Genomic DNA, 57,671 nt, shown 5'->3' on the forward strand with positions numbered 1-57,671 from the left:
CATCATAATCGTCGTAATCATCGTCGTCTTCGTAACGACGACGGCTTACCTTTTGTTTGACTGGACGCGTCGGTTTCCCTTTGCGTCCAATTGGCTCGCGGTCATTCCCGGCCATGCTTTTTCTCCGCAATATTCAGGCGCAAAAGCCCGATTTTCTGTTCTTCTGTTGCAATACAGAAGAAGATATCTCTCAAATTTGCTTTGGTCTTCACGAATACTTTTTCGTCCGTCGCGTTGGTGCGGTATTCGCCGGATCGTCCGGCCAGACGTGTTTGGGATAACGCCCTTTCATCTCTTTTTGCACCTCACGATACGCCCCTTTCCAGAAGGCCCCCAAATCACGCGTGATTTGCAGCGGCCTTTGGGCGGGTGAAAGTAACTCCAGCACCAATGGCACACGCCCCTGGGCGATTGTCGGATTGGTGGCTTCGCCAAACATCTCCTGCATTCTTACTGCCAGCGCAGGTGGGTTATCTTCATGATAACGAATGGCGATCCGACTTCCCGTCGGCACAGTGTAATGCGCAGGCAATTCACTATCCAGACGTTGCTGCATTCCCCAATCAAGTAATCCGCGTAGCGCCTGATAAACATCAAGAGATTTCAGGCCACGTAGCGAATGTACACCGCTCATATGCGGCAATAGCCACGTTTCCAGCGATGCCAGCAAGCTCGCTTCATCCATTGCTGGCCAGTCATATTCCGGCAACCACTTTGTGGCACACAGCAAACGCAAGCGTAGTTGTTCCGCTTCCGGCGTCCAGTTAAGTACGCTTAGACCTTTATCGCGAATACCATTAAGCATTGCATGATGTAATTCATCTTCCGACGGTTTCGCCAGCGGCTGTACTTTTACTGTGAGCTGACCAATCTGCAACCGACGCCAGGCCTTCAGCGTGCCTTGCGCATCATCCCATTCTACGGTGTCAGACTGCCGTAATAGCTGCGGGCAGCGTTGTACTAACTCATCAATATCGACCGGTAGCGCCAGTAAAATTCTCGCATCCGGCGAGGCGCTGCCCTGCAATAATAACGGTGCTACCAGCCATTCATGGCGGTTTAACGCGTCGTCAACATCCAGCATCGCCCCCATGCCGTTCGCCAGTTGATAGCGACCATCCTGACCACGGCGACGGGCAATACGATCGGCAAATGCCTGAGCAAGCAACGGCGCGATAAGCGAACTGTCAGCCTCACCGCCGCGGACGTTTAAGCGTTTCAACAGTTGCTGACTACGTTGCTGCCAGGCTGGTTGATTGCGCGAAAACGCCACTCCAAGATCGCAATTACCCATCCGTGGCGGTTCTTCGAGAATGGCGGCAATTTTTGCGGCGGTAGCCGCTTCATCGTCACTCTTCGCGTTCACCAGCATTGCAGCTAAACGCGGATCGTTACCCAGCACAGCCATTTTTTGCCCTTGCGCACTAAGCCGTTCACCGTCCAGCGCCCCCAGCATTTGTAACAGACGTTTCGCCGCCTGTAGATTCACCACTGGCGGGTGATCCAGCCAGTTCATCTGTGCCGGATCGCTACATCCCCATTGCAATAATTCCATCAACAAACCAGAGAGATCGCTTTGTAAGATCTCCGGTTCACTTTGTGCTGCGGCGCGTTCCGCCTGCTCTTTAGCGATTAAATGCAGGCAAATACCTGGCTCCAGACGCCCGGCGCGCCCGGCACGTTGCGTCATCGACGCCTGGCTAACACGCTGAGTGATCAACCGCGTAAGACCGGTACGCGGATCAAAGCGCGCCACCCGTTCCTGGGCGCAATCCACCACCAGACGGATACCTTCGATAGTTAGACTGGTTTCAGCGATGTTGGTCGCCAGCACCACCTTGCGCATTCCTTGCGGCGCAGGGAGGATAGCTTTTCGCTGATCGTTCAGCGACAACGCCCCATACAGTGGGCAGAGCAACACATCACTGCCAATGCGTGACGCCAGTTGTTCCTGCACGCGCTGAATTTCTCCGACGCCTGGTAAAAATAAAAGTAATGATCCGCTTTCCTGGCGCAGCAATTCGGCGGTAGCGGCCGCAACCGCTTCATCAAAGCGTTGATGTGCAGGCAACGACAAATAGCGGCGTTCCACCGGATACGAACGCCCTTCGGAAACAATAACGGGCACTTCTGGCAGCATTTGTTGCAAACGATCGTTATCCAGCGTGGCCGACATAATCAGCAGCTTTAAGTCATCGCGCAGCCCTTGTTGCACATCGAGTAACAACGCCAGCGCCAAATCCGCCTGCAAACTGCGTTCATGAAACTCATCGAGGATCACCAGCCCCACGTCGTTCAGTTCCGGGTCGCGCTGGATCATGCGCGTCAACACGCCTTCGGTGACCACTTCCAGGCGTGTATTCGGCCCGACGCAGTTTTGCGCACGCATCCGGTAGCCAACGGTGTCGCCAGGCTTTTCATTCAGCAGCTCCGCCAGGCGTTGCGCAACGTTACGCGCCGCCAGTCGACGTGGCTCCAGCAGGATGATTTTCCCGTGAATACCTGAATGCGCCAGCAGTTGCAGCGGTAACCAGGTCGATTTTCCGGCTCCGGTCGGCGCACTTAATAACACCTGCGGCGCATAATCGAGGGCGGCAAGTAATTCAGGTAAGACGGCGGCAACGGGTAACGACGACACAAAACGCTCCAGAGGGTTAACATTCTTCGCGCCACATTGTAGCATCGCGGTAATTCATAACCGAGTGCCTGACATGTCTGAACCGCAACGGCTGTTCTTTGCCATTGACCTACCTGCTGAAATCCGTGAACAGATTATTCACTGGCGCGCCGCACAGTTTCCACCTGAAGCGGGTCGCCCGGTCGCCGCTGAGAATTTGCATCTGACGTTAGCGTTTTTAGGCGAAGTCAGCGCAGACAAAGAGAAGGCGCTCTCACTTCTGGCCGGGCGGATTCGTCAACCAGGTTTTACACTCACGCTTGATGACGCCGGTCAGTGGCTGCGTTCACGCGTAGTATGGCTGGGTATGCGCCAGCCGCCGCGCGGCTTAATCCAACTGGCGAATATGCTCCGTTCGCAGGCAGCACGTAGTGGTTGTTTTCAAAGCAATCGACCGTTTCATCCGCATATCACCTTATTGCGCGACGCCAGCGAGGCGGTAACAATCCCACCGCCTGGTTTTCACTGGTCGTATGAGGTGACGGAGTTCACTCTTTATGCTTCCTCGTTTACCCGTGGGCGCACACGCTACACGCCGCTCAAACGCTGGACGCTGACGCAATAACAAGGGTTGTCATAATGGAATTTTCTCCTCCTCTACAGCGCGCTACGCTGATTCAGCGTTATAAACGCTTTTTAGCTGATGTGGTCACACCTGATGGTCGCGAATTAACGCTACACTGCCCTAATACAGGTGCGATGACCGGTTGTGCAACGCCTGGCGATACCGTCTGGTATTCGACTTCCGACAACACAAAACGGAAATATCCGCACACCTGGGAACTGACCCAAAGCCAAAGTGGCGCATTTATTTGCGTCAATACACTTTGGGCTAACAGGTTGACGAAAGAGGCTATCCTCAATGGGGATATTTCGGAACTGTCAGGCTATAGCTCGCTGAAAAGCGAAGTAAAATACGGCGCCGAGCGCAGTCGTATTGACTTCATGTTACAGGCGAGGTTTCGACCTGACTGCTATATTGAAGTGAAATCGGTTACGTTAGCGGAAAATGAACAGGGATACTTTCCCGATGCAGTCACTGAACGAGGTCAGAAACATCTTCGGGAGTTGATGAGCGTAGCAGCTGAAGGCCAACGTGCGGTGATTTTTTTCGCCGTGCTGCATTCAGCCATTACACGTTTTTCACCCGCGCGCCACATCGATGAGAAATACGCGCAACTATTGTCAGAGGCACAACAGAGGGGAGTAGAAATTCTGGCTTATAAAGCGGAACTTTCTGCTGAAGGTATGGCTCTTAAAAAATCACTGCCTGTTACATTGTAGTAGTGTAAGTAACTGGTTAATTTACATTCTGGTCGCGTGCGCAAATACGCTTTTCCTCACACAGTTGTCAAGTGTTACGTTTAGATAATTGCTATCCGGAAAAGCATCTGCTATTTATAGCGGCCTCATTTTTCCCCCGAACATGGGGATCGATAGTGCGTGTTAAGGAGAAGCAACATGCAAGAAGGGCAAAACCGTAAAACATCGTCCCTGAGTATTCTCGCCATCGCTGGGGTGGAGCCATATCAGGAGAAGCCGGGCGAAGAGTATATGAACGAAGCCCAGCTGGCGCACTTCCGTCGTATTCTGGAAGCATGGCGTAATCAACTCAGGGATGAAGTCGATCGCACCGTTACACATATGCAGGATGAAGCAGCCAACTTCCCGGACCCGGTAGACCGTGCAGCCCAGGAAGAAGAGTTCAGCCTCGAACTGCGTAACCGCGATCGCGAGCGTAAGCTGATCAAAAAGATCGAGAAGACGCTGAAAAAAGTGGAAGACGAAGATTTCGGCTACTGCGAATCCTGCGGTGTTGAAATTGGTATTCGTCGCCTGGAAGCGCGCCCGACAGCCGATCTGTGCATCGACTGCAAAACGCTGGCTGAAATTCGCGAAAAACAGATGGCTGGCTAATTACAGCCGTTCCATCACGTTTACCACAGGCGGGAAATACTCCCGCCTTATTTTTTGTTCAAAGAGATGACAGACACACAGTATATTGGTCGCTTCGCCCCCTCTCCTTCCGGCGAACTTCATTTTGGCTCTCTGATCGCCGCGCTTGGCAGCTACTTGCAGGCTCGCGCCCGGCAAGGTCGCTGGCTGGTACGCATTGAAGATATCGACCCGCCTCGTGAAGTTCCCGGTGCCGCAGAAACTATCCTGCGCCAGCTGGAACATTACGGCCTGCACTGGGACGGCGATGTTCTTTGGCAATCCCAACGTCACGACGCCTATCGCGAAGCACTCGCCTGGTTACGTGAGCAAGGGCTAAGTTATTACTGCACCTGCACGCGTGCGCGTATTCAAAGTATTGGCGGTATTTACGACGGTCATTGCCGAACATTGCATCATGTACCAGACAATGCGGCTGTGCGCATTCGGCAGTTGCATCCGGTCACGCAGTTTACTGATCAACTACGCGGAATTATTCACGCCGACGAAAAACTGGCGCGGGAAGATTTTATTATTCATCGTCGTGATGGTTTGTTTGCCTATAACCTGGCGGTGGTGGTCGATGATCACTTCCAGGGCGTCACAGAAATTGTCCGTGGCGCAGATTTGATCGAACCGACAGTGCGGCAAATCTCGCTGTACCAGCTTTTTGGCTGGCAAGTGCCAGATTACATTCATTTGCCACTGGCGCTTAACGCACAAGGCGCTAAACTTTCCAAGCAGAATCATGCGCCTGCGTTGCCGAAAGGCGATCCGCGCCCGGTGTTAATCGCGGCACTTCAATTTCTGGGGCAGCAGGCAGAAGCGCACTGGCAGGATTACAGCGTCGAGCAAATCCTTCAGTCAGCCGTCAAAAACTGGATGCTGACTGCCGTGCCTGAGTCGGCAATTGTAAATTCAACATTCTCAAATGCGTCATGCTGAGCTATGATTAGCCGCTATTTTTTTGTCCTGAATGATGTTTGACACTACCGAGGTGTATTATTTTTACCCGAGTCGCTAATTTTTGCCGCAAGGTGTTGAGCCGCGAGGAGAGCGAAGCTGAACAGGCAGTCGCCCGTCCACAGGTGACGGTGATCCCGCGTGAGCAGCATGCTATTTCCCGCAAAGATATCAGTGAAAATGCCCTGAAGGTAATGTACAGGCTCAATAAAGCGGGATACGAAGCCTGGCTGGTTGGCGGCGGCGTGCGCGATCTGTTACTTGGCAAAAAGCCGAAAGATTTTGACGTGACCACCAACGCCACGCCTGAGCAGGTGCGCAAACTGTTCCGTAACTGCCGCCTGGTAGGTCGCCGTTTCCGTCTGGCTCACGTAATGTTTGGTCCGGAGATTATCGAAGTCGCCACCTTCCGTGGTCACCACGAAGGCAATGTCAGCGACCGCACGACCTCCCAACGCGGGCAAAACGGCATGTTGCTGCGCGACAACATTTTTGGTTCCATCGAAGAAGACGCCCAGCGCCGCGATTTCACTATCAATAGCCTGTATTACAGCGTCGCGGATTTTACCGTCCGTGATTACGTTGGTGGCATGCAGGATCTGAAAGACGGCGTTATCCGCCTGATTGGTAACCCGGAAACGCGCTACCGTGAAGATCCGGTACGTATGCTGCGCGCAGTACGTTTTGCCGCCAAGTTGGGGATGCGCATCAGCCCGGAAACCGCCGAACCGATTCCTCGCCTCGCTACACTGCTAAACGATATTCCACCAGCGCGCCTGTTTGAAGAGTCTCTTAAACTGTTGCAAGCGGGCTACGGTTACGAAACCTATAAACTGCTGTGCGAATATAATCTGTTCCAGCCGCTGTTCCCGACCATTACCCGTTACTTCACGGAAAATGGCGACAGCCCGATGGAGCGCATTATTGAGCAGGTACTGAAAAATACTGATACGCGTATTCACAACGATATGCGCGTTAACCCGGCATTTTTGTTTGCCGCCATGTTCTGGTACCCACTGCTGGAAACAGCACAGAAAATTGCTCAGGAAAGCGGCCTGACCTATCACGACGCTTTCGCGCTGGCGATGAACGATGTGCTGGACGAAGCCTGCCGTTCACTGGCGATCCCGAAACGTCTGACTACGCTAACTCGCGATATCTGGCAGCTGCAGCTGCGTATGTCCCGTCGTCAGGGCAAACGTGCATGGAAACTGCTGGAGCATCCGAAATTCCGCGCCGCCTACGATCTGCTGGCCCTGCGAGCTGAAGTGGAACGTAACGCCGAGCTGCAGCGTCTGGCGAAATGGTGGGGTGAGTTCCAGGTTTCTGCGCCACCAGACCAAAAAGGGATGCTCAACGAGCTGGATGAAGATCCAACACCGCGCCGTCGTACTCGCCGTCCGCGCAAACGCGCCCCGCGTCGCGAGGGTACCGCATGACGGTGGCGTATATTGCCATAGGCAGCAATCTGGCCTCTCCGCTGGAGCAGGTCAATGCTGCCATAAAGGCACTGGCTGATATTCCCGAAAGCAGCATCCTCGCTATCTCCTCGTTTTACCGTACTCCCCCGCTTGGTCCGCAGGATCAACCCGATTATCTCAATGCCGCCGTAGCGCTGGAAACAACGCTCGCGCCTGAAGAATTGCTCAATCACACGCAGCGTATTGAATTGCAGCAAGGTCGCGTCCGTAAAGCTGAACGCTGGGGACCGCGCACGCTGGATCTCGATATCATGCTGTTTGGTAATGAAGTGATAAATACTGAACGCCTGACCGTTCCGCACTACGATATGAAGAATCGTGGATTTATGCTGTGGCCGCTGTTTGAAATTGCGCCGGAGCTGGTGTTTCCTGATGGGGAGACATTGCAAGTTATTCTTACAAAACTAAATACAATACAACCTGAAATCTGGTAATTAACCTTGTAATGCATTTCTTATTGAAGATAAGGGCAATGCATGCTAATTGGTATATTTACAGTCATAAGAAATTATATTTATCTTACACATCCCCTATCCTTTTCAAACTTTATTTATTCTTAATTTACAAATTAGGAATAATTAATTGATACATTTTATATATTGTTTCTTAGAACAAACTAAACCACTTCCTTTTATTTGGCACACAAAAACGACAAAACAATACACAACACAAATACATTCAACTCAGTGATAATTCCACGCTATTACATTTTACTCTTCCGTTCAGTATTATCCGCCCGCAATATTTCTAACTTTTTTGTAAGGATGCATGTAATGAAAAAAACTCTTCTCGCAGCAGCTATGATTTTTGCTTCTGGTTCAGCAATGGCTGCCGATGGTGGTCAAATCGACTTTCACGGTCTTGTACAGTCTGGCACTTGTAAAGTCGGTGTTTCTGATGGTGGCAAACAGAGCATCACAAGTGATGGTGTAGTAACACTGAATACAGCAAATGTTACTGATACATTTCCTGAAGTTAGCGAGACTTCAGTTGGTTTCCTGCCTAAAGAATTTAAGATTTCTATTGACTGTGCTCCTGCTAGTGGCGGCCAATCTTCTTTAACCATGAGTTCCATTAGCTTTGCAAATACCAGCGGCACTCTGAACAACAATATGAACGTCATTGTTAACGGTCTTGCGCCGGCAGAAAACGTGAATATTGCTGTCCATAACATGACAAACAAAGATGGTGGTGCTGAGATTAAGCAGGTCCATATGAATGACGCCTCTAATGTACAGTTATTGGAATTAGATGCACAAGGTGATGGTCAATACCTGTTTAACGCGTCTTACGTTAAAGCGCCTAACAGCTCGGCTGTTACTGCTGGTCACGTTACCACTAACGCAATGTACACTATTATTTATAAATAATAGTGTAATAAGCATAAGGTTTGCCAGCAGGCAAACCTTATTTTCCTGTTTCTATGTAATTACATTATAGCAAGGAGTGCTTATGTTTCCCTTTGTTAAAAAAACGGTTAGTACATTATTTATTAGTGCACTTTTGACGAGCGCTCCGGTGTTCGCTGATATTGTCATTTCCGGTACGCGTATTATTTATGATTCCAATAAAAAAGATGTCAGCGTGCGTCTGGAAAATAAAGGTAATCGTCCACTATTAGTACAGAACTGGCTTGATACCGGTGACGATAATGCCGATCCCAGTCAGATAAAAGTACCTTTTGCTTCTACGCCCCCCGTTTCGCGTATAGAGCCAAAACGCGGGCAAACGATAAAAATTGCTTATACCAGCGCAACGCCATTGCCCAGCGATCGCGAAAGTGTGTTCTGGTTTAACGTGCTGGAAGTCCCGCCAAAAATCAGCAATAACACAAGTGAAAACAACAACATGCTGCAACTGGCATTTCGCACACGCATCAAACTTTTTTATCGCCCGAGCGGCTTGCAAGGTGAATCCTTTGAAGCACCAACCAAAATCAAATGGCAGGTGACCTCGCAACAAGGGAAAGCCTTTGTCCAGGCAAATAACCCAACTGCTTATTACGTCTCATTTAACCAGATTTCGCTGGATGCCAACGGTAAAAAATACAGCGTCGAGGCCTCCATGGTCGCACCATTTGGTCAGGCAGAATTTGCGGTTAAAGGTCTGAACAACAGTGTCAGTACTGGAAAAATAACTTATCAGGCGATCAGCGACTTCGGCGGCATGATCGACGGCTCCGCATCCTTGTAACTTTCATGACTTCAGCGGGAATAAGGCCTTGATTATGGCGAACAATGTCACCAACATCCCTAAAAAAACGCTACTTGCGGTCTGCTGTGCGCTTATATACAGCAACTATGTGCTGGCGGAAGAGGCTGTAGAGTATGACAGCTCTTTTCTGATGGGAAGCGGCGCGGCAACCATTGATGTCTCCCGCTATACTGAAGGCAACCCGACACCGCCGGGAATTTATAACGTCAGCGTTTTTGTTAACGACAAAGCGGTCAGCAACCTCACCCTGCCATTCATTGATGTCGGCACCCAAAGCGCCGCAGCCTGTTTAACTACGAAAAATCTGGCGCAACTACATATCCGTCAGCCAGATAACAGCGTGGTGCTGATTAAGCGCGATAGCGAAGATGGCGACTGCCTGGATATGGCCAAATCGTTCGATCAGGCTCAGGTCAGGTTCGATGGCGGCGAGCAGCGGCTGGATGTCACTGTACCCCAGGCTTTTGTGTTAAAGGGTTACCAGGGTTATGTCGATCCCTCGCTGTGGGAATCCGGAATTAACGCCGGAATGCTTTCTTACTCGATCAACGCCTATCACAACGAATATTCAGGCGACAGTAATGACAGCGTCTACGCTTCGTTTAATTCTGGTATTAACCTCGGGGCATGGCATTTACGCGCCCGTGGCAACTATTCGTGGGATAAAAACGGCGCAAACAATTTTGATTTTCAGAACCGCTATCTGCAGCGCGATCTTCCCACTCTACGCTCCCAGTTGATTGTCGGTGAAGCATATACGACTGGCGAAACATTCGACTCGGTTAACGTTCGTGGCGCACGACTCTATAGCGACAGTCGTATGCTGCCCTCTTCGCTGTCCAGCTACGCCCCCATCATCCGTGGCGTTGCCAATACTAACGCCAAAGTCACCATTACCCAGGGCGGTTACAAGATTTACGAAGCGACGGTCCCGCCAGGCGCCTTCACGATTGATGACATCAACCCATCCGGCTTCGGTTCTGAACTGTTAGTGACTATTGAAGAAGCGGATGGTAGCAAACGCACCTTTACTCAGCCATTCTCCTCTGTCGTTCAGATGCAACGTCCAGGCGTTGGCCGTTGGGATGTTTCGGCAGGCCAGGTAATTGACGATGACCTGCAGCATGAACCTAACCTCGCCCAGGTTTCGTACTACTACGGCTTCAACAACTTTTTTACCGGGTATACCGGTATTCAGGTAACCGATAACAATTATACCGCCGGATTATTAGGGGTTGGCATCAACACGTCGGTCGGCGCGTTCGCCGTTGATATGACGCACTCCCGAACAGAAATTCCGTCTGATAAGACATATCAGGGGCAGAGCTATCGGGTGACCTGGAACAAACTTATCGAATCGACAGATACATCAATCAACCTGGCAGCCTATCGCTATTCAACTCAGAACTATCTCGGGCTGCATGATGCACTGACACTGATCGATGACGCAAACCACGCCCGCGATGGTGAAAAGTACAATACGATGAGCAGCTACGAGCGCATGAAGAATCAATTTACTGTCAGCCTGAATCAGCCGTTGAAAATAGCCGATTCCGACTGGGGCTCGCTGTATATGTCTACCACCTGGACCGATTATTGGGCCGGGAGCAATAGTCGTACTGATTATAACCTTGGCTACAGTAAGGGCGTATCGTGGGGCAGCTTCAGTATGAACTTCCAGAGAACCTGGAATGAAGACGGTGAAAAAGATGACTCCGTTTACTTTAGCGTTAGTGTTCCCCTGGAGAATCTGCTCGGCGGATATCGCCCCAAATCAGGGTTCCGCACCCTAACTTCTCAAGTCAATAGTGACCTGAATGGCAACCATCAGTTCAACACTAACCTCTCCGGAGGCAATGAAGATAACACTCTCTCTTATAGTGTAAACACAGCCTACTCAATGGCGAATGAGTCAAAAGATATCACCTCGCTCGGTGGGTACATGAACTATGACTCCCAGTATGGCGGCTTCTCCGCTTCTGCCTCAGCAGACACCAATAACAGCCGACAATATTCACTCAGCGCTGAAGGCGGTTTTGTATTACACAGCGGTGGCCTGACGTTCACGAATGACAGCTTCAGTGATGCCGACACCATGGTGCTGGTAAATGCACCTGGTGCGAAAGGTGCTCGCCTGAATAATAGCAATAGCACCGTTGACCGCTGGGGTTATGGCATAGCCAGTTCGTTAAGTCCTTACCGTGAAAACCGGGTAGAACTGGATATCGACTCCATGGAAGACAACGTTGAGTTGAAAAGTACCAGCGCTATGACCGTACCGCGCAGTGGTTCGATTGTGATAGCGAAATTTGAAACCGATCAGGGGCGTGCGGCAGTACTCGCGATTGCCAGTGACGCGGGCAAGCCAATACCTTTTGCCGCCGAAGTTTTTGAAAACGATACGATGATCGGCAATATGGGCCAGGGCGGGCAGGCTTACGTCCGCGGTATTCAGGAGCAAGGCGTCCTCAGCATTCGTTGGTTTGAAAACAACCAACCCGTTGAGTGTCTGGTCAGTTACACATTCCCGGATGCTCCTGAAACGTCATCTCCAGGGTCAACGCTGTTTTTAAATAATCTTACCTGCCACATGGCAAAACACTAAAACGGAGCATCCATGAAACGGATATTGATAGCAATCCCTCTGCTCAGCTTCTGCCTGCCCCAGGCCGTACAAGCAGAAAATATTGATGTTGATTTTATTGCGACGGTCACAGAAACCACCTGCACAATAAAAATTGCGAAAGATACTGTCGATATTACGGACGACGGTGGCGATCAATACAGCCTGATTATTCCTGATGTCGGGCTGGATAAACTGGTTAATTTAAACGCCGCCGCAGAAACCACTTTTAAGCTCGTCGCATCAGGATGCAGTGCGGGTATAGGAACAATTACGACGCGAATTAGCGGTACATCTATTTCCGGTAACCTGATTAAAAACGAAGCAACAGCCACGCCTGTAGCCAGTAACATCGGTATGGGAATTAAGCGCAAAAGCACTAACGGTGAAAACTATCTGGCAGTCGATGGCACAACCGGCTTTAACTGGACTTCAGCTGAAATAACCAATGGTTTACCGATGACCGTTGCCCTGCGTGAAACAACCGCAGGCCAGGGGCAGATTGGTAATTTTAGAGCCAAAGCTACGTTTAGTTTCACCTACCAATAAGAAGGATGGCCACCATGAAAATGAATGTGATTACGAAAATGGTTTTAGCCGCAGCGTCGATTGCGGCAAGCGTCGCGCCATCTGCAATGGCAGGCACACCTTCTGTCGGACTGACCGTTAATAGTCTGATTACGACAGGGACCTGTACCACCACAATGAACACTGGCAGTAGCGGCAGCACCAAAACGGTTGATTTCGCGAGTGTTTCAACTGCTGAAGTGTTCGCGAAAACCAAAATAAAAACATTTGATCTGCAGTTTAGCGGTTGCGCAGGCATTCCGGGTAGAAAAGCATTATTAAAGCTGACACCAAGAGCGGTAGATTGCGCGGGTCCCAGTTCAAATCTCGCGGCGTTTGCCAATACCACATCGCAAACACCGAAAGCTGATAAAACGGCTGTTGAGGTCTGGACAACGGCCATACCAGGAGGTACTGGAAGCAATCAGTTTAATTGTAAATCTCCCAATACGATCGAGGTTGATCTCTCTTCTGTAACCGCCCAAAAGCCGCTGACCTATCCACTCAGCGCTCGACTGGTCCCGGTTGACGGCGCAGCAAAAACCGAGCTCACTGCCGGTGATTTTTATTCACCGACGACCCTGACCATTTCATATCAATAAATAAAGAGGCGGTTATTGTGCTCTTTCCAAATCGCAATTTCTCACTGACTGCTGGGCTGGTAACAGCCCTAACGTTAAACCAGTGTTATGCGGGTCAGGACCTGGATCTTATCGCGTCGGTGACCAACACAACCTGCCAGACACAGGTCAGCGATGGTGGGGCAGTCAATCTTGGTACCGTTAATTTGAGTTATTTCCCTGCCGACGTTACCGCTGAAACGGAATATGGTGGCGGAAAAACATTTACGATTGAGGTTACTGGCTGCAGTACTGATGCAGCAAGCACAACGCCTACGCAGTTAAAAATGAACTTTGTTCCCCAAAGCGGCCATCTCGCCAATGGGAATTCACAGGTTTTTGCGAATGACGATGAACAACTATCAACCGGGGCAAAAAACGTCGGCATCGTCATTTTTTCTACCCAGTCAGGAGCTCAGCCTTACAACATTCTGGCTCAGGATGGCACTTCACGGACGATGTTTTCCATCACTTCGGACGATCTTATCTCTTCGACCTGGACGTTCTATTCCAGAATGCAACGCGTGGTTAATTCGCTTGCCCCACAACCGGGTGTAGTTAGAAGTCGTGTACTGGTTGATGTTTATTACGAATAAATTCAAGGATGAAATACACAATGAATAAAATAATACAGTGTCTCCCCCGTTTATTGGCATTCTTGCTGGCAGGTTGTGTATTTTCCGCATCGGCCTATACACTGGTAGTCGGTAATGATGTTGAAGGGAAGGGGCGTGATAAATTCCAGTCTACCGGACCAACAGCAGATTTTACTCTCAACCACTCAAACGTATTTGGTAAAACGGTTGCAGTGCACAAAGAAACAGGCCTGAGAGAAGTTGCTGTCTACGATTGGACCGGGGTCATTAGCCCTGGTATGGTCTATTGCTATAAAAACGATCCCAATTATCATCCTATTCGGCTATTTCATAATTATATCTCCTCAGGTTTAGTCGTCGATAATCATACACTGTGGAAAACCAGCATCAATGGACTCTATTTCGTTATTGAGCTTACGACACTAGGCAGCGCTGGGGTATCAACAGATCAGTTACCTATCTGGATTGATAAACCCTCGAATTCCGGCTTTGATACTAGATTAGTCTATTCAACTACGACAGGTGGAGGATGTAACTACAACGATACCTATTATCGTCTGGGCGGACTGAACATAGGCTTCAAAATTCACCTTTATGCCGATCAAAACTTTGCCCCTACCGCTCAACAAGCCGCTAATTTTCAGCTCAGTAAAAATGGCGGGCATGGTGCGGTGGACTTCTATTTCCATAACAGCGAAACTTCCGATCAATCCCACTCGAAAAAAATAAACATCACGATCCCCGCTACAGGGATGATCCTCGCCTGGCCAACGTGTTCTGTCTCAACAATTGCTGGCGTCAGCGGCACATCGGTGACGAATGGTAATGATGTCCAGTTAGGGAACCATCTACCCAAAAATATTAAGGATGGTCTGTCGCCAGCGAAATTCAATATTAATATGACCGGTTGTTCATATATCCATAATATTGAAGTAAAACTAGCCTCGACCAAAATAGGGACGAATAATAAGCAACTGTTAGGCAATCTGGAAACTTCCGGGGCCGCGTCTGGTGTAGGCGTCTTAATTGAAGGGCTGCAATCAAGCGCCAGCGCGCAGATGGTAATTGTCCCTAATAGCGTGAATTCTGTGTATAAAGATATTATGAACGATCCTTATACTCAAAGTGAGATCGGCGTAGACAATAAAACACTCTCATTTCAGGCTACCCTCAAGCAGGATGGTTCGGCGGATATTAAACCTGGCAAATTCCGTGGGACAGGAACCTTCCAGATAACCTATCCCTGATGCATCCATTACCGGCAGGTCGCCTGCCGGTTTTGGCCATAAAGGGCTAACACTCAACACTCACATACCCTACAATGCCCTCATACTATTGATGAAATTTATGGCTAACAGGGGTAATGATGAAACCGACCACCATCTCCTTATTGCAAAAATACAAACAAGAAAAAAAACGCTTCGCCACCATCACCGCTTACGACTACAGTTTTGCCAAACTGTTTGCTGACGAAGGTCTGAACGTCATGCTGGTCGGCGATTCGCTGGGTATGACCGTTCAGGGGCATGAATCCACACTCCCCGTCACCGTTGAAGATATCGCCTACCACACTGCCGCTGTACGTCGCGGTGCGCCGAACTGCCTGCTGCTGGCTGATCTACCGTTTATGGCCTATGCCACACCGGAACAAGCATTTAAAAATGCCGCAACGGTTATGCGTGCCGGTGCCAATATGGTTAAAATCGAAGGCGGTGCCTGGCTGGTAGAAACGGTGCAAATGTTGACCGAGCGTGCGGTTCCGGTGTGTGGACATTTGGGCTTAACGCCGCAGTCGGTGAATATTTTCGGCGGTTATAAAGTTCAGGGGCGCGGCGATGCAGGTGACCGTTTACTCAATGACGCATTAGCGTTAGAAGCCGCAGGCGCACAGTTGCTGGTGCTGGAATGTGTGCCAGTTGAGCTAGCAAAACGCATTACCGAGGCGCTGGCGATCCCGGTTATCGGTATTGGCGCAGGCAACGTTACCGACGGGCAAATCCTCGTGATGCACGACGCGTTCGGCATTACCGGCGGCCATATCCCTAAATTCGCTAAAAATTTCCTCGCTGAAACGGGCGACATCCGCGCAGCTGTGCGGCAGTATATGGCTGAAGTGGAGTCCGGTGTTTACCCGGGCGAAGAACACAGTTTCCATTAAGGAGTGACGTTGTGTTAATTATCGAAACCCTGCCGCTGCTGCGTCAGCAAATTCGTCGCCTGCGAATGGAAGGCAAGCGCGTGGCGCTGGTGCCTACTATGGGTAACCTGCACGATGGCCATATGAAACTGGTCGACGAAGCCAAAACCCGCGCCGATGTGGTGGTCGTCAGTATTTTCGTTAACCCGATGCAGTTCGACCGCCCGGAAGATTTGGCTCGCTATCCCCGCACCTTGCAGGAAGACTGCGAGAAGCTAAACAAACGTAAAGTGGATCTGGTTTTCGCCCCATCAGTAAAAGAGATCTACCCGAACGGTACTGAAACCCACACCTATGTTGACGTTCCTGGCCTTTCGACCATGCTGGAAGGTGCCAGCCGTCCGGGACATTTCCGTGGCGTTTCGACCATCGTCAGCAAGCTGTTTAACCTTGTCCAGCCAGACATCGCCTGCTTCGGTGAAAAAGATTTTCAGCAACTGGCGCTGATCCGCAAAATGGTTGCCGATATGGGCTTTGATATTGAGATTGTTGGTGTGCCGATTATGCGCGCGAAAGATGGTCTGGCGCTCAGTTCTCGAAACGGTTATCTGACGGCAGAACAACGCAAAATTGCGCCTGGTCTGTACAAGGTTTTAAGTTCGATTGCCGACAAATTGCAGGCTGGAGAGCGGGATCTCGATGAAATTATTGCCATTGCGGGTCAAGAACTGAATGAAAAAGGCTTCCGCGCCGATGATATTCAGATTCGCGATGCCGACACATTGCTGGAAGTCTCTGAAAACAGCAAACGGGCAGTGATTCTGGTAGCCGCCTGGCTTGGCGATGCTCGCCTGATCGACAACAAAATCGTCGAATTGGCGTAATACTTAACTGGCGCTACGGCTGATGGCGCCAGTTATTAATTTGCCCACGTCATGGCGATGACGTCTGTAGCGATGATTCATATCGCAGGCAATTTAGTTAATCAGCTTATCAACCTCTGTAAGAGGTAAATCTGCTATCTCTGCAACGTCTTCCCGAGACATCCCTTTACTCAGAAGACGCTGGGCGAACTCCTGTCTTACTTCCTCTCTTACTTCCTGTCTTCCCTGCTGAATCCCCTTTTCAATCCCCTTCTCTTCAAACCATTGCGCCAGCGTCATCATAGACTCCCCTCCCGATTCCCTGTCTCTCACCACACCGTAAAACAAATCCGCTTGTTCAGTATGACCGCGTTGCAGCATATAGTTTTGCATGGCAACTAACTGACTTCCGCTAGTGTACCCTTCGTCAATCAGCGTGACCAGTTGCTCCAGCAATAACATTAAGTCGCGCTGGCGAATGTGTTTTTGCAGCAGTTCGAGAATTGCAATCCGCCGATGTTGCATAATTTCGTCATCCGGCGTGATGGTGATATCCACCAGCGGAAAAGGGCTGTTATAGACACGTCGCGCCAGTTCCGGTGAGTAAAACATATCAAACCAGCACATAGAGAGCGGATAAGGTGTGGCCTCGCCCTGATAAAACAGAATCGGCACCACCAGCGGCAGTTGGTCGTGATCTGCTTCCAGATGTCGGTGCATGGCGGCAATGGAATATCGCATCATGCGAAAGGCCATTTTCTTATCCGGCTTGCTTTGATGCTCAATCACAACATGCAGATAACCGGGATTGCCCTGCATTTGCACGGAATAGAGCACGTCCGTGCTGTGTCCTTTCAGGCTCTCTTCGATGAAACTCCCCGACTCTAAATGAAGCGTGTCGAAGTCACACAGTTCGCGTAGTTCCGCTGGCAAATGTATCTCCAGAAAGTCGCGGGCCGTTTCCGCGTGCATTAAAAATTGTTTAAATACCGCGTCATGCGGTGTGGTACTCGGTGCGTCCATCTTCCCTGCCTTCCGTGTGGCCCTGTGTGAAGGCAGTATCAAGTCAATGTACGCCGTAGTCAGCCGCCTCTTTGTTGTTTACCGAGCAGCGTTCAGAGAAATTTCAATTGGTTACAGGCGTTGCATGGCGGGCTTCGGCACGGCACGCAAACTGCTGATGCAAATGCCGTCAGATGAGTAGACACTAAACAAAAATCGGGCAATACTGCGTGAGAATTTTCTCAAAGCAGGCACCGCCTGCTTCGCTAATGACAGGGTAGAAAGGTAGAAGTTATGATTCGCACGATGCTGCAGGGCAAACTCCACCGCGTGAAAGTGACTCATGCGGACCTGCACTATGAAGGTTCTTGCGCCATTGACCAGGATTTTCTTGACGCAGCCGGTATTCTCGAAAACGAAGCCATTGATATCTGGAATGTCACCAACGGCAAGCGTTTCTCCACCTACGCCATCGCGGCAGAACGCGGTTCGAGAATTATTTCTGTCAACGGCGCGGCGGCTCACTGCGCCAGCGTCGGCGATATTGTCATCATCGCCAGCTTCGTCACTATGCCAGATGCCGAAGCCCGTACCTGGCGGCCCAACGTCGCCTATTTTGAAGGCGACAACGAAATGAAACGTACCGCGAAAGCGATTCCGGTACAGGTTGCCTGATTGTTATCCCTGCGGCTGGTTACTCACCAGCCGCGACATCGTCTCCAGCGAATCTGTTCTTAAAATATACAGCCGCTTTAATAAATACGGATTATCCCCCGGTTTTACTTTACCTTTCATGGTCGTCACCGCCAGATGAAATCCGGCATCATTTGCCGCCTTTACCGCTTTGTCATTAAATCCGCCAAATGGATATGAAAGATACAAGACATGAGGATTAAATTGGTTTAGCGCCCGGCGAGAGCGTTCAAAATCAAACAGAATATTATGCTCACTGCGGCTGAGTAATATTGGTCGGCGATAGCCATCAACCCGATGTAAAAAGTGGGTATGTGACTGGAAATCAAAAACATCGCTGACATCACGCAGTTCAGAAACACTCATAAACTGTAATGACTGCGGATTCCATTTCTGTGGATGGCGTTTAATACGCGAGGTAATAATAAACGCCGTGGCCTTCATGTCATATTGTTTCAGAATGGGATATGCATAACGACTCACCGACTTCAAACCATCATCAAACGTCAGCACCACCGCGCGAGCCGGAAGATTCATCGAATTACGCAGATACCCTTCCAGTTGATACAAGGTTAACGTGGTATATCCCCTGTCGCGCAACCAGGTCATTTGGTTGTTGAAAGCGCGCACCGAGGTCGTGGTCGAAGTATGACGAAAACGGGTATTCTCTTCATCGCGTAAAATATGATGGTAGGTCAATACAGGAATACCATTATCCTGCTGCGCATCCAGTGCACTGATATAGGCCAGACGTTCGCCAATACGAATTTGATACCAGGTTTGATTCAGGCGATCTTTTAATTTATTAATTATGGGATAACGCAAGTTATCGGCCAGCACGCCAAATGGCGCACTACCTGCATCAGGCGCGTTGTATATCGGAGTATCTTTCCATGTAATAAGATTTTGGTTACTCAGTGGCTTATTGAGATCCCCCAGTCCATCTTCAACTTTTTGCCGCCCTTGTACAGGTTCCAGATGCCCTTTATCGATATATCCCGTAGCAAAACCAAAATTGAATTTATAATAATCGGCTGCGGTTGGGATGACCGAAATAATCTGTCCGGCACGAATGTTGCCTACGGTTACCGTTTTGTCGCCAATTTTTCCCCAGATAGCCGCGTCCTGAGTGGTTTGCATATAACGCGCGGGAAGCGCTGCGCCGACGCCAGATGAAATCAGCAGCAGTAAAAAAATTATCTTTTTAATCATTAGAAAACGACCAGGCGAGAAACAGCGCCGTTAGTGTAGCAAAATCGGGATGCGATTTAATACTCGAACCAATTATGCTTGAGGACAAAGGGTGGATTTTTTTGTTGCTGGTGCCAGAGGCTACTGACATCAGGCCCACCCAGTTCGACAATTCGCTCGCGAAACTCCGCGCTGGATAACGTTTCACGGTATGCCAACATCTGTTCAATTAACGGTAACGTGACGCCAGAAATCACTTCGCAACGGGAATGTTTGTGGCTTAATAACGACGCAACGCGATAAGGCGCTGCACCTGCAATATCGGTTAAAAAGATAACTCCATCACCAGAATCTGTCTCATGCAGAGCATCGCACATCATGCGACTTAGCATATTGGAACTTAATCCTCGCCAGAAATTCACCGCCCGGCACTGAAGAAGCGAACCGTATTTTTTCTCCAGCGCATCAAGCATCTCGAGCGCGCGCTCGTCGTGACAGGTAATTACCCAACCTAACATCGCCTTCCTCCTTAGCCGAAAATTAGTCTACCCTGACCATTGTTGATAAAGGGTGATAGTCATCAAAACTCCTCTCCCCCAAATCCAGAGGAGAGGAAATAGCCTTAGCTGCGCAGACCGCGTCCGCGCTGGATCAGCGACCAACAGATCAGATAAAACGCAATAATAAAAATAACCAGTACGCCAAAAGTAGTGACCAGCGGCACATCATTAATGCCAAGGAAGCCGTAGCGGAAACCACTGATCATATAGACTATTGGGTTGAGGTGCGACAGCCCCTGCCAGAACGGTGGCAGCAAGGTCAGTGAGTAAAATACCCCACCAAGATAGGTCAGCGGCGTCAGTACAAAGGTTGGCACCAGGCTGATGTCATCAAACGTTTTGGCAAACACACCATTAAGCAATCCGGCAAGAGAGAACAACACCGCCGTGAGCACCAGCGTTAAAGCGACAAATACCCACGAATGCACCTGAAACGGCACAAAGAATAGCGAAATTGCTGTCACCAGCATGCCAACAAGCAGTCCGCGCGCCACGCCACCACCAACATATCCAGCAATAATCACATGCGTCGGTACTGGAGCGACCAGCAACTCTTCAATATTACGCTGGAACTTAGCGCCAAAAAATGATGAAGCGACGTTGGCGTAGGCATTGGTGATCACCGACATCATGATCAGCCCCGGAACAATGAATTGCATATAGCTGAAGCCATGCATATCGCCAATGCGCGAACCAATCAGGTTACCGAAGATAATAAAATAAAGGGTCATGGTGATGACCGGAGGCACCAGCGTCTGTATCCAGATACGCATAAAGCGATGGATCTCTTTCGCCCAGATGCTTTTTAACGCCACCCAGTAAAGATGCATCATGCGCGATCTCCTTGTTTTTCATTAACCAGTGACACAAACAGCTCTTCCAGACGGTTAGCTTTGTTGCGCATACTTAACACCTGAATGCCCTGCTCACTTAACTGTGTGAATACGCTGTTGATCCCCTGCTCACGCAGCACTTCAACTTCAAGCGTAGCGGTATCCACTAGCCGATACTGGTAACCATCGAGCTTCGGCAACGGGCTTTTCGGCGCAAGGTCGAGAATAAAGGTTTCTGACTTCAGCTTTGCCAACAGTGCCTTCATCGAGGTATTTTCCACCAGCTCACCGTGTTGAATAATGCCGATATTGCGACACAGCATTTCTGCTTCTTCCAGGTAGTGCGTGGTAAGAATGATGGTGGTGCCTTTGTCGTTTAAATCCTTCAAAAAGCCCCACATTGAGCGGCGAAGTTCGATATCCACGCCTGCTGTTGGTTCATCCAGAATAAGCAGTTTAGGTTCGTGCATCAGCGCGCGGGCAATCATTAAACGGCGCTTCATCCCGCCAGATAACATGCGCGCACGTTCGTTACGCTTTCCCCATAGATCGAGCTGTTTAAGATACGTTTCGCTGCGGATGTACGCTTCTTTGCGCTCTACACCGTAGTACCCCGCCTGATTCACCACAATTTGCTGTACGGTTTCAAACGGGTTGAAGTTAAATTCCTGCGGCACCAGTCCCAACTGACGTTTAGCGTTAACGACATCTTTCTCAAGATCGTAACCAAATACGCTGACCCGCCCGGAGGTTTTATTTACCAGAGAGCTGATAATACCGATAGTGGTTGATTTTCCGGCCCCGTTCGGCCCGAGAAGCGCATAAAAATCACCCGCTTCGACTTGCAAATCTATTCCACGAAGCGCCTGAACGCCGCCTGGATAGGTTTTTTTAAGCTGCTGAAGTTCCAGTGCAATGGTCATAAATTTTTACTTACCTTACGTTCTTACACTTTATCTGTGGTTTAAATCGTCCCGGAGTTGCCCTATATTAGCCAAACGTAATTATTTGGTTACAGGTCGTTAACCTCCATGAAAGACATAGATACACTCATCAGCAATAATGCACTATGGTCAAAAATGCTGGTGGAAGAGGATCCCGGGTTTTTTGAGAAACTGGCACAAGCGCAAAAACCGCGCTTTCTATGGATTGGATGTTCCGACAGTCGCGTTCCTGCTGAACGTTTAACAGGTCTTGAGCCGGGCGAACTTTTTGTTCACCGGAATGTTGCTAACCTGGTCATTCACACCGATCTGAACTGCCTCTCCGTGGTTCAGTATGCAGTGGATGTTCTCGAAGTTGAACACATTATTATCTGTGGCCACTACGGTTGCGGCGGCGTGCAAGCGGCGGTTGAAAACCCGGAACTGGGGCTTATCAACAACTGGCTGCTACACATCCGCGATATCTGGTTCAAACATAGCTCATTGCTCGGCGAAATGCCGCCAGAGCGTCGCCTGGATACCTTGTGCGAACTGAACGTCATGGAACAGGTATATAACCTGGGTCACTCCACCATTATGCAATCAGCGTGGAAACGCGGGCAGAAAGTCACCGTTCACGGCTGGGCCTACGGCATTCACGACGGCTTACTGCGTGACCTGGATGTCACAGCCACCAACCGCGAAACCCTTGAGCAACGTTACCGTCACGGGATTTCCAACCTCAAGCTGAAGCACATCAATCACAAATAAATATGCAATGCCGGATGCAACACATCCGGCAACTCCGCACTTACTCGTCCAGCAGAATCACTTTGCCGATATACGGCAGATGACGGTAACGCTGTGCGTAATCAATACCGTAACCCACCACAAACTCATCCGGGATCGAGAAACCGATAAATTCTACCGGGACGTTCACTTCACGTCGGGACGGTTTATCCAGCAGCGTACAAATCGCCAGCGACTTCGGTTCGCGCAGGCTTAAGATTTCACGCACTTTCGACAGTGTATTACCCGAGTCGATGATATCTTCAACAATCAGCACGTCCTTGCCACGGATATCTTCATCCAGATCTTTGAGGATTTTCACATCACGGGTGGTGGACATGCCGCTACCGTAGCTGGAGGCGGTCATAAAGTCGACTTCATGAGATACCTGAACTTCACGGCACAGGTCCGCCATAAACATAAATGAGCCACGCAGCAGACCTACCAGCACCATATCGCTGCCGCTGTCTTTGTAACGCTCAGTAATCTGACGACCCAGTTCGGCGATACGCGCTTTAATCTCCGCTTCGGGGATCATTACTTCTACAGTATGTTTCATATCTCTAACCATATGATTTAAAAACAAATCACTTCGCACGGGCAGGTTTTGGCACCGCAACAAAGCGCAAGACACGCAGTATACCAGCAAAACGATTCATTGGCGGAATCTGTTAATAAAGCTCAAATTGTGATGACGATCACACATGTTAAAACCTATAATTAATTGCTACTAAAACATTAATGAATTGAAATGGTGTCTCTTTATGGCAATTAACAATACCGGCTCGCGACGATTACTCGTGACGCTAACAGCCCTTTTTGCAGCGCTTTGCGGGCTGTATCTTCTCATTGGCGGAGGCTGGCTGGTCGCGATTGGCGGCTCCTGGTACTACCCTATCGCTGGCCTTGTGATGCTTGGCGTCGCCTGGATGCTGTGGCGCAGTAAACGCGCCGCGCTTTGGCTGTACGCGGCTCTGCTGCTCGGCACTATGATTTGGGGTGTCTGGGAAGTCGGTTTTGATTTCTGGGCGTTGACTCCGCGCAGCGATATTCTGGTCTTCTTCGGCATCTGGCTGATCCTGCCGTTTGTCTGGCGTCGCCTGGTTATCCCTTCCAGTGGTGCTGTTGCTGCGCTGGTGGTCGCGCTACTGATTAGCGGCGGTATCCTCACCTGGGCCGGATTTAACGATCCGCAGGAAATCAACGGCACCTTAAGCGCCGATGCCACGCCAGCAGAAGCCATCTCCCCCGTTGCCGATCAGGACTGGCCTGCCTATGGCCGCAATCAGGAAGGCCAACGCTTTTCGCCGCTGAAGCAAATTAACGCCGATAACGTCCACAACCTGAAAGAAGCATGGGTGTTCCGCACGGGCGATGTCAAACAGCCGAATGATCCGGGCGAAATCACCAATGAAGTGACGCCAATTAAAGTGGGCGACACGCTTTACCTGTGTACCGCTCACCAGCGTCTGTTTGCACTCGATGCTGCCAGCGGCAAAGAAAAATGGCATTACGATCCTGAGCTGAAAACCAACGAGTCATTCCAGCACGTAACCTGTCGCGGCGTCTCTTATCATGAAGCCAAAGCTGAAACTGCCTCGCCGGAAGTGATGGCGGATTGCCCGCGTCGTATCATTCTTCCGGTGAATGATGGTCGCCTGATTGCGATTAACGCTGAAAACGGCAAGCTGTGCGAAACCTTCGCCAATAAAGGCGTGCTCAATCTGCAAAGCAACATGCCGGACACCAAACCGGGCCTGTATGAGCCGACTTCGCCGCCGATTATCACCGATAAAACCATCGTGATGGCTGGTTCAGTCACCGATAACTTCTCAACCCGCGAAACGTCTGGCGTGATTCGTGGTTTTGATGTCAACACCGGAGAGCTGCTGTGGGCCTTTGATCCGGGCGCGAAAGATCCGAACGAGATCCCGTCTGACGAGCACACCTTTACCTTTAACTCGCCAAACTCCTGGGCTCCAGCGGCCTATGACGCGAAGCTGGATCTGGTTTATCTGCCAATGGGCGTGACCACGCCAGATATCTGGGGCGGTAACCGCACAGCGGAACAAGAACGTTATGCCAGCTCGATTCTGGCGCTGAATGCCACCACCGGGAAACTGGCGTGGAGTTACCAGACCGTTCACCACGACCTGTGGGATATGGATCTTCCGGCACAACCGACGCTTGCAGATATCACCGTTAACGGTCAGAAGGTGCCGGTCATTTACGCTCCGGCGAAAACTGGCAACATTTTTGTGCTCGATCGTCGTAATGGCGAACTGGTGGTTCCGGCCCCGGAAAAACCAGTTCCACAAGGCGCAGCGAAAGGCGATTACGTCACCCCTACCCAACCGTTCTCTGAACTGAGTTTCCGTCCGACGAAAGATTTAAGCGGTGCGGATATGTGGGGCGCCACCATGTTTGACCAGCTGGTGTGCCGCGTGATGTTCCACCAAATGCGCTATGAAGGTATTTTTACCCCGCCATCTGAACAGGGTACGCTGGTATTCCCGGGTAATCTGGGGATGTTCGAATGGGGCGGGATTTCCGTTGATCCGAATCGTGAAGTGGCAATTGCCAACCCAATGGCGCTGCCGTTTGTTTCAAAACTGATCCCACGCGGTCCTGGCAACCCGATGGAACAGCCAAAAGATGCTAAAGGCACGGGTACGGAATCCGGTATTCAGCCACAGTACGGCGTGCCGTATGGCGTCACGCTTAACCCGTTCCTTTCGCCGTTTGGTCTGCCGTGTAAACAGCCAGCATGGGGCTACATCTCGGCGCTGGATCTGAAAACCAACGAAGTGGTGTGGAAGAAACGCATTGGTACGCCGCAGGACAGCATGCCGTTCCCGATGCCCGTTCCGGTGCCGTTCAATATGGGTATGCCAATGCTTGGCGGGCCAATCTCCACGGCAGGTAACGTGTTGTTTATTGCCGCTACGGCAGATAACTACCTGCGCGCTTACAACATGAGCAACGGTGAAAAACTGTGGCAGGGACGTTTACCAGCGGGCGGTCAGGCAACGCCAATGACTTATGAAGTCAACGGTAAGCAGTATGTGGTGATCTCCGCAGGCGGTCACGGTTCATTTGGCACGAAGATGGGCGACTATATTGTGGCTTATGCGCTGCCGGATGATGTGAATTGACGTACTCCCCGCCCTAAAGCGCGAGGATTCTTGTTTCGCGGAGCCGAACCTAAGCCGCGTTAAGCGGCTTAGGATTTACAGGCTCTCCACAAGCTAACACGGCGAGTCCCGCCGCTTTTATATTACGGGCCGCATTGATATCACGGTCATGATCTGCGCCGCATTCAGGGCAGTGCCATTTCCGCACATCAAGAGGCATTTTTTGCATGATGAAGCCACAACAGCTACAGCGTTTTGAGGGCGGGAAACACTGGTCGATTGCGACTACTGTCCGCCCGGCCCATTCGCCTTTGTACTGGAGCTGGCGCACCAGTTAGCGCCAGCTCGCGTCTGCTATCGCTTTGGATAGCGACTGGTTGCGGATCATGTTTTTCACCTTAAGAGATTCGACGCAAACAACTTGGTTTTCGTTAATCAGTTTGCGGGTTGCCTTGTGCAAGGCATCCTGTCGGCAATCGGCAATTTTCGAGTGGTGTCGGGCCACCTTTAAGCGGGCTTTGGCGCGGTTTTTCGAGCCTTTGGCCTTTTTGCTTAACTGGCGCTGTAGCAGCGCCAGGCGTGCCGCGTATTTAGCGGTATGGCGGGGATTGCTTTGTTTCATGGGTTTACAAAATACGCTAAAAAATGTAAGCCATTACGTAGTTACCGCGCTTATATCCCCACCCGATTGGGCGAGGCTTTACGCGCAACATCGGTAAGAGCGACTCACATTGCTGTCAAAGCGCGCTTTGTTCATGCCGGATGTGACATGAACACCTTATCCAGCCCACAAAAATGTGCAAATTCAATAGATTGCAGAGCTCGCCCAAGACTGATAAGTGTAGCGCATCAGGCAGTTTTGTGCTTTTCATTTACTCGTTCGAAAATTTCAGCGACAGGAGTGCATTTTTCATTACTGTCTGATACTGCGTAACGGCATTTTCAGGCATAGAAACCTCCCCGGTGAGCAGCTTACCGTCCCGTGATGTAATCAACCTTAAATTATTGACTTTCCCTGGTATCAAACTATATGAAAGCAACCATACTTTATGCCCATCCACCACCACTTTTTCGGCCTGGGGGGCATAATTTTTCAGGGAGTTAAGCGTTATTTCCTTGAATCTATCCAGGTGTCCGGCAGGCAAAGACTGGTGCCATTGCGTAATATTAAGATGTACCCGTTTTACTTCATCATAATAATTTGCCTGTGGTTCCTGAGACAGTTGTAGTGTCGCTGCCATATCCTCTGACATAACATGAAGATCTTTGGGGAGCGCGATACTCAATTTAAGGTTCGGGATAGACTGGCTTTCCAGCTTTATATCGGCGTTAGCACTCGTAACCATAAACGAAAGCAGAAACGTCAGAATCAGATTTCGAAATGTAATCATAAATTTCCTTTTTTAATTATTGGGGTTGTGCCTGCAAGGTATTACGACACAAAACACGTAATCAGGTGCTCCTGCACTCCATTGTGTTCGCCCAATTTATACCTTTCTGACTTATAACCACTGACCAGAGACTATTTTTAAGAATTTCGCCCGTATTAAAAATACGGGCAGTATGAATTACGCGGAGGTAAACCCTAACATCATCCCCGTATCTTCATGCTCCAGCAAATGGCAGTGCGCCATATAAGCATGTTCTTTCGGTGCGTCGTGATTAAACTTCACCAGCACTTCGCTGACATTACCTTCTACCTTAACAGTATCTTTCCAGCCTGCGCGATGCGCCGCTGGCGGTTTGCCATTTTCCGACAGGATACGGAACTGGGTGCCGTGAATATGGAACGGATGCAGCATCATGTCGCCAACGCCAGAGATAACCCAACGTTCGTACTGCCCTTTCGTCGCCGCAAACATCGGCTTATTCATATCAAAGGCCTGACCATTGATTTTATTAGCATGGTGGAAATCGAACTTCACGCCGTGGTTCATATGATTCATATTACCGTGGCCCATATGGCCCATCATCTGGCTGTGATCCATCCCGGCCATCGCCTGATCGCCATATTTCTCCATTAACATCTGCATCCCCATCATGTCGAGCATCGGGTCCATAGAGAGTTGCAGTTTGCGTGTCGTTAATCCGTCCAGCGAAGGTAACGCAGGCAGGCTACTTAATGTGTCTGGCAAAGCACCGGAGGCACTGATGGCAATCGGCTGAATACGCATTACCGGATGCGGCTTATCAAACGGCGCAATTGCCATTCCCATCTGGCTGACAGGCAGCGTGACCAAATCAAACGGTTTGCTGTCGTTAACCTCCACCAGCACTTCAAAACGCTCACCCATCAGCACCGGTAGCTCACTCACTTTCACCGGTTCAGGCAGCAGACCACCATCGCTGGCAATCACATACAACGGGCGATTGTCGCTGGTGGCGAAATTGAGCGAGCGGGCGTTACAGCCATTGAGCAAACGCAGGCGCAGCCAGCCACGTGGTGCAGCGTGTTGCGGGTAGATAGCGCCGTTGGTCAGTAGCGTATCGCCAAACCAGCCAACCGCAGCGGTCATCACATCCAGTTGATAATCAATTTGTCCGTCGGCGCTAAACTTTTTATCCTGAACGATCACCGGAACATCATCGATACCCCACTGTTTTGGCAGCATTAATTTCAGGATATCGTCATCTTCAATCACCACCAGACCAGCCAACCCCATCGCCACCTGACGCCCGGTTTTGCCGTGCTGATGTGGATGGAACCAGCAGGTAGCGGCAGGTTGATCGACGTTCAGCGTCACCGTACGTTGACCGCCAGGCGGAATAATCCCCTGCGGGCCGCCGTCCACTTCTCCCGGCACTTCAAGCCCGTGCCAATGCAACGTCGTCTCTTCCGCCAGTTGGTTATAGATATCAACCGTCACGGCTTTACCGCGCTGTAATTTCACCGCCGGCCCTAACAGATTACCGTTATAGCCCCAGGTAGTCGCCGTTTTTCCGGCAAAGGTGGACTGACCTGGCATGATCGATAATCTTATGCGACCACGAACATCAGAAGTGAGGAGATCGGGGATCGGCAGTGTAGGACGTTCAGCGGCAAAAACAGACCGACTCCACAATGGCAAAGCCGAAGCCACGCCCAGCGCGACGGAATATTTTAAGAAATCACGGCGTTGCATAGTTATTTCCTTATTCTCAAGCAGGCGAAACAAAATCAAACGTTGAGCATAGTCCTTACCCTTACGGGAAGGTCAAGCCGCAGACACAATTTAATCGACAATAATGGTCGTCGCCTCGCTCACAGTGTGCTAACGTTTATCTTCTTTAAGCCCTGGTAGAAGCAATGAAGACGTTTTTCAGAACAGTATTATTCGGCAGCCTGATGGCTGTATGCGCAAACAGTTACGCGCTCAGCGAGTCTGAAGCCGAAGATATGGCCGATTTAACGGCAGTTTTTGTTTTTCTGAAGAACGATTGTGGTTACCAGAACTTACCTAACGGGCAAATTCGTCGCGCACTGGTCTTTTTCGCCCAGCAAAACCAGTGGGATCTCAGTAACTACGACACCTTCGACATGAAATCCCTCGGTGAAGACAGCTACCGCGATCTAAGCGGTATCGGCATTCCCGTCGCTAACAAGTGCAAAGCCCTGGCCCGCGATTCCTTAAGCCTGCTTGCCTACGTTAAATAATCACTGCTCCTTTTTGTAGAAATATTGACCGTGCAACTACGGTCAATGTTAGCTATTATGTTGCGCTCTTTTTTTACGAGTGTTAACAAAGGAGGTATCAACCCATGGCCGAAAATAAACTGTGGCATGAAACGCTACACGACCAGTTTGGGCAGTACTTTGCTGTAGATAACGTTCTGTATCATGAAAAGACCGATCATCAGGATCTGATCATTTTTGAGAACGCTGCATTTGGTCGCGTAATGGCGCTGGATGGCGTAGTACAAACTACCGAGCGTGACGAGTTTATCTATCATGAGATGATGACCCACGTTCCGCTGCTGGCCCACGGTCACGCGAAACATGTGCTGATCATCGGCGGCGGCGACGGTGCCATGCTGCGTGAAGTGACCCGACACAAAAACGTTGAGTCAATCACGATGGTGGAAATCGACGCGGGCGTGGTGTCATTCTGTCGTCAGTATTTGCCCAACCATAACGCAGGTAGCTACGACGATCCCCGTTTTAAACTGGTGATCGACGATGGCGTCAATTTCGTGAATCAAACCAGCCAGACCTTTGATGTGATCATCTCCGACTGCACCGATCCCATCGGTCCCGGCGAAAGTCTGTTCACGTCTGCATTTTATGAAGGTTGCAAGCGCTGCCTGAATCCTGGCGGCATTTTCGTTGCGCAGAACGGCGTCTGCTTTTTACAGCAGGAAGAGGCCATCGACAGCCATCGCAAACTCAGCCATTACTTCAGTGATGTTGGCTTTTATCAGGCGGCGATCCCAACCTATTACGGCGGCATCATGACCTTTGCATGGGCGACAGATAACGACGCCTTACGTCATCTCTCTACCGAAATTATTCAGGCGCGTTTTCTCGCCTCTGGCCTGAAATGCCGTTATTACAACCCGGCAGTCCATACGGCAGCTTTTGCCTTACCTCAGTATCTGCAAGACGCACTGGCTTCACAGCCGTCCTAAGGAGAAGATAAGAAATTGAAAAAACTGAAACTGCATGGCTTTAATAATCTGACCAAAAGTCTGAGTTTTTGTATTTACGATATCTGCTATGCCAAAACTGCCGAAGAGCGCGATGGTTATATTGCTTATATCGATGAACTCTATAATGCCAACCGTCTGACCGAAATCCTGTCAGAAACCTGTTCCATTATCGGGGCCAATATTCTTAACATCGCCCGCCAGGATTACGAACCACAGGGTGCCAGCGTCACTATTCTGATGAGCGAAGAACCGGTCGACCCGAAACTTATCGACAAAACAGAACACCCCGGCCCGCTGCCTGAAGCCGTGGTTGCCCATCTCGATAAAAGTCATATTTGCGTACATACCTACCCGGAAAGCCATCCTGAAGGCGGTTTATGTACCTTCCGCGCCGATATTGAAGTCTCTACCTGCGGCGTGATTTCCCCGCTGAAGGCGCTGAATTACCTGATCCACCAACTTGAGTCCGATATCGTGACCATTGATTATCGCGTGCGCGGTTTTACCCGCGACATTAACGGTATGAAACACTTTATCGACCATGAGATTAATTCGATTCAGAACTTTATGTCCGAAGATATAAAGGCGCTGTATGACATGGTGGATGTGAACGTCTATCAGGAAAATATCTTCCATACCAAAATGTTGCTTAAAGAGTTCGACCTTAAGCACTACATGTTCCACACCAAACCGGAAGATTTAACCGACTGCGAGCGCAAAGAAATTACCGCTGCGCTGTGGAAGGAAATGCGCGAGATTTATTACGGGCGCAATATGCCAGCTGTTTAACGGCTCTGGCGGAGCACGTAGGCTCCGCCAGATTTATTTACTTCTGCTGCACGAAATTACGGTAAGCCGCCACCACTTGCAGAAAATCCTCAACGCCGCACAGCGACAGACTTTCTTCGTCGTAGTAGTTCATCCCTTCTTCCATTTCGTCACCCGCAAATTCCAGTTGATTGGCGCGGATCATTACCTCCTCGCCATCCATCCATAGGGTATATTCATGCCCTGCTCGCTGCCAGGAACGTTCGCTACCTTTTAGCGTGCGCGCGGCGTCTTCCACTTCATCAAGCAAGGCCAGGTTTTCTTTCACCTCTTCATTAAACCAGTGCCCGACCACTTCATGCCCCATGGACATGCGCACCTTTACCACTCCGGTAATATCGCGCAGAAATTCGTAATCCATAGTGTGTTCCTCTGCTCCCGGCAATGCGCCGAAATCGCATTGCGCCATTGATGTAATTATCGCAGCCTTACCGGAGAAAAACAGTGGAACGCCGATGGTTTAGAGATAAAAATAGTGAAAAAAACGTTCCAACCACCATGGCCAGAATTTTTGTCATTTTCGACAGCCATCTTCTTACCAGGGAAGAAGACAATCCAGTACTACTCTGCGCACAAAAAATAGATTAATAAAGAGGGTAAATCGTTTTGTAATCAAAAATCCACCAGTCATCCGTAATCTTGCCATTATCATAAAGTTGAAGATCGCTACTACCCTCTGCGTCGGTGGTTGTTATCACATCAGCATTTCGCTTCCAGTGTGATATAGGCGATTCAGTGCTCATGGTTAAAAGGTTTTCTTTCATCGGCTCACACTGTGCGCATCCCCTGACATTACCGTCCTCATAAAAACCCACTAATCCACCATTTGCGACAAACAAATATTGTAATTTTGCTGTCGCGGCAAAAGCGTTGCCGCATAGTAGAAAAAAGATAATTATAATAAATGCTTTTTTCATTCACTTTATCTCCATTAAGTGAAAAACTTCACCCTGTAATAACCAGCAGAAAACAAAATAAGATAAACACTATCAATATCTTATTTCGCCTATCAGAATTGAAATCGATTGATTTTTTAGCGAGCATATTCATTTAAAACATAAAAATATAATTCACTAAAATGATAACGACATTATTATGATAATCGCTCTCTTACATGCAGGGAAACACTATCATTAAGGAAAAGAGTGCGAGTTCTGAGAATTAACGTTATTGAGTTGCTCGTCAGATATTCCGGCAAAAAAAAACCACTTCCCAAAAGAAGTGGCTCAGATTGCTGACAAAGTGCGCTTTGTTCTTGCCGGATGCGGCGTAAACGCCTTATCCGGCCTACAAAATAGTGCAAATTCAATAAATTGCAGAAATGTTGTAGGCCTGATAAGCGCAGCGCATCAGGCAATGTTGCGTTTATCATCAGTCTCAGCCACTTCCCAAAAGAAGTGGCTTTTCACAACAGGCTACAACCTTAAACCGCTGTCTGGAAAATCACCCCGTCTGCTTTCTCGGTGTACTGAGAAAGCTGGTTGAAGTTCAGGTAACGGTAAGTATCAACGGCAGTTTTATCCACCTGCGCAACGTAGGTCTGGTACTCTTCCGGCGTTGGCAGTTTGCCAAGAAGTGCCGCGACAGCGGCCAGTTCCGCAGAAGCCAGGAAGACATTCGCGCCAGTACCCAGACGGTTCGGGAAGTTACGGGTAGAGGTGGAAACCACCGTCGCACCGTCTGCCACACGCGCCTGGTTGCCCATACACAGGGAACAGCCTGGGATCTCGATACGCGCACCACTCTTACCGAAGACGCTGTAGTAGCCTTCTTCGGTCAGCTGTGCGGCGTCCATACGGGTTGGCGGTGCCACCCACAGGCGGGTCGGCAACTGGCCTTTGTGCGCATCCAGCAGTTTACCTGCGGCACGGAAGTGACCGATGTTGGTCATGCAGGAACCGATAAACACTTCGTCGATCTTCTCGCCCTGTACCGCAGACAGCGGACGTGCGTCATCCGGATCATTCGGCGCACAAAGGATTGGCTCTTTGATATCAGCCAGATCGATGTCGATCACTGCCGCATATTCCGCATCCGCATCGGCTTCCAGCAGCTCAGGATTCGCCAGCCATTTTTCCATGCCCTGAATACGACGTTCCAGAGTACGACGATCGCCGTAACCTTCCGCGATCATCCACTTCAGCAGGACAATGTTGGAGTTCAGGTACTCGATGATCGGCTCTTTATTCAGCTTGATGGTACAACCGGCAGCGGAACGTTCAGCGGACGCATCGGTCAGCTCAAATGCCTGCTCAACTTTCAGATCCGGCAGACCTTCAATTTCCAGGATGCGACCAGAGAAAATGTTTTTCTTGCCTTTCTTCTCAACGGTCAGCAGACCTTGTTTGATCGCATACAGCGGAATGGCATGTACCAGATCGCGCAGGGTGATGCCCGGCTGCATCTTGCCTTTGAAGCGCACCAGAACAGATTCCGGCATATCCAGTGGCATTACACCTGTTGCGGCAGCAAACGCCACCAGACCAGAACCCGCCGGGAAGGAGATACCGATCGGGAAACGGGTATGGGAGTCACCGCCAGTACCGACGGTATCCGGCAGCAGCATACGGTTCAGCCAGGAGTGGATCACGCCGTCACCCGGACGCAGCGACACTCCGCCACGGTTCATAATGAAGTCCGGCAGCGTGTGGTGTGTGTTAACGTCAACCGGCTTCGGATATGCCGCAGTGTGACAGAAAGACTGCATCACCAGGTCAGCCGAGAAGCCCAGGCACGCCAGGTCTTTCAGTTCATCACGGGTCATTGGACCAGTAGTGTCCTGAGAACCGACAGAAGTCATTTTCGGTTCGCAGTAAGCGCCCGGACGGATGCCTTTCACGCCACAGGCGCGCCCCACCATTTTCTGCGCCAGCGAGTAGCCACGGTCGCTTTCCGCCACGTCTTTCGCCTGACGGAAAACATCGCTCTGCGGCAGACCAAGTGCTTCACGCGCTTTGGTGGTCAGGCCACGGCCGATAATCAATGGAATACGACCGCCCGCACGCACTTCATCAATCAGTACGTCGGTTTTCAGTTCAAAGGTCGCCAGCAGCTCGTTGGTTTCGTGATTACGCACTTCGCCTTTGTAAGGGTAAACGTCAATCACGTCACCCATATTCAGGTTAGAAACATCCACTTCAATTGGCAGCGCACCGGCATCTTCCATCGTGTTAAAGAAGATTGGCGCAATTTTGCCGCCGAGGCACAGACCGCCGCCGCGTTTGTTTGGCACATGCGGAATATCATCGCCCATAAACCACAGTACGGAGTTAGTGGCGGATTTACGCGATGAACCAGTACCCACAACATCACCGACGTAAGCCAGCGGGAAACCTTTCTGTTGCAGGGCTTCGATTTGCTTGATCGGGCCAACAACACCCGGCTGATCTGGCTCGATGCCTTCACGGGCGTTCTTCAGCATTGCCAGGGCGTGCAGTGGGATATCCGGGCGTGACCACGCATCCGGTGCCGGAGAGAGGTCATCGGTGTTGGTTTCGCCGGTCACTTTGAAGACGGTAACGGTCAGTTTTTCAGCCAGCGCCGGGCGATTCAGGAACCATTCGGCATCCGCCCAGGACTGCATGACCTGCTTCGCGTATTTGTTGCCTGCTTTGGCTTTCTCTTCTACGTCATAGAAGTTATCGAACATCAGCAGCGTATGAGACAGTGCTTTGGCAGCAATCGGTGCCAGTTTGTCATCGTCCAGTGCGTCGATCAGCGGATGAATGTTGTAACCACCCTGCATAGTACCCAGCAGTTCAATGGCTTTTTCTGGAGTCAGCAGTGGGGATTTGGCTTCGCCTTTCGCGACAGCAGCCAGGAAACCAGCTTTTACATAGGCGGCTTCATCGACGCCTGGGGGAACACGGTTGGTTAACAGATCTAACAGGAATTCTTCTTCGCCCGCGGGCGGGTTTTTCAGCAGCTCTACAAGCGCAGCCATTTGAGTGGCATCCAGGGGTTTGGGCGCAATCCCCTCTGCGGCACGTTCAGCTACGTGCTTACGGTATTCTTCTAGCACGACGGTTCTCCTCGCTCTCATTGTCATAGTGCGGCAGGCGATTCTCTTCACGCTCCTGTGAGACAGCAGTTTGTAGGGTAAATGCCCAGTACCGCAACGGGCAGAATAGCAGGATTTTGACGATGTGTTAATCTGTTTACAAAAAAGCAACATAAAAAAGTGGCTGAATCGTTAAGGATGGTCTAGAGATTGTTTCCCTCCGTAAAAACCTTGTTAATTCGCATGGTGATAATCACCTTTCTCAACGAATCCCAACATTAGTCAAAATTTAAACTACCGCCTCTTTATACTCAGATTCACAGCGCCTGCGGGTGGCAGTTCGCCGACCATTGCGATTTCCTTGAGATCCGAATTATGAAAATGACTTTGCCGTTTAAACCCCATGTGCTGGCGCTGATTTGCAGTGCCGGGCTATGTGCAGCTTCCGGTACGCTGTATGTGAAAAGCCGCACTGTGGAAACGCCCGTACAAACACAACCGGCACAACAGGCTGCGCCTGATATCACCGCAGTTACGCTTCCTGCAACGGTTTCCGCGCCTCCCGTAACGCCTGCCGTCGTCAAATCCGCATTCAGCACTGCACAAATCGATCAATGGGTCGCGCCCGTCGCGCTATATCCCGACGCCCTGCTTTCGCAGGTGCTGATGGCATCGACCTATCCGGCAAATGTCGCCCGGGCCGTGCAGTGGTCGCGCGATAACCCACTTAAACAAGGTGATACCGCTATTGAAGCAGTGTCCGGCCAGCCGTGGGATGCCAGCGTCAAATCGCTGGTGGCTTTTCCGCAATTGATGGCGTTGATGGGTGAAAACCCGCAATGGGTGCAAAATCTTGGCGACGCGTTTCTGGCACAACCGCAGGATGTGATGGACTCGGTACAGCGTTTGCGCCAACTAGCGCAACAAACCGGATCGCTGAAGTCATCAACTGAACAAAAGGTCATCACGACAACGAAAAAAGTCGTACCGGCCAGCCCGCCCGCCAGCGCCCCTGTCACACAATCAAATACCGTTTCTACGTCCAGCCCCGGCGTCGCAGAACCTGCGCCGACAGTAATAACCATTGAGCCAACCAATCCGGATGTGGTTTATATTCCCAACTACAACCCGACCGTGGTTTACGGGAACTGGGCCAATACCGCTTATCCGCCTGTTTACCTGCCGCCGCCAGCCGGGGAACCGTTTGTTGACAGCTTTGTGCGTGGATTCGGCTACAGCATGGGCGTTGCTACCACGTACGCACTTTTCAGCAGCATCGACTGGGATGACGACGATCATGGCCATCATCATGACGATGATGATTATCATCACCACGATGGCGGTCATCGTGACGGTAATGGCTGGCAACACAACGGCGACAACATCAATATCGACGTCAACAATTTCAACCGCATTACTGGTGAACATCTTACTGACAAGAATATGGCATGGCGGCACAATCCAAATTACCGCGATGGTGTGCCTTATCATGATCAGGATATGGCAAAGCGGTTTCATCAAACCAATGTCAGTGGCGGCATGAGCGCCACGCAATTACCTGCGCTATCGCGCGACAGCCAGCGCCAGGCGGCAGCAAGTCAGTTTCAGCAACGAACACACGCCGCACCAGTCACTACGCGCGATCCCCAGCGTCAGGCTGCGGCACAGCGGTTTAATGAAGCTGAACACTATGGAAGCTATGACGACTTCCGCGAATTCAGCCGTCGCCAACCACTGACCCCGCAACAAAAGGACGCTGCTCGTCAGCGTTATCAGTCTGCCTCACCAGAGCAGCGCCAGGCGTTCCGCGAGAAAATGCAGACTAACTCACAGAACCAGCAGCGAAGAGATGCGGCGCGTCAGCGTATTCAGTCTGCCTCGCCTGAACAGCGCCAGGCGGCCCGCGAAAAAATGCAGACTAACCCACAGAATCAACAGCAAAGAGAGGCAGCGCGTCAGCGTATTCAGTCCGCATCACCAGAGCAGCGTCAGGTATTTAAGGAAAAAGTACAGCAGCGCCCTCTGAACCAACAACAACGTGATAATGCCCGCCAGCGTGTTCAATCAGCATCTCCTGAACAACGTCAGGTTTTTCGAGAGAAAGTTCAGGAGAGCCGCCCACAACGTCTAAACGACAGTAACCATACTGCCCGACTGAATAACGAGCAGCGTTCAGCGGTACGCGAACGGTTGTCTGAGCGTGGAGCAAGAAGACTCGAAAGGTAAATTGCAGGCGTAAAAAAAGCGGCGTTGTTAGCCGCTTAAGACTGATGGCAAACATCGAATTGCCTGATGCACAAGCTTATCGGGCCTACACGAGTCATGCAATATATTGAATTTGCATGACTTTGTAGGTCGGATAAGGCGTTTACGCCGCATCCGACATCAACAACGAGCACTTTGTCAACAATCTGAAGCGGCCAGGATAGCCGCTTCTTAATTTACCGGATGTTCCGGCACACAAAGAATTACTTCTTCTTCGCTTTCGGGTTAGGCAGGTCGGTGATGCTACCTTCGAATATTTCTGCCGCCAGGCCCACAGACTCGTGCAGAGTCGGGTGCGCGTGGATGGTCAGTGCGATATCTTCCGCGTCACAACCCATTTCGATTGCCAGACCGATTTCACCCAGCAGCTCGCCGCCGTTAGTACCAACAATTGCACCACCGATCACACGGTGAGATTCTTTGTCGAAAATCAGTTTGGTCATACCATCTGCGCAGTCAGAAGCGATAGCACGACCAGAAGCAGCCCACGGGAAGGTGGCGGTTTCGTAGCTGATGCCTTTCTCTTTCGCTTCTTTCTCAGTCAGACCCACCCATGCAACTTCTGGTTCGGTATAGGCGATAGACGGGATAACTTTCGGATCGAAGTAGTGTTTCTTACCAGCGATAACTTCAGCGGCAACGTGACCTTCGTGAACACCTTTGTGCGCCAGCATCGGCTGACCGACGATATCGCCGATAGCAAAGATGTGCGGTACGTTGGTCCGCAGCTGTTTGTCAACGCGGATGAAACCACGGTCGTCCACTTCCACGCCCGCTTTGCCTGCGTCGAGGTTTTTACCGTTCGGCACACGACCAATCGCTACCAGAACGGCGTCGTAACGCTGCGGTTCAGCCGGTGCTTTTTTACCTTCCATCGTCACATAAATACCGTCTTCTTTTGCTTCAACGGCGGTGACTTTGGTTTCCAGCATCAGGTTGAATTTCTTGCTGATACGCTTGGTGAAGACTTTAACGATGTCTTTGTCAGCTGCCGGGATAACCTGGTCGAACATTTCAACCACGTCAATCTGTGAACCCAGCGCATGGTATACGGTCCCCATTTCCAGACCGATGATACCGCCACCCATTACCAGCAGGCGTTCTGGTACTTCTTTCAGTTCCAGCGCGTCAGTGGAGTCCCAGATACGCGGATCTTCATGCGGAATAAACGGCAGTTGGATCGGGCGAGAACCCGCTGCGATGATCGCGTTGTCGAAGTTGATCACAGTTTTACCGTTCTCGCCTTCAACTTCCAGGGTGTTAGCCCCGGTGAATTTACCCAGACCGTTGACCACTTTGACTTTGCGGCCTTTCGCCATACCAGCCAGACCGCCGGTCAGCTGATTGATAACTTTCTCTTTCCAGGTACGAATCTTGTCGATATCGGTTTTCGGTTCGCCGAAGACGATACCGTGTTCAGCCAAAGCTTTGGCTTCTTCGATAACTTTTGCTACGTGCAACAGTGCTTTAGAAGGGATACAGCCGACGTTCAGGCAAACACCGCCGAGGGTGTTGTAGCGTTCTACGATTACGGTTTCCAGACCTAAATCAGCGCAACGGAAGGCAGCAGAGTAACCTGCGGGGCCTGCCCCAAGTACCACGACCTGAGTTTTGATTTCAGTACTCATCATGACCTCTATTTATTTATCTCCGGCGGTCATACCCGTCGTCTTTCAGGCCGCAGTGGCGTTAGCTTCACGCCCTCACCCCAGTCACTTACTTATGTAAGCTCCTGAGGATTCTGGCGCTTGCTACCTTGCTGCACCCAGAAATCCATAGGGTATGTGAAGTAATACCCTAACCACCACCGGGTCGTTCTATCCGTCGGTATTTTACAAAATTGTTAACAATTTTTAAACAACAAACGGCAACCGATTTGTCTATTCGCTAATAATCTCAATACATTCATGAGATTACCAGAAAAAAGCCGGCCGTTGGGCCGGCTCTTTTATTTACATCACCAGACGGCGAATGTCAGATAGCGTGTTGTTAATGATGGTAATGAAACGCGCACCATCAGCACCGTCGATCACGCGGTGGTCGAAGGAGAGAGAAATCGGCAGCATCAGACGCGGCACGAACTCTTTACCATTCCACACAGGTTCCATCGCGGACTTGGAAACACCGAGGATAGCCACTTCCGGCGCGTTCACAATCGGCGCGAAGTGGGTAGTACCCAGGCCACCGATGCTGGAGATGGTGAAGCAACCGCCCTGCATTTCGCCCGCAGTCAGCTTACCGTCACGCGCTTTCTTAGAAATAGTCATCAGCTCGCGAGACAGTTCGATGATGCCTTTCTTGTTGACGTCTTTGAATACCGGAACAACCAGACCGTTCGGAGTATCCACCGCCACACCGATGTTGATGTATTTCTTCAGGGTCAGACGCTGACCATCTTCCGACAGCGAACTGTTGAAGCGAGGCATCTGCTCAAGTGCCGCAGCAACGGCTTTCATGATGAAGACAACTGGGGTTATCTTCACATCCAGCTTACGTTTCGCTGCTTCTTCGTTCTGCTGTTTACGGAACGCTTCCAGCTCGGTGATATCCGTTTTGTCGAAGTGAGTAACGTGCGGGATCATCACCCAGTTACGGCTCAGGTTAGCACCAGAGATTTTCTGGATACGGCCCAGTTCCACTTCTTCGATTTCACCAAACTTGCTGAAGTCAACCTTCGGCCATGGCAGCATGCCAGGGATACCGCCGCCAGTCGCCGCCGGAGCCGCTTCTGCACGTTTGATAGCTTCTTTCACGTAAGCCTGAACGTCTTCGCGCAGGATACGGCCTTTACGGCCAGTGCCTTTCACTTTCGCCAGGTTAACACCAAACTCACGTGCCAGACGGCGGATCAGCGGAGTCGCGTGAACGTAAGCGTCGTTTTCAGCGAATTCAGATTTGCCTTCGGCTTTCGCAGCCGGTGCTGCTGCCGGGGCTTCAGCTTTTGCTGCCGGAGCCGGAGTTGCCGCTTCCTGTTTCGCTGGAGCTGCCGCAGGCGCTGCGCCTTCAACTTCGAAGATCATAATCAGCGAGCCAGTTTTCACTTTATCGCCAACGTTGACTTTCAGTTCCTTCACGACGCCAGCAAAAGGAGCCGGAACTTCCATAGAAGCTTTGTCGCCTTCAACGGTAATCAGTGACTGTTCAGCGGCAACTTTGTCGCCCACTTTCACCATCACTTCGGTCACTTCAACTTCGTCACCGCCGATATCCGGAACGTTAACTTCTTTCACACCAGCCGCTGGTGCAGGTGCTGCTGCCGGAGCCGCTTCCTGTTTAGCCGCCGGAGCTGCCGCGCCTGCTTCACCTGCTACTTCGAAGACCATAATCAGCGAGCCGGTAGACACTTTGTCACCCACGTTCACTTTGATCTCTTTCACGGTGCCAGCAAACGGTGCAGGAACTTCCATAGAAGCCTTGTCGCCTTCTACGGTGATCAGCGACTGTTCAGCTTCAACTTTGTCGCCCACTTTCACCAGGATTTCGGTCACTTCGACTTCATCGCTGCCGATATCCGGAACGTTTACGTCTTTTGCCGCCGCAGCCGCTGGTGCTGCTGCCGGAGCTGCTTCTTTCTTCTCTTCTGCCTGAGCAGGTGCAGCGTCAGCTGCACCGTCGGCGGAATCGAAAATCATAATAAGTGCACCGGTCTGGGTTTTATCGCCAACAGAGACTTTGATCTCTTTAACAATACCCGCCTGTGGAGACGGAACTTCCATAGAGGCTTTGTCGCCTTCTACGGTGATCAGCGACTGTTCGGCTTCAACTTTGTCGCCCACTTTGACCAGGATCTCGGTGATTTCAACTTCATCAGCCCCGATGTCCGGTACTTTGATTTCGATAGCCATTATTCTTTTACCTCTTACGCCAGACGCGGGTTAACTTTTTCTGCATCGATGTTGAATTTGGCGATTGCGTCAGCAACCACTTTCTTATCGATTTCGCCACGTTTAGCCAGTTCGCCCAGCGCCGCAACCACTACATAGGAAGCATCAACTTCGAAGTGGTGACGCAGGTTCTCACGGCTGTCGGAACGACCGAAGCCATCAGTACCCAGTACGCGGTAGTCGTCGGCCGGTACGTAAGTACGGACCTGTTCAGCGAACAGTTTCATATAGTCGGTAGATGCTACTGCCGGAGCGTCGTTCATCACCTGAGCGATGTACGGAACGCGCGGAGTTTCCAGCGGGTGCAGCATGTTCCAGCGTTCACAATCCTGACCATCACGCGCCAGTTCGGTGAAGGAGGTCACGCTATAAACGTCAGAACCTACGCCGTAGTCTTTCGCCAGGATCTCTGCTGCTTCACGGACGTGACGCAGGATAGAACCGGAGCCCAGCAGCTGAACTTTACCTTTGCTACCTTCAATGGTTTCGAGTTTGTAGATACCTTTACGGATACCTTCCTCAGCACCTTCCGGCATTGCCGGCATGTGGTAGTTTTCGTTCAGCGTGGTGATGTAGTAGTAAACGTTCTCTTGTTTTTCACCGTACATACGCTCCAGACCGTCATGCATAATGACAGCAACTTCGTAAGCGTAAGCCGGGTCGTAAGAGATACAGTTCGGGATAGTCAGCGACTGAATGTGGCTGTGACCATCTTCGTGCTGCAGACCTTCGCCGTTCAGGGTGGTACGACCGGAAGTACCGCCGATCAGGAAGCCACGCGCTTGCTGGTCGCCAGCCGCCCAGCACAGATCGCCGATACGCTGGAAGCCGAACATCGAGTAATAGATGTAGAACGGGATCATCGGCAGATTGTTGGTGCTGTAAGAGGTCGCCGCTGCCAGCCAGGAACAACCTGCGCCCAGCTCGTTGATCCCTTCCTGCAGAATCTGACCTTTCTCGTCTTCTTTATAGTAAGCAACCTGCTCGCGGTCCTGCGGGGTGTACTGCTGACCGTTCGGGCTGTAGATACCAATCTGACGGAACAGACCTTCCATACCGAAAGTACGCGCTTCGTCGGCGATGATCGGCACCAGGCGGTCTTTGATCGACTTGTTCTTCAGCATCACGTTCAGGGCACGAACGAAAGCGATAGTGGTAGAGATCTCTTTGCTCTGCTCTTCCAGCAGCGCGCCGAAGTCTTGCAGGCTCGGCAGCTCCAGCTTCTCGGTGAAGTTCGGCTGGCGGCTTGGCAGATAACCGTGCAGTTTCTGACGCTGTGCGTGCAGATAGGTATGCTCTTCAGAACCTTCCGGGAAGGTGATGTACGGCAGTTTTTCGATATCAGCGTCAGACACCGGCACATTGAAACGGTCGCGGATATGACGCACGCCGTCCATGTTCATTTTCTTAACCTGGTGCGCGATGTTTTTACCTTCAGCCGCGTCGCCCATGCCGTAACCTTTAATGGTATGAGCAAGGATTACTGTCGCTTTGCCTTTGGTTTCCTGCGCTTTCTTGAATGCAGCGTAGATTTTCTTCGGATCGTGACCACCGCGGTTCAGAGCCCAGATCTGCTCATCAGTCCAGTCTGCAACCAGTGCTGCGGTTTCCGGATATTTACCGAAGAAGTGTTCACGAACGTACGCACCATCTTTCGATTTGAAGGTCTGGTAGTCGCCGTCAACGGTTTCGTTCATCAGCTGGATCAGTTTACCGCTGGTATCTTTACGCAGCAGTTCATCCCAACGGCTACCCCACATCACTTTGATCACGTTCCAGCCAGCACCTTCGAAGATGCCTTCCAGTTCGTTGATGATCTTGCCGTTACCGGTTACCGGGCCGTCAAGACGCTGCAGGTTACAGTTGATAACGAAGACCAGGTTATCCAGTTTTTCACGGGTAGCGATGGTGATCGCACCTTTGGATTCAGGTTCGTCCATCTCGCCGTCGCCGAGGAAAGCGTAAACGGTCTGTTTAGAGGTATCTTTCAGGCCACGGTGTTCCAGATATTTCAGGAACTTAGCCTGGTAAATAGCACCAATCGGACCCAGCCCCATAGATACGGTCGGGAACTGCCAGAATTCCGGCATCAGTTTCGGGTGCGGGTAGGAAGAGAGGCCATTGCCGTGAACTTCCTGACGGAAGTTATCCAGCTGCTCTTGAGTCAGACGACCTTCCAGGAAAGCACGTGCGTAAACGCCCGGGGAGATGTGGCCCTGGAAGTAAACCAGGTCGCCGCCATCCTGCTCGTTGCGTGCACGGAAGAAGTGGTTAAAGCACACATCATAAATGGTTGCGGAAGACTGGAAGGACGCCATGTGGCCGCCCAGTTCGAGGTCTTTTTTCGACGCACGCAAAACCGTCATGATGGCGTTCCAGCGGATAGCTGAACGAATACGGCGTTCCAGTTCCAGATTACCCGGATACTCCGGTTGTTCTTCAACGGGGATGGTGTTGATGTAGTTGCTGACGCCGGTGCCTGCGGCTACGTTGACTCCGCCTTTGCGGGCTTCAGCAAGCAGTTGGTCGATCAGATACTGAGCACGCTCAACACCTTCTTCACGGATGACCGATTCGATCGCCTGGAGCCAGTCGCGAGTTTCGATCGGATCCACGTCATTTGGGAAACGTTCTGACATGGGTTATTCCTTATCTATCTAATAACGTTGAGTTTTCTGGAACCTGTCCCATTGAACTCTCGCCGGAAAGCCCAATAAGACAGGTTCTACGTTTAGTTGCCGCGCTTTATATTTGCGCTTGATTTACAACATCTTCTGGTTAATTTTCACCAGAAAAATCACTAATTCTTTCGTTGCTCCAGACGGCGCAGAGAACGCTCACGGCGACTCTCTTCACGGCTTCTGTCGAGCAAAATTTCTTCGATAAAGGCCAGATGGCGATGCGATGCTTCGCGCGCTTCTTCCGGCTTACCGGCCATAATCGCTTCGAATATGCGGGTGCGGTGACTACTCACCAGCGGCAGCATCTCGCGACGCGAATAGAGCAATTCGAAGTTCTGACGGACATTCTGGGCCAACATCGGCTCCATACACCTTAGCAGATGAAGCAAAACCACATTGTGGGCCGCTTCGGTGACGGCAATCTGATACTGGAGTACGGCGTTTGATTCCGCGTCCAGATCGCCAGACTGCTGCGCCAGCTCTATGGCGTGATGGAGTTCACGGATGCGTTCCTTGTCTTCATCGGTACTACGCAGCGCGGCGTAATAAGCGGCGATACCTTCCAGGGCGTGTCGTGTTTCGAGCAAGTCATACTGTGATTCAGGATGGTCGGAGAGCAGCTCCACCAGCGGATCGCTGAAGCTTTGCCAGAGGCTGCTCTGAACAAACGTGCCGCCACCCTGGCGACGAAGCAACAAGCCCTTCGCTTCGAGGCGTTGAATCGCCTCACGCAAGGAGGGACGGGATACGTCGAACTGTTTCGCCAGTTCGCGTTCCGGTGGGAGTTTTTCGCCCGGGCGGAGAGTGCCTTCGAGGATCAAAAACTCCAGTTGCTGCTCAATCACATCGGAGAGTTTTGGTTGGCGGATTTTGCTGTAGGCCATGAGTTCCTGTCTTAAGCCACTTGCCGAAGTCAATTGGTCTTACCAATTTCATGTCTGTGACGCTAAAGTAACAAAGTATTCACCTTATGTCCATACAGGTTTTGATTGAAATCATGAAACTGTGCACATTTTAACAACTTGACACATATAACGTTTCAAAGTTGTAACTATGCACAAATGTAGGCTTTACGTGCGAAAGGGATTTTTTAACGATTATTAAACTATAAAAATCCAAATTGAACCGATTCACTTACCAATTTTTTGATTTCTAATTCATTTTAAATGAATTTATATTCGAGAGTTGTGATGAAGATAATTTGGTCGGGACTTTACAAACGGTGTCTTTTTAAGCAACCCATCTTCAACCATGCATAAAGCGGGTGCATTCGTTGGCTCATACCATTATTCTTGATCTGACGGAAGTCTTTCTGTAACAATTCAAGCTTCTTTGATGTAAATAAATTAATACAACAAACGGAATTGCAAACTTACACACGCATCATTGCGTAGATCAAAAAAACAACCACCGCACGAGGTTTCATGATGGAAGGTCAACAGCACGGCGAGCAGCTAAAGCGCGGCCTTAAAAACCGCCATATTCAGCTTATCGCGCTGGGTGGCGCGATAGGGACCGGGCTATTCCTGGGAAGCGCCTCCGTAATACAGTCCGCAGGGCCAGGGATTATTCTGGGTTATGCCATTGCAGGTTTTATCGCCTTTCTGATCATGCGTCAGCTAGGTGAAATGGTGGTCGAAGAACCTGTCGCAGGCTCCTTCAGCCACTTTGCTTATAAATACTGGGGCAGCTTTGCCGGATTCGCTTCTGGCTGGAACTATTGGGTACTGTACGTTTTAGTTGCCATGGCAGAACTTACGGCTGTCGGCAAATACATTCAGTTCTGGTATCCGGAAATCCCAACCTGGGCTTCTGCCGCCGTGTTCTTTGTGGTGATCAACGCCATCAACCTGACCAACGTTAAAGTGTTTGGTGAGATGGAGTTCTGGTTTGCCATTATCAAAGTTATTGCGGTAGTGGCGATGATCATCTTCGGCGGCTGGCTGTTGTTCAGCGGCAACGGTGGCCCTCAGGCGAGCATTAGCAACCTGTGGGATCAAGGTGGCTTCCTGCCGCACGGCTTCACCGGGCTGGTAATGATGATGGCGATTATCATGTTCTCGTTCGGAGGTCTGGAACTGGTAGGGATCACCGCAGCAGAAGCTGATAACCCAGAGCAAAGTATTCCCAAAGCGACTAACCAGGTTATCTACCGCATCCTGATTTTCTACATTGGTTCGTTAGCCGTTCTGCTCTCGCTGATGCCGTGGACACGCGTTACCGCCGATACCAGCCCGTTTGTACTGATCTTCCACGAGTTAGGCGATACTTTTGTCGCAAACGCCCTGAACATTGTGGTACTGACGGCGGCACTTTCGGTTTACAACAGTTGCGTCTACTGCAACAGCCGTATGCTGTTTGGTCTGGCTCAACAAGGCAATGCGCCAAAAGCGCTGGCGTCTGTCGATAAACGCGGCGTGCCGGTAAATACCATCCTGGTATCTGCGCTGGTTACAGCATTGTGTGTACTGATTAACTACCTTGCTCCAGAATCTGCGTTCGGCCTGTTAATGGCGTTGGTAGTTTCTGCACTGGTTATTAACTGGGCGATGATAAGTCTTGCGCACATGAAATTCCGTCGCGCCAAACAAGCACAAGGCGTGGCTACCCGCTTCCCTGCTCTGCTCTATCCGCTGGGTAACTGGATCTGCCTGCTGTTTATGGCGGCGGTACTGGTGATTATGCTGATGACGCCAGGAATGGCGATTTCGGTATACCTGATCCCGGTATGGCTGGTGGTGTTAGGCATCGGCTATCTGTTCAAAGAGAAAGCCGCAAAAACCGTAAAAGCGCATTAATTTCTCTACGCCCTCACCCGTTCTGGGTGAGGGTTGTTACCTGCCTCACACTTTTCCCTGTATAGCTATATCCTCCATATCAGTGGCGCTATCCTGCAACGCAATTTTCCCATATCAAGCGAATAATTATCTTCATCACTTGATGGGGAGTCTTCTCTATGAACAGCAGTAAATTATCAGTAAGAGAAAAGATCGGCTATGGGATGGGCGATGCAGGATGCAACATCATCTTTGGTGCTATCATGCTGTTTGTTAACTATTTTTATACGGATATTTTTGGTCTTGCCCCCGCATTGGTTGGCGTATTATTACTTTCGGTACGCGTCATTGATGCCGTAACTGACCCGATTATGGGCGCCATTGCAGACCGGACTCAAAGCAAATATGGTCGTTTTCGCCCCTGGTTGCTGTGGATTGCTTTCCCCTACGCACTGTTTAGCATCCTGATGTTCACCACGCCGGAGTGGAGCTACAGCAGCAAAGTTATCTATGCCTTTGCCACTTATTTCCTGCTCTCCCTGACTTACACCGCCATCAACATTCCTTACTGTTCGTTAGGCGGTGTAATCACTAACGATCCACAAGAACGTGTGGCCTGTCAGTCGTACCGTTTTGTAATGGTAGGGATCGCCACACTTCTGCTCTCGCTGACGCTACTGCCGATGGTGGATCTATTTGGCGGCGATAACAAAGCGAAGGGATATCAACTGGCGATGACCGTACTGGCGATAATCGGCATGTGCATGTTTCTATTTTGTTTTGCCACTGTTCGCGAGCGCATTCGTCCGGCGGTACCCACACATGACGACATGAAGAATGATTTTAAAGATGTCTGGAAAAACGATCAGTGGGTGCGCATTTTGCTGCTCACCTTATGTAACGTCTGCCCAGGATTCATCCGCATGGCAGCAACCATGTACTATGTGACCTGGGTAATGGGAGAGAGTACACAGTTTGCCACACTCTTTATTAGCCTCGGCGTTGTCGGAATGATGATTGGTAGTATGCTGGCGAAAGTGTTAACCGACCGCTGGTGCAAACTGAAAGTCTTCTTCTGGACCAACATCGCGCTGGCCATTTTTTCCTGCACATTTTACCTCTTCGATCCGCACGCCACGGTGATGATTGTGGTGCTTTACTTCCTCCTCAACATTCTGCATCAGATCCCTTCCCCGCTGCACTGGTCACTGATGGCAGACGTCGACGACTACGGCGAATGGAAGACCGGTAAACGTATCACCGGCATCAGCTTCTCCGGTAACCTTTTCTTCCTGAAACTGGGCCTGGCCATTGCCGGGGCGATGGTGGGCTTTCTGCTCTCATGGTACGGCTACGATGCTGGTGCGAAAGCCCAAAGCGCCACGGCGATTAACGGTATTGTGCTGCTCTTTACCGTCATTCCCGGAGTGGGTTATCTGATTACCGCGGGAGTGGTCCGTTTACTAAAAGTAGACCGCGAACTGATGAAACGCATTCAAAGCGATCTGGAAAAACGTCGTACCAATTACCGCGAACTTAATGATTATCAGGAAATAAACGCTGTAGAAACAGTAAGGAAAGCCTAATGCAAGACTGGCCGAATCCGTTTATCGAGCAACGCGCCGATCCCTTTATCCTGCGCGATGGCAACAACTATTACTTTATCGCCTCGGTGCCGGAGTATGACCGGCTGGAAATTCGCCGGGCAAATTCACTCATCGGACTGCGAAGCGCCACTCCTGTCGTGGTGTGGCGTAAACCGCAAAGCGGTCCCATGAGCGAGCTTATCTGGGCACCGGAGCTGCATCATATTGAAGACCGGTGGTATATCTATTTTGCAGCTACCCACACTCAAGCGCTCGACAAACTGGGAATGTTTCAGCACCGGATGTTTGTCCTCGAATGCCGTGATGCCAATCCGCTCACCGGAACGTGGGTTGAAAAAGGGCAAGTTAAAACACCATTTGATACGTTTGCCCTTGATGCCACCACCTTTCACCATCAGGGAAAACAGTGGTATCTATGGGCGCAAAAAGCGCCGGATATCGCAGGGAACTCAAATATTTATCTGGCAGAAATGGAAAACCCATGGACGATTAAAGGCGAGCCGGTGATGTTGAGCAAACCAGAGTATGGCTGGGAATGTCGCGGATTCTGGGTCAATGAAGGTCCGGCTGTTGTGACGCATGGTAACCGACTATTTATTAGTTACTCTGCCAGTGCCACCGATGAGAACTACTGCATGGGGTTATTGTGGATAGACATTGACGCTGACCCGAAAGTGCCAGAGAACTGGCATAAATCGACCCACCCGGTCTTTTCGACCAGCTATGCAAACCAACAGTATGGCCCTGGCCATAATAGCTTTACCCAAACCCCAGACGGTGATGATGTATTGGTCTACCACGCACGTAATTACACCGAAATTGAAGGCGATCCACTTTACGATCCCAACCGTCATACTCGCTTAAAATTAATTCGCTGGGACGAAAATGGGATGCCTGACTTTGGCATCCCACCTGCGGAAACTTACTGATTACATTGCCCGGTGTATATCGCCGGGCACTACACCAACGCCCCGTAAATCGTCAGCAGCGCAATCACTACCACAACCACGAACGAAGTTTTCTTCGCCATTGAAACCGCTGCTTTCGGCGTCTCCACCTTATCGACATGCGGTTCACGCGCCAGAGAAAACTGCGCCAGACGCGTTAGTACCTGGTATTGCGATGTATGGAAATCGGTCAGTGAAGCAAACCAGGCAGGCAACGCTTTCTCACCGTGACCAATCAAGGCATAAACTACGCCCGCAAGGCGAACTGGCACCCAATCCAGTACATGAAGCACGGCGTCAACTCCCGACTGTAAACGATGATGCGGCGTCTGGTAACGCGCCAGCCAGTATTGCCATGCACGCAAAAACGCATACCCCGTCAGGGTAACGGGCCCCCAGGTTCCCCCCACAATCAGCCAGAACAGCGGCGCAAGGTAAAAACGAAAGTTAATCCACAACAGGGCATTTTGCAGTTCACGCAAAAACTCACGCTCATCGCAGCCTGCGGGGACGCCATGAATCATGGTTAACTCGCCAGCCATCGTGGAACGGGCATGGCTATCGTTACGAGAAGCTGCGGTCAGATAAGCATGATAATGGAGACGAACTTTACCTGCGCCAATACACAGTAAACCAAGCAACAGCCACACCACCAGCGTCGGGACGTTGAACAATAACCCATGCAACGCGCGCAACAGTAAAAAGGTCGCCCCCATCGCAATAATGGTCATTCCTAATGTGCGCCCCAGCGAGAAATGTTTCACCCGCCGAAAGAACGCCTCGAGGCGGTGATCGAGCTGCCAGTGCTCGCCCAGCTTAAACAGGCGCTCGAAAATTAACACCAGTAAGGTTGTGAATAGCGTCATGTTGTCTCCTTGCTGACCAGCGCACGAAACCGTGCCCAATCAAATGCAGGACCAGGATCGGTTTTACGATCCGGCGCAATATCGCAATGCCCCGTCATGTTATTAGCGATATCTGGATAGCGATGAATCAGCGCCCGCGTAACCGCCGCCAGTTGCTGATACTGCGCATCGGTATAAGCCAGCGTATCAGTGCCTTCCAGCTCAATCCCAATAGAAAAATCATTACAGCGCTCGCGACCTTGATACTGAGATCCCCCCGCATGCCAGGCGCGTTTATCGAAAGGAACATACTGGACAATTTCACCATCACGGCGAATCAAACAGTGAGCGGAAACGCGTAAATGGGCAATCTCGGCAAAGAAGGGATGTGCCTGCGGATCAATAGTCCCGGTGAATAATGCATCAATCCACGGACCGCCAAACTCGCCTGGCGGCAGGCTAATATTGTGCACCACCAGCAAGGTGGGAGTTTCGTCATCCGGGCGACAATCGTAATGTGGTGAGGGAACGCGGCGCGCGCCGACCAGCCACCCCTGTTCTAACAACATGCAGGATCTCCTTATATGTGGTGCTAATACCCGGTTCAGAGTAGCATGTTTCTACCTTATGATTCGTTAGCTATCTGGAGTTTTAACATGCCGCCTCGCCGCTATAACCCTGACACCCGACGTGACGAGCTGCTGGAACGCATTAATCTCGATATCCCCGGCGCGGTGGCCCAGGCGTTGCGGGAAGATTTAGGCGGAACAGTTGATGCCAACAACGACATTACGGCAAAACTTTTACCGGAAAATTCTCGCTCTCATGCCACGGTGATCACCCGCGAGAATGGCGTATTTTGCGGCAAACGCTGGGTTGAAGAGGTGTTTATTCAACTGGCAGGCGACGATGTCACCATTATCTGGCATGTGGATGACGGTGATGTCATTAACGCCAATCAGCTCCTTTTCGAACTCGAAGGCCCATCCCGCGTGCTGTTAACCGGCGAACGTACTGCACTTAATTTTGTACAAACTCTTTCTGGCGTAGCCAGTAAGGTTCGCCACTATGTTGAATTGCTGGAAGGCACCGACACACAGTTGCTGGATACGCGAAAAACCTTGCCTGGTCTGCGTTCGGCTCTGAAATACGCGGTACTTTGCGGCGGCGGAGCGAATCACCGTCTGGGGCTTTCTGATGCCTTCCTGATCAAAGAAAACCATATTATTGCCTCCGGCTCAGTGCGCCAGGCGGTCGAAAAAGCGTCCTGGCTGCATCCAGATGCGCCCGTAGAAGTTGAAGTAGAGAATCTGGAAGAACTTGATGAAGCCCTGAAAGCAGGTGCCGATATCATCATGCTGGATAACTTCGACACAGAACAGATGCGCAAAGCAGTTAAACGCACCAACGGCAAGGCGCTGCTGGAAGTGTCTGGCAACGTCACCGACAAAACGCTGCGCGAATTTGCCGAAACAGGCGTGGACTTTATCTCCGTCGGCGCGCTGACCAAGCACGTGCAGGCACTCGACCTTTCAATGCGTTTTCGCTAACTGCTGACAGACTTATCCGCTCTGTAACGGGGCGGATATTCTTCCCTTCCCTCCTTTCTTCGTAACGCCTCGCAAATTTTCTGTCTTTTGCTGCAACGTAATAAAAAACATCTGAAGCCGCCTTCCCGTTTCGTTTTTTGCCCCTCGCCTGTGCTGATGGCGTTTGCCAAAGTAGCGCTAACCAAATCAAGGAGCGAAACAGATGGACAAGCAACGCGGTTTTACACTTATCGAACTGATGGTGGTTATTGGCATCATTGCCATTTTAAGCGCCATTGGCATTCCGGCTTATCAGAACTACCTGCGCAAAGCCGCTCTCACCGACATGCTACAAACCTTTGTGCCTTACCGCACCGCCATAGAGTTATGCGCACTGGAACATGGCGGACTGGACACCTGCGACGGCGGCAGCAATGGCATCCCCTCGCCCACCACTACCCGCTATGTTTCTGCTATGAGCGTGGCAAAGGGAGTAGTGTCGCTGACCGGGCAAGAGAGCCTCAATGGTTTAAGCGTCATCATGACGCCCGGTTGGGATAACGCTAACGGTGTCACCGGCTGGACGCGTAACTGCAATATTCAAAGTGACAGCGCATTGCAGCAAGCCTGCGAAGACGTCTTCCGCTTTGATGACGCCAACTAAGGAGCGGCAATGAATATTTCACAGCTCACCGCCCTGTGTCTGCGTTACCAGGGGGTCTTACTGGATGCCAGCGAAGAAGTGGTTCATGTTGCGGTGGTCGACGCCCCCTCACATGAGTTGCTGGATGCATTGTATTTCGCTACCACTAAACGTATTGAGATTACCTGCTGGACGCGCCAACAAATGGAAGGTCACGCCAGTCGCTCACAACAGACATTGCCCGTGGCCGTTCACGATAAGCATCAGCCCAAAGCAGAGTTGCTGACTCATACGTTGCAATCTGCACTGGAACAACGCGCATCTGATATTCATATCGAACCAGCGGACAATAGCTATCGCATCCGCTTGCGTATCGACGGCGTGCTGCATCCTTTACCTGATATTTCACTGGATGCCGGGGTCGCTTTAACCGCCAGGTTAAAAGTGCTGGGAAGCCTGGATATTGCAGAACATCGCCTGCCGCAAGACGGGCAATTCACTGTCGAACTGACGGGGAACGCCGTCTCATTTCGCATTGCTACCTTGCCATGTCGCGGCGGTGAAAAGGTAGTATTACGGTTGTTACAGCAGGTGGACCAGGCGCTGAATGTCAACACGCTGGGGATGCAACCGTCACAACTGACGGACTTTACCCACGCCTTGCAGCAACCACAGGGGCTGGTGCTGGTAACAGGCCCAACCGGAAGCGGCAAAACAGTCACGCTGTATAGCGCCCTGCAAACGCTGAATACCGCTGATATTAATATTTGCAGCGTGGAAGATCCGGTTGAGATCCCCATCGCCGGGATAAACCAGACGCAAATCCATCCGCGTGCCGGTCTTACCTTTCAGGGCGTTTTGCGTGCGTTATTGCGCCAGGACCCCGACGTCATCATGATCGGAGAGATCCGCGATGGCGAAACGGCAGAAATCGCCATTAAAGCCGCACAAACGGGTCATCTGGTATTGTCCACGCTACACACCAACTCCACCTGCGAAACACTGGTACGTTTACAGCAAATGGGCGTTGCCCGCTGGATGCTCTCGTCGGCCCTCACTCTGGTAATAGCCCAGCGTCTGGTACGTAAACTTTGCCCGCATTGTCGCCAACGGCAAGAGGAACCGATTCGTCTTCCAGACAATATATGGTCATCTCCGCTGTCCCGCTGGCAGGCACCAGGTTGTGAACATTGCTACCACGGTTTTTATGGTCGTACCGCCCTGTTTGAAGTTCTGCCCATTACGCCAGCCATACGCCAGCTTATTTCCTCTAATGCTGAAGTTGGATCGCTGGAAACACACGCCAAGCGGACAGGGATGCGCACACTTTTTGAAAACGGCTGCCTGGCCGTGGAACAGGGCTTAACCACCTTTGAAGAGTTAATCCGCGTGTTGGGGATGCCGCATGGCGAATAAGCAACTCTGGCGATGGCATGGCATAACTCGTGACGGCAACGCGCAAGATGGGATGCAATGGTCAGAGAGTCGCGCTTTGCTACTTTTGGATCTACAGCAGCAAAGGGTTACCCCACTGCACCTGAAGCGAGTCAATATCAGTTCTGCACAGTGGCGCGGAGATAAAAGCGCGGAAGTCATTCATCAACTGGCGACGCTACTTAAAGCCGGGTTAACGCTTTCTGAAGGGCTGGCACTGCTGGCTGAACAGCATCCAAGTAAGCAATGGCAGGCATTGTTGCAATCGCTGGCTCACGATCTCGAACAGGGCGTGGCCTTTTCCAGTGCCTTATTGCCCTGGTCAGAGGTTTTTCCGCCACTTTACCAGTCGATGATCCGCACGGGGGAAATGACCGGTAAGCTGGATGAATGCTGCTTTGAACTGGCGCGTCAGCAAAAAGCCCAGCGCCAGTTGGCCGACAAAGTGAAATCAGCGTTGCGTTACCCCATTATCATTTTAACGATGGCGATAATGGTCGTTGTGGCAATGCTGCATTTTGTTCTGCCTGAATTTGCCGCTATCTATAAAACCTTTAACACACCGCTACCTGCACTAACGCAGGGGATCATGACGCTGGCAGACTTTAGTGGCGAATGGGGCTGGCTGTTGATAGTGCTCGGCTTTCTGTTGGCGATAGCCAACAAGCTGCTGATGCGTCGCCCAACCTGGCTTATTGCGCGGCAGAAATGGTTATTACGCATCCCGATTATGGGAGCCCTGATGCGGGGACAAAAACTCACGCAGATCTTTACGATTCTGGCACTGACACAAAGTGCGGGGATTACTTTTTTGCAGGGGGTTGAGAGCGTCAGAGAGACGATACGCTGCCCGTACTGGGCGCAACTTCTGACACAAATTCAGCATGATATCAGTAACGGTCAGCCCATCTGGCTGGCGCTAAAAAATGCAGGGGAGTTTAGCTCGCTCTGTTTGCAGTTAGTGAGAACAGGAGAGACATCCGGGTCGCTGGATCTCATGCTGGAGAATCTTGCCCATCATCATCGGGATAACACGCTGGCCCTGGCAGATAACCTTGCCGCCTTACTGGAACCAGCGTTGCTGGTCATTACCGGAGGAATTATCGGTACGTTAGTAGTGGCAATGTATCTGCCAATTTTCCATCTGGGCGATGCGATGAGTGGGGCGGGATAATGCTGGCGTGTTGCTCCACGCCAGCATTGGGAGATTACAGGTTATTGAAGATGCGGTTTTCTTGTTCCAGTACGCGGATAAACGTGGTGCGCTTGGTCAACTCTTTCAGGCGTGAAGCCCCAACGTAAGTGCAGGCTGAACGCAGGCCGCCTAAAATATCACGCGCGGTATTTTCAACCGGACCGCGCAGAGGCAGCTTAACGGTTTTACCTTCTGCTGCGCGATATTCCGCAACGCCGCCAACGTGACGTTTCATCGCAGACTCGGAGCTCATACCGTAGAACAGCATAAATTTCTCGCCGTTCTCTTCAACAATACGGCCGCCGCTCTCTTCGTGACCCGCCAGCATTCCGCCCAGCATTACGAAATCGGCACCGCCACCAAAAGCTTTAGCCACATCGCCCGGTGTGGTACAACCGCCATCGCTGACGATCATCCCGCCCAGACCGTGCGCGGCATCGGCACATTCGATCACCGCAGAAAGCTGCGGATAACCGACGCCCGTTTTCACGCGAGTTGTACAAACAGAGCCAGGGCCAATGCCAACTTTAACGATATCGGCACCGGAGAGGATAAGCTCCTCACACATTTCGCCAGTTACCACATTACCTGCACAAATGGTTTTGGTCGGCCACGCTTCACGTGCCTTCGCAACAAACTGCACGAAGTGCTCAGAATATCCATTCGCAACATCAATACAAACGAAGTTTAACGCCGGATTCAGGTCGAGAATTTGTTTAGTTTTTTCGAAATCCGCATCAGACGTGCCAGTAGAAACCATCACATGTTTCAGCACATCAGCGGAAGAATTGTTGATAAACGCTTGCCACTCTTCAACAGAGTAATGTTTATGTACAGCGGTCAGAATATCGAAAGAAGCCAGTGCCGTAGCCATAGTAAAAGTGCCTACGGTGTCCATATTTGCGGCGATAATCGGCACGCCGGACCAGCTTTGACCTGAATGTTTGAAGGTGAATTGACGTTCCAGTTCAACATCGGAACGGCTTTTAAGAGTAGAGCGTTTAGGGCGGATGAGGACGTCTTTAAAACCTAACTTCAGATCTTCTTCGATACGCATGTGCAGATTCCTGGGGTTAATGGCTATAAGGGTAAGAGCGCAACTCCAGTGACGCTATCATACGCACTAATCGATATGGCGCAAGACTGCGAAATTGTCTTTTTTTACGCTACAATCCCATAAATTTACCTGGTAAATAGTGGGCGAACGTTTCATCAATTTCGCTTTCGCGCGCTCTTTATTAACATTTTGATAATCATGATGAATTCCCAGGAATATAGATTATGAGGTATACAGTTGCCTTAACAGGCGGCATTGGCAGTGGCAAGAGTACCGTTGCAAATGCATTTGCTGACCTCGGAATTAATGTCATTGATGCCGATATTATTGCGCGTCAGGTGGTTGAACCAGGTACACCTGCACTGCGTGCCATTGCTGAACACTTTGGCGCTGACATTATTGCTGCTGATGGAACATTGCAACGTCGCACCTTGCGCGAACGGATCTTCGCCCATCCGGAAGAGAAAAACTGGCTTAATGCCCTGCTGCATCCTCTGATTCAGCAGGAGACGCAACGCCAGATCCAGCAATCAACTTCACCTTATGTACTGTGGGTTGTGCCATTGCTGGTTGAAAATTCGCTGCATAAAAAAGCGAATCGTGTACTGGTGGTGGATGTCAGCCCAGAAACTCAGCTTATGCGCACTATGCAACGTGATGATGTCACTCGCGAGCATGTCGAACAAATTCTTGCTGCCCAGGCAACGCGCGAAGCCCGTCTTGCGGTGGCAGATGACGTCATTGATAATAACGGCACACCGAATGCTATTGCATCAGATGTTGCCCGCCTGCACGCACACTATATGCAACTCGCGTCGCAGTTTGTCTCACAGGAAAAACCTTAATGCAGACCCAGGTCCTTTTTGAACATCCGCTAAATGAAAAAATGCGTACATGGCTGCGCATTGAGTTTTTAATTCAACAACTCACCGTAAATTTGCCTATTGCCAACTACGCTGGTGCTCTGCATTTCTTCCGTAATGTTAGTGAATTGCTGGATGTATTCGAGCGTGGAGAAGTTCGTACCGAGCTCTTGAAAGAGCTGGAACGTCAACAGCGTAAACTCCAGACCTGGATTGGTGTGCCTGGCGTGGACCAAAGCCGTATTGAAGCATTAATTCAGCAGTTGAAGGCCGCAGGTAGCGTGCTGATTTCCGCGCCGCGTATCGGGCAATTTCTGCGTGAAGACAGGATGATAGCCCTGGTGCGCCAGCGTCTGAGCATTCCCGGCGGTTGTTGCAGCTTTGATTTACCTACGTTGCATATCTGGTTGCATTTACCCCAGTCGCAGCGCGACAGTCAGGTAGAAACCTGGATTGCCAGCCTGAGCCCGCTGACACAGGCACTTACAATGGTGTTAGATTTGATTCGTCAGTCGGCACCGTTCCGCAAACTGACCAGTCTGAACGGTTTTTATCAGGATAATGGCGAAGACGCCGATTTGTTACGCCTGAATCTGGCGCTCGATTCACAGCTTTATCCGCAAATTTCCGGTCATAAGAGCCGTTTTGCCATTCGCTTTATGCCGCTGGACAGTGAAAATGGACAAGTA

The 57,671-nt window shown here is 50.8% G+C and carries 51 protein-coding genes and 1 pseudogene (2 of these 52 cut by a window edge); 31 read left to right on the forward strand and 21 right to left on the reverse strand.

Going from position 1 to position 57,671, the window contains the following annotated elements:
• Both mrcB and hrpB read right to left on the reverse strand, forming a co-directional pair.
• Positions 1-115 carry the 5' portion of a bifunctional glycosyl transferase/transpeptidase gene (mrcB, locus tag H9644_RS00265; protein WP_064525054.1) on the reverse strand. 2,408 nt of this gene lie to the left of the window's left edge, so only the first 115 of its 2,523 coding nucleotides appear in the window; it begins with the start codon at positions 113-115; the stop codon falls past the left edge of the window.
• Positions 116-208: 93 nt separating this feature from the next.
• Positions 209-2,638 (reverse strand): ATP-dependent helicase HrpB, encoded by a 2,430-nt coding sequence (gene hrpB, locus H9644_RS00270; protein WP_191772616.1) that lies wholly within the window; start codon positions 2,636-2,638, stop codon positions 209-211.
• Positions 2,639-2,711: 73 nt separating this feature from the next.
• Between hrpB and thpR the strand changes: the two genes are divergently transcribed.
• The 15 genes from thpR (at position 2,712) to panC (ending at position 16,697) form a co-directional block, all read left to right on the forward strand.
• Positions 2,712-3,242 carry an RNA 2',3'-cyclic phosphodiesterase gene (thpR, locus tag H9644_RS00275; protein WP_064525060.1) on the forward strand — a complete coding sequence of 177 codons (531 nt, stop codon included), beginning with the start codon at positions 2,712-2,714 and terminating at the stop codon, positions 3,240-3,242.
• Positions 3,243-3,256: 14 nt separating this feature from the next.
• Positions 3,257-3,961: a DNA/RNA nuclease SfsA gene (gene sfsA / locus H9644_RS00280; protein ID WP_191772618.1), complete on the forward strand. Its 705-nt coding sequence runs from the start codon at positions 3,257-3,259 to the stop codon at positions 3,959-3,961.
• A gap of 177 nt (positions 3,962-4,138) precedes the next feature.
• Positions 4,139-4,594, forward strand: coding sequence for an RNA polymerase-binding protein DksA (gene dksA, locus H9644_RS00285; RefSeq protein WP_001155227.1), 456 nt, complete (start codon positions 4,139-4,141; stop codon positions 4,592-4,594).
• A 66-nt stretch (positions 4,595-4,660) separates the two neighbouring features.
• Positions 4,661-5,557 carry a tRNA glutamyl-Q(34) synthetase GluQRS gene (gene gluQRS / locus H9644_RS00290; protein ID WP_191772620.1) on the forward strand — a complete coding sequence of 299 codons (897 nt, stop codon included), beginning with the start codon at positions 4,661-4,663 and terminating at the stop codon, positions 5,555-5,557.
• A gap of 59 nt (positions 5,558-5,616) precedes the next feature.
• The gene (pcnB, locus tag H9644_RS00295) at positions 5,617-7,014 is read left to right on the forward strand and encodes a polynucleotide adenylyltransferase PcnB (RefSeq protein ID WP_205712856.1); all 1,398 of its coding nucleotides are present in this window, start codon (positions 5,617-5,619) and stop codon (positions 7,012-7,014) included.
• The gene (folK, locus tag H9644_RS00300) at positions 7,011-7,490 is read left to right on the forward strand and encodes a 2-amino-4-hydroxy-6-hydroxymethyldihydropteridine diphosphokinase (RefSeq protein WP_191772622.1); all 480 of its coding nucleotides are present in this window, start codon (positions 7,011-7,013) and stop codon (positions 7,488-7,490) included. The genes pcnB and folK overlap by 4 nt, the downstream gene beginning before the upstream one ends.
• A gap of 339 nt (positions 7,491-7,829) precedes the next feature.
• Complete coding sequence (locus tag H9644_RS00305) at positions 7,830-8,426, forward strand: fimbrial protein (RefSeq protein ID WP_191772624.1); 597 nt, start codon at positions 7,830-7,832, stop codon at positions 8,424-8,426.
• 82 nt (positions 8,427-8,508) lie between these two features.
• Positions 8,509-9,249: a fimbrial chaperone gene (locus tag H9644_RS00310; RefSeq protein ID WP_191772626.1), complete on the forward strand. Its 741-nt coding sequence runs from the start codon at positions 8,509-8,511 to the stop codon at positions 9,247-9,249.
• 34 nt (positions 9,250-9,283) lie between these two features.
• On the forward strand, positions 9,284-11,875 hold the full coding sequence (locus H9644_RS00315; protein ID WP_191772628.1) for an outer membrane usher protein: 2,592 nt from the start codon (positions 9,284-9,286) through the stop codon (positions 11,873-11,875).
• 12 nt (positions 11,876-11,887) lie between these two features.
• Entirely contained in the window at positions 11,888-12,442 is a 555-nt protein-coding gene (locus H9644_RS00320; RefSeq protein WP_191772630.1) for a fimbrial protein, read from the forward strand.
• Between the two features lie 14 nt (positions 12,443-12,456).
• Positions 12,457-13,062, forward strand: a complete 606-nt coding sequence (locus H9644_RS00325; RefSeq protein ID WP_191772633.1) for a fimbrial protein — start codon at positions 12,457-12,459, stop codon at positions 13,060-13,062.
• Between the two features lie 17 nt (positions 13,063-13,079).
• On the forward strand, positions 13,080-13,676 hold the full coding sequence (locus tag H9644_RS00330) for a fimbrial-like protein (protein WP_191772636.1): 597 nt from the start codon (positions 13,080-13,082) through the stop codon (positions 13,674-13,676).
• A gap of 20 nt (positions 13,677-13,696) precedes the next feature.
• Positions 13,697-14,923 carry a fimbrial protein gene (locus H9644_RS00335; protein ID WP_191772638.1) on the forward strand — a complete coding sequence of 409 codons (1,227 nt, stop codon included), beginning with the start codon at positions 13,697-13,699 and terminating at the stop codon, positions 14,921-14,923.
• A 119-nt stretch (positions 14,924-15,042) separates the two neighbouring features.
• On the forward strand, positions 15,043-15,834 hold the full coding sequence (gene panB, locus H9644_RS00340; RefSeq protein WP_191773005.1) for a 3-methyl-2-oxobutanoate hydroxymethyltransferase: 792 nt from the start codon (positions 15,043-15,045) through the stop codon (positions 15,832-15,834).
• An 11-nt stretch (positions 15,835-15,845) separates the two neighbouring features.
• Positions 15,846-16,697 carry a pantoate--beta-alanine ligase gene (gene panC / locus H9644_RS00345; RefSeq protein WP_191772640.1) on the forward strand — a complete coding sequence of 284 codons (852 nt, stop codon included), beginning with the start codon at positions 15,846-15,848 and terminating at the stop codon, positions 16,695-16,697.
• A 93-nt stretch (positions 16,698-16,790) separates the two neighbouring features.
• Here the strand turns inward: panC and rpnC are convergent, their stop codons facing one another.
• Positions 16,791-17,699 carry a recombination-promoting nuclease RpnC gene (rpnC, locus tag H9644_RS00350; RefSeq protein ID WP_191772642.1) on the reverse strand — a complete coding sequence of 303 codons (909 nt, stop codon included), beginning with the start codon at positions 17,697-17,699 and terminating at the stop codon, positions 16,791-16,793.
• Positions 17,700-17,972: 273 nt separating this feature from the next.
• Here rpnC and panD point away from each other — a divergent pair, with 273 nt between their 5' ends.
• The gene (gene panD / locus H9644_RS00355; RefSeq protein ID WP_000621508.1) at positions 17,973-18,353 is read left to right on the forward strand and encodes an aspartate 1-decarboxylase; all 381 of its coding nucleotides are present in this window, start codon (positions 17,973-17,975) and stop codon (positions 18,351-18,353) included.
• 3 nt (positions 18,354-18,356) lie between these two features.
• Here panD and H9644_RS00360 read toward each other — a convergent pair whose 3' ends face one another.
• From H9644_RS00360 to H9644_RS00375, 4 genes are all read right to left on the reverse strand, one after another.
• Entirely contained in the window at positions 18,357-19,583 is a 1,227-nt protein-coding gene (locus H9644_RS00360; protein WP_191772644.1) for a polysaccharide deacetylase family protein, read from the reverse strand.
• 56 nt (positions 19,584-19,639) lie between these two features.
• On the reverse strand, positions 19,640-20,080 hold the full coding sequence (locus H9644_RS00365; protein WP_064525101.1) for a PTS sugar transporter subunit IIA: 441 nt from the start codon (positions 20,078-20,080) through the stop codon (positions 19,640-19,642).
• A 104-nt stretch (positions 20,081-20,184) separates the two neighbouring features.
• Positions 20,185-20,955 (reverse strand): ABC transporter permease, encoded by a 771-nt coding sequence (locus H9644_RS00370; RefSeq protein ID WP_064525104.1) that lies wholly within the window; start codon positions 20,953-20,955, stop codon positions 20,185-20,187.
• Positions 20,952-21,878 (reverse strand): ABC transporter ATP-binding protein, encoded by a 927-nt coding sequence (locus tag H9644_RS00375; RefSeq protein WP_103758000.1) that lies wholly within the window; start codon positions 21,876-21,878, stop codon positions 20,952-20,954. The genes H9644_RS00370 and H9644_RS00375 overlap by 4 nt, the downstream gene beginning before the upstream one ends.
• Before the next feature lie 108 nt (positions 21,879-21,986).
• Here H9644_RS00375 and can point away from each other — a divergent pair, with 108 nt between their 5' ends.
• The gene (can, locus tag H9644_RS00380; RefSeq protein WP_191772646.1) at positions 21,987-22,649 is read left to right on the forward strand and encodes a carbonate dehydratase; all 663 of its coding nucleotides are present in this window, start codon (positions 21,987-21,989) and stop codon (positions 22,647-22,649) included.
• A gap of 40 nt (positions 22,650-22,689) precedes the next feature.
• Here can and hpt read toward each other — a convergent pair whose 3' ends face one another.
• Positions 22,690-23,226, reverse strand: a complete 537-nt coding sequence (gene hpt, locus H9644_RS00385) for a hypoxanthine phosphoribosyltransferase (RefSeq protein ID WP_000683335.1) — start codon at positions 23,224-23,226, stop codon at positions 22,690-22,692.
• Between the two features lie 205 nt (positions 23,227-23,431).
• Here hpt and gcd point away from each other — a divergent pair, with 205 nt between their 5' ends.
• Positions 23,432-25,822, forward strand: a complete 2,391-nt coding sequence (gene gcd / locus H9644_RS00390; RefSeq protein WP_191772648.1) for a quinoprotein glucose dehydrogenase — start codon at positions 23,432-23,434, stop codon at positions 25,820-25,822.
• 49 nt (positions 25,823-25,871) lie between these two features.
• Here the strand turns inward: gcd and H9644_RS00395 are convergent.
• The 3 genes and pseudogenes from H9644_RS00395 to cueO all read right to left on the reverse strand — a co-directional run.
• A pseudogene (locus H9644_RS00395) lies at positions 25,872-26,420 on the reverse strand (RNA-guided endonuclease InsQ/TnpB family protein); the annotation flags it as partial.
• Between the two features lie 253 nt (positions 26,421-26,673).
• On the reverse strand, positions 26,674-27,192 hold the full coding sequence (locus tag H9644_RS00400; RefSeq protein ID WP_191772650.1) for a hypothetical protein: 519 nt from the start codon (positions 27,190-27,192) through the stop codon (positions 26,674-26,676).
• 177 nt (positions 27,193-27,369) lie between these two features.
• Positions 27,370-28,923 carry a multicopper oxidase CueO gene (gene cueO, locus H9644_RS00405; RefSeq protein ID WP_191772652.1) on the reverse strand — a complete coding sequence of 518 codons (1,554 nt, stop codon included), beginning with the start codon at positions 28,921-28,923 and terminating at the stop codon, positions 27,370-27,372.
• Between the two features lie 164 nt (positions 28,924-29,087).
• On the opposite strand from cueO, the gene H9644_RS00410 reads away from it, so the two are divergent.
• The 3 genes from H9644_RS00410 (at position 29,088) to speD (ending at position 31,216) form a co-directional block, all read left to right on the forward strand.
• The gene (locus tag H9644_RS00410; protein ID WP_064525116.1) at positions 29,088-29,435 is read left to right on the forward strand and encodes a YacC family pilotin-like protein; all 348 of its coding nucleotides are present in this window, start codon (positions 29,088-29,090) and stop codon (positions 29,433-29,435) included.
• 104 nt (positions 29,436-29,539) lie between these two features.
• Positions 29,540-30,406: a polyamine aminopropyltransferase gene (gene speE / locus H9644_RS00415; protein WP_064525119.1), complete on the forward strand. Its 867-nt coding sequence runs from the start codon at positions 29,540-29,542 to the stop codon at positions 30,404-30,406.
• A 15-nt stretch (positions 30,407-30,421) separates the two neighbouring features.
• On the forward strand, positions 30,422-31,216 hold the full coding sequence (gene speD / locus H9644_RS00420; protein WP_064525121.1) for an adenosylmethionine decarboxylase: 795 nt from the start codon (positions 30,422-30,424) through the stop codon (positions 31,214-31,216).
• A 37-nt stretch (positions 31,217-31,253) separates the two neighbouring features.
• Here the strand turns inward: speD and yacL are convergent, their stop codons facing one another.
• From yacL to acnB, 3 genes are all read right to left on the reverse strand, one after another.
• Positions 31,254-31,616, reverse strand: a complete 363-nt coding sequence (gene yacL, locus H9644_RS00425; RefSeq protein ID WP_010350025.1) for a protein YacL — start codon at positions 31,614-31,616, stop codon at positions 31,254-31,256.
• Positions 31,617-31,839: 223 nt separating this feature from the next.
• Complete coding sequence (locus H9644_RS00430) at positions 31,840-32,172, reverse strand: hypothetical protein (protein ID WP_191772654.1); 333 nt, start codon at positions 32,170-32,172, stop codon at positions 31,840-31,842.
• A gap of 506 nt (positions 32,173-32,678) precedes the next feature.
• On the reverse strand, positions 32,679-35,276 hold the full coding sequence (acnB, locus tag H9644_RS00435) for a bifunctional aconitate hydratase 2/2-methylisocitrate dehydratase (protein WP_064525124.1): 2,598 nt from the start codon (positions 35,274-35,276) through the stop codon (positions 32,679-32,681).
• A gap of 354 nt (positions 35,277-35,630) precedes the next feature.
• Here acnB and H9644_RS00440 point away from each other — a divergent pair, with 354 nt between their 5' ends.
• The gene (locus H9644_RS00440; protein ID WP_191772656.1) at positions 35,631-37,481 is read left to right on the forward strand and encodes a DUF3300 domain-containing protein; all 1,851 of its coding nucleotides are present in this window, start codon (positions 35,631-35,633) and stop codon (positions 37,479-37,481) included.
• 242 nt (positions 37,482-37,723) lie between these two features.
• Here the strand turns inward: H9644_RS00440 and lpdA are convergent, their stop codons facing one another.
• The 4 genes from lpdA to pdhR form a co-directional block, all read right to left on the reverse strand.
• Complete coding sequence (gene lpdA / locus H9644_RS00445) at positions 37,724-39,148, reverse strand: dihydrolipoyl dehydrogenase (protein WP_000102484.1); 1,425 nt, start codon at positions 39,146-39,148, stop codon at positions 37,724-37,726.
• A gap of 324 nt (positions 39,149-39,472) precedes the next feature.
• Complete coding sequence (aceF, locus tag H9644_RS00450; RefSeq protein WP_191772658.1) at positions 39,473-41,365, reverse strand: pyruvate dehydrogenase complex dihydrolipoyllysine-residue acetyltransferase; 1,893 nt, start codon at positions 41,363-41,365, stop codon at positions 39,473-39,475.
• Between the two features lie 14 nt (positions 41,366-41,379).
• Complete coding sequence (aceE, locus tag H9644_RS00455; RefSeq protein ID WP_000003834.1) at positions 41,380-44,043, reverse strand: pyruvate dehydrogenase (acetyl-transferring), homodimeric type; 2,664 nt, start codon at positions 44,041-44,043, stop codon at positions 41,380-41,382.
• A gap of 161 nt (positions 44,044-44,204) precedes the next feature.
• A complete protein-coding gene (pdhR, locus tag H9644_RS00460; RefSeq protein ID WP_000331776.1) occupies positions 44,205-44,969 on the reverse strand; it encodes a pyruvate dehydrogenase complex transcriptional repressor PdhR in 765 nt (254 codons plus the stop codon).
• Between the two features lie 540 nt (positions 44,970-45,509).
• Between pdhR and aroP the strand changes: the two genes are divergently transcribed.
• The 3 genes from aroP to H9644_RS00475 all read left to right on the forward strand — a co-directional run bounded on the left by aroP (position 45,510) and on the right by H9644_RS00475 (position 49,398).
• The gene (gene aroP, locus H9644_RS00465; RefSeq protein WP_191772660.1) at positions 45,510-46,883 is read left to right on the forward strand and encodes an aromatic amino acid transporter AroP; all 1,374 of its coding nucleotides are present in this window, start codon (positions 45,510-45,512) and stop codon (positions 46,881-46,883) included.
• A 158-nt stretch (positions 46,884-47,041) separates the two neighbouring features.
• Positions 47,042-48,448 carry a glycoside-pentoside-hexuronide (GPH):cation symporter gene (locus tag H9644_RS00470; protein ID WP_191772662.1) on the forward strand — a complete coding sequence of 469 codons (1,407 nt, stop codon included), beginning with the start codon at positions 47,042-47,044 and terminating at the stop codon, positions 48,446-48,448.
• The gene (locus H9644_RS00475; RefSeq protein WP_191772664.1) at positions 48,448-49,398 is read left to right on the forward strand and encodes a glycoside hydrolase family 43 protein; all 951 of its coding nucleotides are present in this window, start codon (positions 48,448-48,450) and stop codon (positions 49,396-49,398) included. The genes H9644_RS00470 and H9644_RS00475 overlap by 1 nt, the downstream gene beginning before the upstream one ends.
• A gap of 29 nt (positions 49,399-49,427) precedes the next feature.
• Here the strand turns inward: H9644_RS00475 and ampE are convergent, their stop codons facing one another.
• Together ampE and ampD are read right to left on the reverse strand one after the other, a co-directional pair.
• Positions 49,428-50,282 (reverse strand): beta-lactamase regulator AmpE, encoded by an 855-nt coding sequence (gene ampE / locus H9644_RS00480; protein WP_191772666.1) that lies wholly within the window; start codon positions 50,280-50,282, stop codon positions 49,428-49,430.
• Positions 50,279-50,830, reverse strand: coding sequence for a 1,6-anhydro-N-acetylmuramyl-L-alanine amidase AmpD (ampD, locus tag H9644_RS00485; protein ID WP_191772668.1), 552 nt, complete (start codon positions 50,828-50,830; stop codon positions 50,279-50,281). The genes ampE and ampD overlap by 4 nt, the downstream gene beginning before the upstream one ends.
• 87 nt (positions 50,831-50,917) lie before the next feature.
• Between ampD and nadC the strand changes: the two genes are divergently transcribed.
• From nadC to hofC, 4 genes are all read left to right on the forward strand, one after another.
• Positions 50,918-51,811 carry a carboxylating nicotinate-nucleotide diphosphorylase gene (gene nadC, locus H9644_RS00490; RefSeq protein ID WP_064525146.1) on the forward strand — a complete coding sequence of 298 codons (894 nt, stop codon included), beginning with the start codon at positions 50,918-50,920 and terminating at the stop codon, positions 51,809-51,811.
• Positions 51,812-52,013: 202 nt separating this feature from the next.
• Positions 52,014-52,454 (forward strand): prepilin peptidase-dependent pilin, encoded by a 441-nt coding sequence (gene ppdD / locus H9644_RS00495; RefSeq protein ID WP_064525149.1) that lies wholly within the window; start codon positions 52,014-52,016, stop codon positions 52,452-52,454.
• 9 nt (positions 52,455-52,463) lie between these two features.
• On the forward strand, positions 52,464-53,849 hold the full coding sequence (gene gspE / locus H9644_RS00500) for a type II secretion system protein GspE (protein ID WP_191772670.1): 1,386 nt from the start codon (positions 52,464-52,466) through the stop codon (positions 53,847-53,849).
• Entirely contained in the window at positions 53,839-55,041 is a 1,203-nt protein-coding gene (hofC, locus tag H9644_RS00505; RefSeq protein WP_191772673.1) for a protein transport protein HofC, read from the forward strand. Before gspE ends, hofC begins: the two co-directional genes overlap by 11 nt.
• Before the next feature lie 34 nt (positions 55,042-55,075).
• Here hofC and guaC read toward each other — a convergent pair whose 3' ends face one another.
• Positions 55,076-56,119: a GMP reductase gene (gene guaC, locus H9644_RS00510; protein WP_001217354.1), complete on the reverse strand. Its 1,044-nt coding sequence runs from the start codon at positions 56,117-56,119 to the stop codon at positions 55,076-55,078.
• Between the two features lie 224 nt (positions 56,120-56,343).
• Between guaC and coaE the strand changes: the two genes are divergently transcribed.
• The gene (gene coaE, locus H9644_RS00520) at positions 56,344-56,964 is read left to right on the forward strand and encodes a dephospho-CoA kinase (RefSeq protein ID WP_191772675.1); all 621 of its coding nucleotides are present in this window, start codon (positions 56,344-56,346) and stop codon (positions 56,962-56,964) included.
• On the forward strand, positions 56,964-57,671 hold the 5' portion of the coding sequence (gene zapD, locus H9644_RS00525) for a cell division protein ZapD (protein ID WP_191772677.1). The gene runs 36 nt beyond the window's last position; 708 of the gene's 744 nt are visible here — the first part of the coding sequence; it begins with the start codon at positions 56,964-56,966; its stop codon lies off the right edge, out of view. The genes coaE and zapD overlap by 1 nt, the downstream gene beginning before the upstream one ends.

The organism is Escherichia whittamii (assembly GCF_014836715.1).
GTDB lineage: Bacteria > Pseudomonadota > Gammaproteobacteria > Enterobacterales > Enterobacteriaceae > Escherichia > Escherichia whittamii.

Excerpts from the sequence above, each read along its gene's own strand:
- thpR (WP_064525060.1), top strand. The coding sequence starts at position 2,712 with ATGTCTGAACCGCAACGGCTGTTCTTTGCCATTGACCTACCTGCTGAA.
- sfsA (WP_191772618.1), top strand. The coding sequence starts at position 3,257 with ATGGAATTTTCTCCTCCTCTACAGCGCGCTACGCTGATTCAGCGTTAT.
- dksA (WP_001155227.1), top strand. The coding sequence starts at position 4,139 with ATGCAAGAAGGGCAAAACCGTAAAACATCGTCCCTGAGTATTCTCGCC.
- gluQRS (WP_191772620.1), top strand. The coding sequence starts at position 4,661 with ATGACAGACACACAGTATATTGGTCGCTTCGCCCCCTCTCCTTCCGGC.
- folK (WP_191772622.1), top strand. The coding sequence starts at position 7,011 with ATGACGGTGGCGTATATTGCCATAGGCAGCAATCTGGCCTCTCCGCTG.
- H9644_RS00305 (WP_191772624.1), top strand. The coding sequence starts at position 7,830 with ATGAAAAAAACTCTTCTCGCAGCAGCTATGATTTTTGCTTCTGGTTCA.
- H9644_RS00310 (WP_191772626.1), top strand. The coding sequence starts at position 8,509 with ATGTTTCCCTTTGTTAAAAAAACGGTTAGTACATTATTTATTAGTGCA.
- H9644_RS00315 (WP_191772628.1), top strand. The coding sequence starts at position 9,284 with ATGGCGAACAATGTCACCAACATCCCTAAAAAAACGCTACTTGCGGTC.
- H9644_RS00320 (WP_191772630.1), top strand. The coding sequence starts at position 11,888 with ATGAAACGGATATTGATAGCAATCCCTCTGCTCAGCTTCTGCCTGCCC.
- H9644_RS00325 (WP_191772633.1), top strand. The coding sequence starts at position 12,457 with ATGAAAATGAATGTGATTACGAAAATGGTTTTAGCCGCAGCGTCGATT.
- H9644_RS00335 (WP_191772638.1), top strand. The coding sequence starts at position 13,697 with ATGAATAAAATAATACAGTGTCTCCCCCGTTTATTGGCATTCTTGCTG.
- panB (WP_191773005.1), top strand. The coding sequence starts at position 15,043 with ATGAAACCGACCACCATCTCCTTATTGCAAAAATACAAACAAGAAAAA.
- rpnC (WP_191772642.1), bottom strand. The coding sequence starts at position 17,699 with ATGGACGCACCGAGTACCACACCGCATGACGCGGTATTTAAACAATTT.
- panD (WP_000621508.1), top strand. The coding sequence starts at position 17,973 with ATGATTCGCACGATGCTGCAGGGCAAACTCCACCGCGTGAAAGTGACT.
- H9644_RS00360 (WP_191772644.1), bottom strand. The coding sequence starts at position 19,583 with ATGATTAAAAAGATAATTTTTTTACTGCTGCTGATTTCATCTGGCGTC.
- H9644_RS00365 (WP_064525101.1), bottom strand. The coding sequence starts at position 20,080 with ATGTTAGGTTGGGTAATTACCTGTCACGACGAGCGCGCGCTCGAGATG.
- H9644_RS00370 (WP_064525104.1), bottom strand. The coding sequence starts at position 20,955 with ATGATGCATCTTTACTGGGTGGCGTTAAAAAGCATCTGGGCGAAAGAG.
- H9644_RS00375 (WP_103758000.1), bottom strand. The coding sequence starts at position 21,878 with ATGACCATTGCACTGGAACTTCAGCAGCTTAAAAAAACCTATCCAGGC.
- can (WP_191772646.1), top strand. The coding sequence starts at position 21,987 with ATGAAAGACATAGATACACTCATCAGCAATAATGCACTATGGTCAAAA.
- hpt (WP_000683335.1), bottom strand. The coding sequence starts at position 23,226 with ATGAAACATACTGTAGAAGTAATGATCCCCGAAGCGGAGATTAAAGCG.
- gcd (WP_191772648.1), top strand. The coding sequence starts at position 23,432 with ATGGCAATTAACAATACCGGCTCGCGACGATTACTCGTGACGCTAACA.
- H9644_RS00400 (WP_191772650.1), bottom strand. The coding sequence starts at position 27,192 with ATGATTACATTTCGAAATCTGATTCTGACGTTTCTGCTTTCGTTTATG.
- cueO (WP_191772652.1), bottom strand. The coding sequence starts at position 28,923 with ATGCAACGCCGTGATTTCTTAAAATATTCCGTCGCGCTGGGCGTGGCT.
- H9644_RS00410 (WP_064525116.1), top strand. The coding sequence starts at position 29,088 with ATGAAGACGTTTTTCAGAACAGTATTATTCGGCAGCCTGATGGCTGTA.
- speE (WP_064525119.1), top strand. The coding sequence starts at position 29,540 with ATGGCCGAAAATAAACTGTGGCATGAAACGCTACACGACCAGTTTGGG.
- yacL (WP_010350025.1), bottom strand. The coding sequence starts at position 31,616 with ATGGATTACGAATTTCTGCGCGATATTACCGGAGTGGTAAAGGTGCGC.
- H9644_RS00430 (WP_191772654.1), bottom strand. The coding sequence starts at position 32,172 with ATGAAAAAAGCATTTATTATAATTATCTTTTTTCTACTATGCGGCAAC.
- H9644_RS00440 (WP_191772656.1), top strand. The coding sequence starts at position 35,631 with ATGAAAATGACTTTGCCGTTTAAACCCCATGTGCTGGCGCTGATTTGC.
- lpdA (WP_000102484.1), bottom strand. The coding sequence starts at position 39,148 with ATGAGTACTGAAATCAAAACTCAGGTCGTGGTACTTGGGGCAGGCCCC.
- aceF (WP_191772658.1), bottom strand. The coding sequence starts at position 41,365 with ATGGCTATCGAAATCAAAGTACCGGACATCGGGGCTGATGAAGTTGAA.
- aceE (WP_000003834.1), bottom strand. The coding sequence starts at position 44,043 with ATGTCAGAACGTTTCCCAAATGACGTGGATCCGATCGAAACTCGCGAC.
- pdhR (WP_000331776.1), bottom strand. The coding sequence starts at position 44,969 with ATGGCCTACAGCAAAATCCGCCAACCAAAACTCTCCGATGTGATTGAG.
- aroP (WP_191772660.1), top strand. The coding sequence starts at position 45,510 with ATGATGGAAGGTCAACAGCACGGCGAGCAGCTAAAGCGCGGCCTTAAA.
- H9644_RS00470 (WP_191772662.1), top strand. The coding sequence starts at position 47,042 with ATGAACAGCAGTAAATTATCAGTAAGAGAAAAGATCGGCTATGGGATG.
- H9644_RS00475 (WP_191772664.1), top strand. The coding sequence starts at position 48,448 with ATGCAAGACTGGCCGAATCCGTTTATCGAGCAACGCGCCGATCCCTTT.
- ampE (WP_191772666.1), bottom strand. The coding sequence starts at position 50,282 with ATGACGCTATTCACAACCTTACTGGTGTTAATTTTCGAGCGCCTGTTT.
- ampD (WP_191772668.1), bottom strand. The coding sequence starts at position 50,830 with ATGTTGTTAGAACAGGGGTGGCTGGTCGGCGCGCGCCGCGTTCCCTCA.
- nadC (WP_064525146.1), top strand. The coding sequence starts at position 50,918 with ATGCCGCCTCGCCGCTATAACCCTGACACCCGACGTGACGAGCTGCTG.
- ppdD (WP_064525149.1), top strand. The coding sequence starts at position 52,014 with ATGGACAAGCAACGCGGTTTTACACTTATCGAACTGATGGTGGTTATT.
- gspE (WP_191772670.1), top strand. The coding sequence starts at position 52,464 with ATGAATATTTCACAGCTCACCGCCCTGTGTCTGCGTTACCAGGGGGTC.
- hofC (WP_191772673.1), top strand. The coding sequence starts at position 53,839 with ATGGCGAATAAGCAACTCTGGCGATGGCATGGCATAACTCGTGACGGC.
- guaC (WP_001217354.1), bottom strand. The coding sequence starts at position 56,119 with ATGCGTATCGAAGAAGATCTGAAGTTAGGTTTTAAAGACGTCCTCATC.
- coaE (WP_191772675.1), top strand. The coding sequence starts at position 56,344 with ATGAGGTATACAGTTGCCTTAACAGGCGGCATTGGCAGTGGCAAGAGT.